This window comes from Marivivens donghaensis, from assembly GCF_011806565.1.
Classification (GTDB): Bacteria; Pseudomonadota; Alphaproteobacteria; order Rhodobacterales; family Rhodobacteraceae; genus Marivivens; species Marivivens donghaensis_A.
On the sequence record NZ_JAATOP010000009.1, the window covers coordinates 57,672 to 113,665 of the forward strand.

54 protein-coding genes and 1 tRNA gene (2 of these 55 cut by a window edge) are annotated in these 55,994 nt (G+C 61.9%); 34 read left to right on the plus strand and 21 right to left on the minus strand.

What is annotated here, in order from left to right; genetic code table 11:
- Positions 1-1,314, plus strand: the 3' portion of a protein-coding gene (locus HCZ30_RS16835) for a divergent polysaccharide deacetylase family protein (protein ID WP_167638754.1). Its footprint begins 150 nt before the window's first position; only the last 1,314 of its 1,464 coding nucleotides appear in the window; the start codon falls outside the window, past its left edge; the stop codon is at positions 1,312-1,314.
- Positions 1,315-1,409: 95 nt separating this feature from the next.
- Here HCZ30_RS16835 and trpE read toward each other — a convergent pair whose 3' ends face one another.
- The 6 genes from trpE to fabI form a co-directional block, all read right to left on the minus strand.
- On the minus strand, positions 1,410-2,921 hold the full coding sequence (gene trpE / locus HCZ30_RS13110; RefSeq protein ID WP_167638755.1) for an anthranilate synthase component I: 1,512 nt from the start codon (positions 2,919-2,921) through the stop codon (positions 1,410-1,412).
- Positions 2,922-2,936: 15 nt separating this feature from the next.
- Positions 2,937-4,781, minus strand: coding sequence for a peptidyl-prolyl cis-trans isomerase (locus HCZ30_RS13115; protein WP_167638756.1), 1,845 nt, complete (start codon positions 4,779-4,781; stop codon positions 2,937-2,939).
- Between the two features lie 84 nt (positions 4,782-4,865).
- A complete protein-coding gene (locus tag HCZ30_RS13120) occupies positions 4,866-6,044 on the minus strand; it encodes an aminotransferase (RefSeq protein WP_167638757.1) in 1,179 nt (392 codons plus the stop codon).
- Positions 6,045-6,156: 112 nt separating this feature from the next.
- A complete protein-coding gene (gene gpt / locus HCZ30_RS13125) occupies positions 6,157-6,669 on the minus strand; it encodes a xanthine phosphoribosyltransferase (protein WP_167638758.1) in 513 nt (170 codons plus the stop codon).
- A gap of 14 nt (positions 6,670-6,683) precedes the next feature.
- Positions 6,684-7,295 (minus strand): LysE family translocator, encoded by a 612-nt coding sequence (locus HCZ30_RS13130; protein ID WP_167638759.1) that lies wholly within the window; start codon positions 7,293-7,295, stop codon positions 6,684-6,686.
- A 3-nt stretch (positions 7,296-7,298) separates the two neighbouring features.
- Positions 7,299-8,105 (minus strand): enoyl-ACP reductase FabI, encoded by an 807-nt coding sequence (gene fabI, locus HCZ30_RS13135; RefSeq protein ID WP_167638760.1) that lies wholly within the window; start codon positions 8,103-8,105, stop codon positions 7,299-7,301.
- Between the two features lie 139 nt (positions 8,106-8,244).
- Here fabI and pdxH point away from each other — a divergent pair, with 139 nt between their 5' ends.
- The 5 genes from pdxH (at position 8,245) to HCZ30_RS13160 (ending at position 14,166) form a co-directional block, all read left to right on the plus strand.
- Positions 8,245-8,850 carry a pyridoxamine 5'-phosphate oxidase gene (gene pdxH / locus HCZ30_RS13140; RefSeq protein WP_167638761.1) on the plus strand — a complete coding sequence of 202 codons (606 nt, stop codon included), beginning with the start codon at positions 8,245-8,247 and terminating at the stop codon, positions 8,848-8,850.
- A 122-nt stretch (positions 8,851-8,972) separates the two neighbouring features.
- Positions 8,973-9,503 (plus strand): cold-shock protein, encoded by a 531-nt coding sequence (locus HCZ30_RS13145; RefSeq protein WP_167638810.1) that lies wholly within the window; start codon positions 8,973-8,975, stop codon positions 9,501-9,503.
- Positions 9,479-9,970, plus strand: a complete 492-nt coding sequence (locus HCZ30_RS13150) for a DUF192 domain-containing protein (RefSeq protein ID WP_167638762.1) — start codon at positions 9,479-9,481, stop codon at positions 9,968-9,970. Before HCZ30_RS13145 ends, HCZ30_RS13150 begins: the two co-directional genes overlap by 25 nt.
- A gap of 48 nt (positions 9,971-10,018) precedes the next feature.
- A tRNA-Pro gene (locus tag HCZ30_RS13155) sits at positions 10,019-10,095 on the plus strand.
- Between the two features lie 468 nt (positions 10,096-10,563).
- Positions 10,564-14,166 carry a vitamin B12-dependent ribonucleotide reductase gene (locus HCZ30_RS13160; RefSeq protein ID WP_167638763.1) on the plus strand — a complete coding sequence of 1,201 codons (3,603 nt, stop codon included), beginning with the start codon at positions 10,564-10,566 and terminating at the stop codon, positions 14,164-14,166.
- A 222-nt stretch (positions 14,167-14,388) separates the two neighbouring features.
- Here the strand turns inward: HCZ30_RS13160 and HCZ30_RS13165 are convergent, their stop codons facing one another.
- Positions 14,389-15,537, minus strand: coding sequence for a methyl-accepting chemotaxis protein (locus tag HCZ30_RS13165; protein WP_217703052.1), 1,149 nt, complete (start codon positions 15,535-15,537; stop codon positions 14,389-14,391).
- Between the two features lie 88 nt (positions 15,538-15,625).
- Complete coding sequence (locus HCZ30_RS13170) at positions 15,626-15,991, minus strand: helix-turn-helix domain-containing protein (RefSeq protein WP_167638765.1); 366 nt, start codon at positions 15,989-15,991, stop codon at positions 15,626-15,628.
- A 241-nt stretch (positions 15,992-16,232) separates the two neighbouring features.
- On the opposite strand from HCZ30_RS13170, the gene HCZ30_RS13175 reads away from it, so the two are divergent.
- On the plus strand, positions 16,233-17,069 hold the full coding sequence (locus HCZ30_RS13175) for a LysR family transcriptional regulator (protein WP_246212821.1): 837 nt from the start codon (positions 16,233-16,235) through the stop codon (positions 17,067-17,069).
- Positions 17,070-17,131: 62 nt separating this feature from the next.
- Here HCZ30_RS13175 and HCZ30_RS13180 read toward each other — a convergent pair whose 3' ends face one another.
- Positions 17,132-17,701: a YcbK family protein gene (locus tag HCZ30_RS13180; protein WP_167638767.1), complete on the minus strand. Its 570-nt coding sequence runs from the start codon at positions 17,699-17,701 to the stop codon at positions 17,132-17,134.
- Between the two features lie 310 nt (positions 17,702-18,011).
- Here HCZ30_RS13180 and HCZ30_RS13185 point away from each other — a divergent pair, with 310 nt between their 5' ends.
- From HCZ30_RS13185 to HCZ30_RS13200, 4 genes are read left to right on the plus strand one after another with little or no spacing between them, the layout of a single operon-like run.
- Positions 18,012-19,616 (plus strand): L,D-transpeptidase family protein, encoded by a 1,605-nt coding sequence (locus HCZ30_RS13185; protein WP_167638768.1) that lies wholly within the window; start codon positions 18,012-18,014, stop codon positions 19,614-19,616.
- A 23-nt stretch (positions 19,617-19,639) separates the two neighbouring features.
- Positions 19,640-20,731: a UDP-3-O-(3-hydroxymyristoyl)glucosamine N-acyltransferase gene (locus HCZ30_RS13190; RefSeq protein WP_167638769.1), complete on the plus strand. Its 1,092-nt coding sequence runs from the start codon at positions 19,640-19,642 to the stop codon at positions 20,729-20,731.
- Positions 20,732-20,789: 58 nt separating this feature from the next.
- Complete coding sequence (locus tag HCZ30_RS13195; RefSeq protein ID WP_167638770.1) at positions 20,790-21,053, plus strand: acyl carrier protein; 264 nt, start codon at positions 20,790-20,792, stop codon at positions 21,051-21,053.
- Between the two features lie 6 nt (positions 21,054-21,059).
- Complete coding sequence (locus tag HCZ30_RS13200; RefSeq protein ID WP_167638771.1) at positions 21,060-22,271, plus strand: beta-ketoacyl-[acyl-carrier-protein] synthase family protein; 1,212 nt, start codon at positions 21,060-21,062, stop codon at positions 22,269-22,271.
- Positions 22,272-22,323: 52 nt separating this feature from the next.
- Here HCZ30_RS13200 and HCZ30_RS13205 read toward each other — a convergent pair whose 3' ends face one another.
- The 5 genes from HCZ30_RS13205 to HCZ30_RS13225 form a co-directional block, all read right to left on the minus strand.
- Positions 22,324-22,929, minus strand: coding sequence for an invasion associated locus B family protein (locus HCZ30_RS13205; protein ID WP_167638772.1), 606 nt, complete (start codon positions 22,927-22,929; stop codon positions 22,324-22,326).
- 408 nt (positions 22,930-23,337) lie between these two features.
- Complete coding sequence (locus HCZ30_RS13210) at positions 23,338-24,639, minus strand: HlyC/CorC family transporter (protein ID WP_167638773.1); 1,302 nt, start codon at positions 24,637-24,639, stop codon at positions 23,338-23,340.
- A gap of 49 nt (positions 24,640-24,688) precedes the next feature.
- Entirely contained in the window at positions 24,689-25,615 is a 927-nt protein-coding gene (locus HCZ30_RS13215; protein WP_167638811.1) for a site-specific tyrosine recombinase XerD, read from the minus strand.
- Positions 25,616-25,632: 17 nt separating this feature from the next.
- Entirely contained in the window at positions 25,633-27,165 is a 1,533-nt protein-coding gene (locus HCZ30_RS13220) for a hypothetical protein (RefSeq protein WP_167638774.1), read from the minus strand.
- Between the two features lie 4 nt (positions 27,166-27,169).
- The gene (locus HCZ30_RS13225) at positions 27,170-27,325 is read right to left on the minus strand and encodes a hypothetical protein (RefSeq protein ID WP_167638705.1); all 156 of its coding nucleotides are present in this window, start codon (positions 27,323-27,325) and stop codon (positions 27,170-27,172) included.
- Positions 27,326-27,426: 101 nt separating this feature from the next.
- Here HCZ30_RS13225 and HCZ30_RS13230 point away from each other — a divergent pair, with 101 nt between their 5' ends.
- Together HCZ30_RS13230 and aroB are read left to right on the plus strand one after the other, a co-directional pair.
- Positions 27,427-28,029: a shikimate kinase gene (locus HCZ30_RS13230; protein WP_167638775.1), complete on the plus strand. Its 603-nt coding sequence runs from the start codon at positions 27,427-27,429 to the stop codon at positions 28,027-28,029.
- A gap of 1 nt (position 28,030) precedes the next feature.
- On the plus strand, positions 28,031-29,140 hold the full coding sequence (gene aroB / locus HCZ30_RS13235) for a 3-dehydroquinate synthase (RefSeq protein ID WP_167638776.1): 1,110 nt from the start codon (positions 28,031-28,033) through the stop codon (positions 29,138-29,140).
- A gap of 180 nt (positions 29,141-29,320) precedes the next feature.
- Here the strand turns inward: aroB and ssb are convergent, their stop codons facing one another.
- Complete coding sequence (gene ssb, locus HCZ30_RS13240; RefSeq protein WP_167638777.1) at positions 29,321-29,827, minus strand: single-stranded DNA-binding protein; 507 nt, start codon at positions 29,825-29,827, stop codon at positions 29,321-29,323.
- Between the two features lie 195 nt (positions 29,828-30,022).
- On the opposite strand from ssb, the gene HCZ30_RS13245 reads away from it, so the two are divergent.
- Positions 30,023-30,601 carry a lytic transglycosylase domain-containing protein gene (locus HCZ30_RS13245; protein WP_167638778.1) on the plus strand — a complete coding sequence of 193 codons (579 nt, stop codon included), beginning with the start codon at positions 30,023-30,025 and terminating at the stop codon, positions 30,599-30,601.
- Here HCZ30_RS13245 and HCZ30_RS13250 read toward each other — a convergent pair.
- Both HCZ30_RS13250 and miaA read right to left on the minus strand, forming a co-directional pair.
- Positions 30,598-31,419: a helix-turn-helix domain-containing protein gene (locus HCZ30_RS13250; RefSeq protein ID WP_167638779.1), complete on the minus strand. Its 822-nt coding sequence runs from the start codon at positions 31,417-31,419 to the stop codon at positions 30,598-30,600. The two genes, HCZ30_RS13245 and HCZ30_RS13250, sit on opposite strands and share 4 nt — an antisense overlap.
- A gap of 99 nt (positions 31,420-31,518) precedes the next feature.
- Positions 31,519-32,379, minus strand: a complete 861-nt coding sequence (gene miaA, locus HCZ30_RS13255; protein ID WP_167638780.1) for a tRNA (adenosine(37)-N6)-dimethylallyltransferase MiaA — start codon at positions 32,377-32,379, stop codon at positions 31,519-31,521.
- A 146-nt stretch (positions 32,380-32,525) separates the two neighbouring features.
- Here miaA and pyrH point away from each other — a divergent pair, with 146 nt between their 5' ends.
- From pyrH to lpxB, 13 genes are all read left to right on the plus strand, one after another.
- Positions 32,526-33,251, plus strand: coding sequence for a UMP kinase (pyrH, locus tag HCZ30_RS13260; protein WP_167638781.1), 726 nt, complete (start codon positions 32,526-32,528; stop codon positions 33,249-33,251).
- 48 nt (positions 33,252-33,299) lie between these two features.
- Positions 33,300-33,863: a ribosome recycling factor gene (gene frr / locus HCZ30_RS13265; protein ID WP_167638782.1), complete on the plus strand. Its 564-nt coding sequence runs from the start codon at positions 33,300-33,302 to the stop codon at positions 33,861-33,863.
- A 32-nt stretch (positions 33,864-33,895) separates the two neighbouring features.
- On the plus strand, positions 33,896-34,624 hold the full coding sequence (gene uppS / locus HCZ30_RS13270) for a polyprenyl diphosphate synthase (RefSeq protein ID WP_167638783.1): 729 nt from the start codon (positions 33,896-33,898) through the stop codon (positions 34,622-34,624).
- Position 34,625: 1 nt separating this feature from the next.
- Positions 34,626-35,429: a phosphatidate cytidylyltransferase gene (locus tag HCZ30_RS13275; protein ID WP_167638784.1), complete on the plus strand. Its 804-nt coding sequence runs from the start codon at positions 34,626-34,628 to the stop codon at positions 35,427-35,429.
- On the plus strand, positions 35,429-36,595 hold the full coding sequence (gene dxr, locus HCZ30_RS13280; RefSeq protein ID WP_167638785.1) for a 1-deoxy-D-xylulose-5-phosphate reductoisomerase: 1,167 nt from the start codon (positions 35,429-35,431) through the stop codon (positions 36,593-36,595). Before HCZ30_RS13275 ends, dxr begins: the two co-directional genes overlap by 1 nt.
- A gap of 3 nt (positions 36,596-36,598) precedes the next feature.
- Entirely contained in the window at positions 36,599-37,912 is a 1,314-nt protein-coding gene (gene rseP, locus HCZ30_RS13285) for an RIP metalloprotease RseP (RefSeq protein WP_167638786.1), read from the plus strand.
- A gap of 84 nt (positions 37,913-37,996) precedes the next feature.
- Entirely contained in the window at positions 37,997-38,152 is a 156-nt protein-coding gene (locus HCZ30_RS13290) for a hypothetical protein (protein WP_167638787.1), read from the plus strand.
- Between the two features lie 101 nt (positions 38,153-38,253).
- Positions 38,254-40,587: an outer membrane protein assembly factor BamA gene (bamA, locus tag HCZ30_RS13295; protein ID WP_246212813.1), complete on the plus strand. Its 2,334-nt coding sequence runs from the start codon at positions 38,254-38,256 to the stop codon at positions 40,585-40,587.
- A 6-nt stretch (positions 40,588-40,593) separates the two neighbouring features.
- Positions 40,594-41,160 (plus strand): OmpH family outer membrane protein, encoded by a 567-nt coding sequence (locus HCZ30_RS13300; protein ID WP_167638789.1) that lies wholly within the window; start codon positions 40,594-40,596, stop codon positions 41,158-41,160.
- An 80-nt stretch (positions 41,161-41,240) separates the two neighbouring features.
- Positions 41,241-41,705, plus strand: coding sequence for a 3-hydroxyacyl-ACP dehydratase FabZ (fabZ, locus tag HCZ30_RS13305; RefSeq protein ID WP_167638790.1), 465 nt, complete (start codon positions 41,241-41,243; stop codon positions 41,703-41,705).
- A complete protein-coding gene (gene lpxA / locus HCZ30_RS13310; RefSeq protein WP_167638812.1) occupies positions 41,705-42,487 on the plus strand; it encodes an acyl-ACP--UDP-N-acetylglucosamine O-acyltransferase in 783 nt (260 codons plus the stop codon). The genes fabZ and lpxA overlap by 1 nt, the downstream gene beginning before the upstream one ends.
- Positions 42,487-43,275, plus strand: a complete 789-nt coding sequence (locus HCZ30_RS13315) for an LpxI family protein (RefSeq protein ID WP_167638791.1) — start codon at positions 42,487-42,489, stop codon at positions 43,273-43,275. The genes lpxA and HCZ30_RS13315 overlap by 1 nt, the downstream gene beginning before the upstream one ends.
- Positions 43,272-44,417, plus strand: a complete 1,146-nt coding sequence (gene lpxB / locus HCZ30_RS13320; RefSeq protein ID WP_167638792.1) for a lipid-A-disaccharide synthase — start codon at positions 43,272-43,274, stop codon at positions 44,415-44,417. Before HCZ30_RS13315 ends, lpxB begins: the two co-directional genes overlap by 4 nt.
- Before the next feature lie 75 nt (positions 44,418-44,492).
- On the opposite strand, the gene mnmA is transcribed toward lpxB, so the two are convergent.
- Entirely contained in the window at positions 44,493-45,632 is a 1,140-nt protein-coding gene (gene mnmA / locus HCZ30_RS13325; RefSeq protein WP_167638793.1) for a tRNA 2-thiouridine(34) synthase MnmA, read from the minus strand.
- 129 nt (positions 45,633-45,761) lie between these two features.
- Between mnmA and HCZ30_RS13330 the strand changes: the two genes are divergently transcribed.
- The 5 genes from HCZ30_RS13330 (at position 45,762) to HCZ30_RS16760 (ending at position 51,524) form a co-directional block, all read left to right on the plus strand.
- Positions 45,762-46,055: a DUF1153 domain-containing protein gene (locus HCZ30_RS13330; RefSeq protein WP_167638794.1), complete on the plus strand. Its 294-nt coding sequence runs from the start codon at positions 45,762-45,764 to the stop codon at positions 46,053-46,055.
- Between the two features lie 77 nt (positions 46,056-46,132).
- On the plus strand, positions 46,133-46,846 hold the full coding sequence (ctrA, locus tag HCZ30_RS13335) for a response regulator transcription factor CtrA (protein ID WP_167638795.1): 714 nt from the start codon (positions 46,133-46,135) through the stop codon (positions 46,844-46,846).
- Positions 46,847-46,938: 92 nt separating this feature from the next.
- Positions 46,939-49,206: an NAD-dependent DNA ligase LigA gene (gene ligA / locus HCZ30_RS13340; protein ID WP_167638796.1), complete on the plus strand. Its 2,268-nt coding sequence runs from the start codon at positions 46,939-46,941 to the stop codon at positions 49,204-49,206.
- Positions 49,203-51,293 carry an ATP-dependent DNA helicase RecG gene (gene recG, locus HCZ30_RS13345; RefSeq protein ID WP_167638797.1) on the plus strand — a complete coding sequence of 697 codons (2,091 nt, stop codon included), beginning with the start codon at positions 49,203-49,205 and terminating at the stop codon, positions 51,291-51,293. The genes ligA and recG overlap by 4 nt, the downstream gene beginning before the upstream one ends.
- Positions 51,294-51,401: 108 nt before the next feature.
- Positions 51,402-51,524 carry a hypothetical protein gene (locus tag HCZ30_RS16760; RefSeq protein WP_281352637.1) on the plus strand — a complete coding sequence of 41 codons (123 nt, stop codon included), beginning with the start codon at positions 51,402-51,404 and terminating at the stop codon, positions 51,522-51,524.
- 206 nt (positions 51,525-51,730) lie between these two features.
- On the opposite strand, the gene HCZ30_RS13350 is transcribed toward HCZ30_RS16760, so the two are convergent.
- Positions 51,731-53,119, minus strand: coding sequence for a methyl-accepting chemotaxis protein (locus HCZ30_RS13350; protein WP_167638798.1), 1,389 nt, complete (start codon positions 53,117-53,119; stop codon positions 51,731-51,733).
- Positions 53,120-53,216: 97 nt separating this feature from the next.
- A complete protein-coding gene (locus tag HCZ30_RS13355) occupies positions 53,217-53,657 on the minus strand; it encodes an iron-sulfur cluster assembly scaffold protein (protein WP_167638799.1) in 441 nt (146 codons plus the stop codon).
- 68 nt (positions 53,658-53,725) lie between these two features.
- Here HCZ30_RS13355 and hisI point away from each other — a divergent pair, with 68 nt between their 5' ends.
- Together hisI and HCZ30_RS13365 are read left to right on the plus strand one after the other, a co-directional pair.
- On the plus strand, positions 53,726-54,085 hold the full coding sequence (hisI, locus tag HCZ30_RS13360; RefSeq protein ID WP_167638800.1) for a phosphoribosyl-AMP cyclohydrolase: 360 nt from the start codon (positions 53,726-53,728) through the stop codon (positions 54,083-54,085).
- A 206-nt stretch (positions 54,086-54,291) separates the two neighbouring features.
- On the plus strand, positions 54,292-55,242 hold the full coding sequence (locus HCZ30_RS13365; RefSeq protein WP_167638801.1) for a class I SAM-dependent DNA methyltransferase: 951 nt from the start codon (positions 54,292-54,294) through the stop codon (positions 55,240-55,242).
- A 40-nt stretch (positions 55,243-55,282) separates the two neighbouring features.
- On the opposite strand, the gene gluQRS is transcribed toward HCZ30_RS13365, so the two are convergent.
- Positions 55,283-55,994, minus strand: the 3' portion of a protein-coding gene (gene gluQRS / locus HCZ30_RS13370) for a tRNA glutamyl-Q(34) synthetase GluQRS (protein ID WP_167638802.1). It continues 191 nt past the right edge of the window; 712 of the gene's 903 nt are visible here — the last part of the coding sequence; the start codon falls outside the window, past its right edge; its stop codon occupies positions 55,283-55,285.

Sequence of the window (55,994 nt, forward strand, 5' to 3'; positions counted from 1 at the left end):
CCCGCAGAGCCGACGCTCGAAGTGGAGCCCGTGACGGGCATCCAGATCGAAGCGCCCATGCTGGCCCCGCCGCCGACCGAAACCGAAGCGGAGGTCGAGGAAACGCCCGACCTGACGCTCTCTGCGGATAAGCCGCAGGTCGACGCCTCGCTCGGGATGGAGCTTGATGCCCCGACGGTGAACAGCGATCCCGCCGTTTCCGCCACCGACGAAGACCCCGTGCTGCCGAGCCCGCTCGCCGCCGCGCCGCAAACCCCGCCGAATGAAAGCGACCTGTCGGTCAGCACCGAATCCGCCGTGCCAGTCATCGTCGAAATGCCCGAAGAGGACATGCCCGCCGCAGAGGCCGAAACTGCCGCAGGCGCTGTTCCGTCCACCGACGACACGCCGCTGCCCGACATGGCCGTCGATCGCCCCGCCGCTGAAGCGCCCGAAGCCGCGCCAGAGGCTAGCACCGTGCCCAGCGTCGCAATGCCTGCGCCCGAACCGAACGCCCCCGCAGTGCCCCGCGAACGACCCTCGTCCATTCAGGTCGGCGGCAATTCCATGCCCGGCAATGCGGGCGGCGTCGTGATCCGGCGCTTGGTGGACGACACACCCGCAACGGATACCGCGACCGAAGCCGCACCCTCCGCCATGAGCGAAGCGCTGGTTGCCTATTCCATCCCGTTCACCGACCCGCTGGAGATGCCGAAACTCTCGATCATCCTGATCGACGAAGGCGCGCTGCCTGACGGCCCGACGCTGGTGCGCTCGATCCCCTTCGATGTGACGGTCGCTATCCCCATGTCGGACGAGAACGCCGCGCAGAAAATGCGTGACTACCGCGCCGCCGGTATCGAAGTCGTCGCCATCGCCGATCTGCCCGCCGGCGCATCCGCTGGCGACGCCGCCACCTCGATGGAGGCCACCTTCAACACGCTCCCTGAAACCGTCGCGCTCCTAGATATCGGCATCGACGGCGCGCAGCCAAGCCGCCAAGCGACCGAAGCCGTCCTCAGCCGCCTTGATGCGGACGGTCGCGGCTATATCAGCGGTCTCGACGGCCTCGGCTCCGGCCTGCGCCTTGCCGATACCTTCGACGTCCCCGCAGTGGAGATCGCCCGCGATCTGGATAGCAACGGTCAGGACGCCACGGTGATCCGCCGCTTTCTCGACTTCGCAGCCTTCCAGACCCGCCAACAGGACGGCGCCGTGCTGCTCGCCCGTATTCGCGCCGAAACGATCTCTGCCCTGACGCTCTGGGCCACCGCCAACCGCGCCAGTCAGGTCGCGCTCGCTCCCGTATCGGCCATCCTGCTCGAACAGGACTAAAATAAAGGGCGCCTCATTCGGGCGCCCTTCTTCATTCTGAAAAAAATATCTCGGGGGGTGAGGCCGCAACGCCGCGGGGGCAGCGCCCCCAACCCTCAACGGTTGCCGCTGCTGGTGAACCGCGAAGCATCTTCCGCGGCTTTGCGGATCGCGTTCGATTTGTGGACGGTTTCCATGTATTCGGACTCGGGGTTTGAATCGTAAACGATCCCTGCACCGGCCTGAATGTACAGCTTCTCGTCCTTCAGCACCGCAGTGCGCAGCGCGATGCACATGTCCATGTCGCCGTTGGCGCTGAAGTAGCCCACGCCGCCGCCATAGACGCCGCGCTTTTCGGGCTCCAGCTCGTCGATGATCTCCATCGCGCGGACCTTCGGCGCGCCCGAAACGGTGCCTGCGGGCATACCGGCAAAGAACGCGGATAGCGCGTCGTGTTCCTCGGACAGCTCCCCGACGACGTTCGAGACGATGTGCATAACGTGGCTGTAACGCTCGACGATGAATTCCTCTGTCGGGCGCACCGTTCCAATCTTGGACACACGGCCCACATCGTTGCGGCCGAGGTCCAGCAGCATCAGGTGCTCCGCCAGTTCCTTCTTGTCGGCCAGCAGATCGGCTTCGAGCGCGTTGTCTTCCTCGGGCGTCGCGCCGCGGGGGCGGGTGCCCGCGATCGGGCGGATCGTCACGCGGCTGCCGACAACCTGCACGAGGATCTCGGGGCTTGCTCCGATGATCTGGTAGCCGCCGAAGTTGAAGTAGAACATGTAGGGCGACGGGTTCGTACGGCGCAGCGAACGGTAGAGCGCGAAGGGCGGCTCTTTGAAGTCCTGCGTCCAGCGCTGGGACGGCACGACCTGGAAAATGTCACCGGCGCGGATGTAGTCCTTAGCCTTTTCGACCGCCGCCATGAACCCTTCTTTGGAGAAGTTGGACACGGCAGGGGCTGCATCATGCGCCTCGCGGAATTCGCGGCTGTCGACGGGCACGGGGCGGTCCATGGCGCGCTGCGCGTCCATCACCCGCTCGGCGGCTTGGGCATAGGCGGCCTTGGCCGACATGCCGGTGTTGGCCCATGCGGGGGACACGAGGATGACGTCGCCCTTCACGCCGTCCAGCACCGCGATCACGGTCGGGCGCATCATCACCGCATCGGGCAGGCCGATGGGGTCGGGGTTGGCGTCGGGAAGGCGCTCGACCAGACGGATCGTGTCATAACCTAGGTAGCCGAACAGACCCGCAGCCGCAGCGGGCAGATCGTGCGGCAGGTCGATACGGCTTTCGTCTAGCAGCTTGCGCAGCGAGGTCAGCGGATCGTCCTGTTCGTCAACGAAAGCGTCCTCGTCGTAACGGGCCGAACGGTTCAGGCGCGCAGTCTCGCCGCGGCATTCCCATACCAGATCAGGGTTCATGCCGATGATCGAGTAACGACCGCGGATTTCGCCGCCGGTCACGCTTTCGAGCATGAACGCGTCCTTACCCGCACCGGCAAGGCGCAGCATCAGCGACACGGCGGTGTCGAGGTCGGCCGCGAGGCGGGTGAAGACGATCTGGTTCTTGCCTGCGTCAAAGTTGGACTTGAACGTCTCGAAGTCGGGGCTGAGCGCCATTTAACAGGTTCCCGTTTACTGGAATTGGGTCAGAACAGCGCTGACAGCCGCGTCGTTGATGTCGACCTCGGTTTTGGCTTCGAGCTCGCGCAGGGTGATGAGGAAGATATCCTCGGCCATGCCGTTGGCGGCGCGTTCGGCTTCGGTCGTCATCAGCGCTTCGGTGTCGGCGTTGCCTTGTTCTGGCGCTTTTTCCTCGTCCACGCGGGCAATCACGGCGCCGTCCGCGTAGGGCACAGCGAATGCTTCACCGATGTTGGTGGCAAAGACCTCTTGGACAAAGCCCTGCGGGGTGCGGTCGATGAAGGTGCGGCGGGTGACGTTGTCGTCCTGCTGCGGCGAGAGGCCCAGCTCTTCGAACGATGCGCCGTTTGCCAGCTCGCCGGTCAGCTCGCGGCCTTTTTCGACGATGGCGTTGCGGGTGGCGTCGGCCATCCATGCGGCTTCCACGTCGGAGCGGGCTTCGTCCAGCGGGATGACTTCCGGCTCGCGCACCTCGGTGATTTCCATGGCAAAGAGGCCGCCGTCTTCGAGTGCGATGACCTCGGGGTAGTCGCCGATTTCGCCGTTTGCCGCAGCTTCGCGGAATTCGGGGTAGGCGGCCATGCCGTCGGTGTCTTCGGCGGTCCATTCGACGGTCGAAACGGTGATGTCGGTGGTGTCGGGCAGGTCTTGCAGGGCAACGCCGCCAGCCAGTTCGTCGGTGATGAGTTCGGCCTGTTCAGCGATCTGGCGGCGGGCTTGGGTCAGCGCCTGTTCGTTGCGCAGTTCCTCGCGGGCGTCCTCGAACGGAACGGTGTCGGCGGCGAGAACGGCGTTCATGCGAAACAGGGCGGGACCGACGAGCGTGTCGATCGGGCCGACGACTTCACCGGTTTCGGCGGCAAAGACGGCATCGCCCGCGTTGCTGAGATCGCGCTGCGATACGTCGCCCATGTCAATGTCGTCCAGCGTCAGACCGCGTTCGGTGACGATGGCGTCAAAGGTGGTCTCGCCCGCGTCGATGGCGGCTTTGGCTTCTTCGGCTGCGGCCTGATCGGAGAACGGCAGACGCTCGACAAGGCGGCGCTCTTCCGTGTTGTAGACGTCGAAACGCTGCTCGTAGAGCGCGCGCAGGGTCTCGTCATCGAAATCGAGGCTTTCGGCGATGTCCGACGGCAGCAGCGACGCGACGGTGATGACCTTCGTCTCCGGACGGGTAAAGTCGGCGGCGTGCGCCTCGTGATACGCGGCCAGCTCTTCGTCGGTCGGTGCGGCGACCGGCTCCGTCAGGATGCTATCGTCGAGCGCAGCCCACGTGATGTCGCGGCGGGTCGCGAGGTAATCGGCGCGCACTTCGGCAAAGTTGGTGGCCGGTTCGATGCCCGTCACGAGGCCAAGCTGGAGGAGGGTGCCTGCAACTTCGTCGCGGACCTTGTCTTCGTAGCGGCCTTCGCGGGTGCCCATCTGGCTGACGACGTTGCGATAGGTGTCGCGGTCGAACTGGCCGGTCAGGCGGCTCTGGAACATCGGGTTGGCCTGAACGCTTTCGCGCACGGCGTCGTCACCGGCAGAGATGCCCAAATCGGCGGCAGCGTTTTCCATGATGCGGCGGTTGAGCATACCGCTCAGCACGTCCTGCGGAATGCCCGACGCCTGCATCTGCGCCATGCTGATCGGCGTCTGGTACTGTGCGCTCAGGCTCTGGCGGGCCTGATCCAGTTCGAGACCGAATTCCTGCGTGGTAATTTCCTTGTCACCGACAGACGCGAGCGTGTTGTTGGAGAGCGAGAGATTGGTGCTGCCAAATCCGAGCAAGCTGACCACGACCACACCCAGAACAATGTAGACGCCAATGCTCGATTTCTTCTTCGTCGCCACTTTCGGCTCCTCCCGTCGGTACGTACTGCCGGATGAATTATAACGGCCCGCAACTCAATAACAGGCCAGATGCGGGGCGCAAGATCAGAGAGCGACCTGCTCCAAACGATCGAACAACGTGTTGATGCCTGCGCGGTCCACGTTGGCGAAGGCGATGCGGAGCTGACGTTTGCCCGCTGCGTTGTCATCGGGCATGAACATCGTCCCCGGAAGCAGCAGAACGCCCGCTTCGGTGACAAGCTTTTTGGCCACTTCGTCGGACGGCAGATCGAAGGGATGTTCGACGTAGGCAAAGTAGGCGCCGCATCCGAGCAGCTTCCAGCCTTTGTCCGCAAGGCGGTGGAACCCTTCGTTGATGGTGGCGCGGCGGTCGAGGATCTCTGCGCGTTCACCCGCCAGCCACTCGCCAAGGTTCTGCATCCCCCAGAGCGCCGCCTTTTGGCCGATCTGGTTCGGGCAGATCGCAACGGTGTCGAGGTATTTTTCCACCTCCGCAAGGATCGGTTGCGAGGCGCAGACCGCACCGACGCGGTGGCCCGTCAGGCGGTACGCCTTGGAGAAGGAATAGAGCTGGATGAACGTCTCTTCCCAGCCATCGCGGGTAAAGAGGTCATGCGGTGCGCCGTCCCGCGCGTCGAAATCGCGGTAGGTTTCGTCCACGATCAGCTTGATATTTTTGGATCGGCAGAGCGCGTAAAATGCCGAGAGCGTTTCCGCAGGGTATTCGACACCGCCGGGATTGTTCGGGCTGACGAGGACGATGGCTTGCGTGCGGTCAGTGATGAGCGCGGCGGCGTCCTCTGCGTGCGGGATTAGACCTTCGCGCGGGGTCAGCGGGACGGTTTTAACGCCCGCCATGTCCAGCCACATGCGGTGGTTGAAGTAGTAGGGGACGGGCAGAATAACCTCGTCGCCCTCGGTGCAGAGCGCGGTGGTGACAGCCGTGAACGCCTGATTACAGCCCGAGGTGATGGCGACCTGATCCGCCGCAAGAGTGCCGCCATAGGAGGCTGTCCACTGTTTTGCGATCTCGGCGCGGAGTTCCGGCAGACCCAGAACGGGACCGTAGAGGTGCGAGGACGCGTCGTTCACCACCATGTCGGCCATGGCGCGCAGCATCGGCTCCGGCGGAGTATCGACGGGGGCGGCCTGACTGACGTTGATGAGGGGGCGGTCTTCGGGGAACGTGACGCCCTCGATCCAGCGGCGTGCCTCCATCACCGGCGGGGCGAAGGTGGTCTGGGTGCGGGAGAGGTGCGTCATGTTCGGTATCCCAAGGAGCGCCTGTGGCGCGAGGTTATATCTCGTCCTCGGCCGCTGGCCTCGCCCTCGGGCTGCCTCCGGCGGAGGTATTTTCCGTCAGAATGAAGGAAGATCAGTCCTTGCCGCGGAACGGCTGGACGTATTGCAGCGCCATGTCCCACGGGAAGAAGATCCACGTGTCCTGGCTGACTTCGGTCACGAAGGTGTCGACCTGCGGACGGCCTTTGGGCTTGGCGTAGACGGTTGCGAAGTGGGCGTTGGGGTACATCTCGCGGACCAGTTCCAGCGTTTTGCCCGAGTCGACCAGATCGTCGATCACGAGGATGCCGTGGCCGTCACCGGTGATTTCGGCGTCGGGGGCCTTGAGCACCTTGGCCGAAGTCTGGCTCTGGTGGTCGTAGGATTTAACGCTGATGGTGTCGACGGTGCGCACGTCCAGTTCGCGGGCGATGATCATCGCCGGTGCCATGCCGCCGCGGGTGATCGCGATCACGGCCTTCCAAGCGCCGCCTTCCAGCGGGCCGTGGCCATCAAGGCGCCATGCAAGCGCGCGGCTGTCGCGGTGGAGTTGGTCCCAGCTGACGTGGAAGCCTTTTTCGTAGGGGAGGCGATCCGTTTGCGGCATCGGATGGAGGTCCTTCAGGTAAGGGCGACTTTGAGGCCCAGAAGCACGAGCAGACCGCCAAAAGTGCGGTCGACGCCAGCCTTGAGTCGCAGATAGGCATTTCGGGCGCGTGGCATCGAGAACACGCGCGCGACGACGATATACCAGAGTGTTTCGTTGGCGAAAACCGCCGCAAGGATCGCGAGACGCCACGGCAGGGGCGTGTCATGCGGCACGAGGCCCACGAAGACCGCGCCGAAGAAAATGGCCGGTTTCGGGTTCGATGCGAAGGTCAGGAAACCGTAGCGGATCGCCGAGAGCGCGGAGCGCGGGGCGGTGTCGGTGTTCTGGGGCAGGGGCTCTTTGGCGTGTTTCCACATCTGGAAGGCGATCCAGAACAGGAATAGCGCGCCGACGATTTTCAGGCCCAGAAACAGCGCGGGCACCAGTTCGAACAGAATGGCGAGGCCGGCCATCGCCGCGCCCGCCCAGAGGACAGCGCCCAGTCCGAAGCCCAAGGCCAGCGCCGAAGCCACACGGAAACCGTCGGAGGCGGCGGTGCGGACGGCGACGACAAAGCTCGGACCGGGGGAGATCGCCGCCGCGAGGTGGATCAGAACGATCGAGATGAACGCGGCGGTGGTCATCGCTTATTCCTTGTTCATGTCCGGCGCGTCGACGGCCTTCATGCCGACAACGTGGTAGCCAGCGTCGACGTGGTGGGTTTCGCCGGTGACGCCGGTCGACAGGTCCGACAGCAGGTAGAGAGCCGAGCCGCCGACTTCGTCGATCGACACGTTCTTGCGGAGCGGCGAATTGTACTCGTTCCACTTCAGAATATAGCGGAAGTCGCCGATGCCCGACGCCGCAAGCGTCTTGATCGGACCGGCCGAGATCGCGTTGACGCGGATGCCGTCCTTGCCGAGGTCTTCGGCGAGGTAGCGGACCGACGCTTCGAGAGCGGCCTTGGCAACGCCCATGACGTTATAGTGGGGCATCACGCGTTCGGCGCCGTAGTAGGTCAGCGTCAGGCACGAGCCGCCTTCGGTCATCATCTTTGCCGCGCGCTGGGTGACGGCGGTGAACGAGTAGACCGAGATGTCCATGGTGGTCAGGAAGTTCTGGCGGGTGGTGTCGACGTAGCGGCCGCGCAGTTCGTTCTTGTCCGAGAAACCGATGGCGTGGACGATGAAGTCCAGTTTGCCCCATTTGGCTTCCAGTTCGCCGAAGAGGGCGTCGACCGAATCCATGTCCGACACGTCGCAAGGCAGAACCGTATCCGAGCCGAGTTGCGCAGCCAGCGGGCCGACGCGCTTCAGCAGCGCTTCGCCCTGATAGGAGAACGCCAGCTCGGCGCCTGCATCGGCGAGCGCCTTGGCGATACCCCACGCAATCGATTTGTCATTGGCAAGGCCCATGATGAGCCCGCGCTTGCCCTGCATCAGTTGTGACGACATATGTTCCTCTTGCCTCCGAGGCTTAGTTTCGTTTCGGTGTAGGCGATTGGCCGTTGGTCATCAAGTGCGCCCGCGACGCAACGTCACTATTGAAGGCGCACAACCCGAAGTTAAGTGCCGCCCGTTTGGAGAAGAAAACATGAGCGACAGAAGCGGAATTTTTGCCGGAAACGATCCTTTCGTGATCGCAAAGGCGTGGCTGGACGAGGCCGAAGGATCGGAACTCAACGATCCCAATGCTATTGCTTTGTCGACCGTGGATGCGGACGGGATGCCGAATGCGCGCATGGTTCTTCTCAAGGACATCGAAGACGACGCTTTCGTTTTCTACACCAACTACGGCAGCCGCAAGGCGCAGGAAGTCGAGCAGGCCGGAAAGGCCGCCTTCGTCATGCACTGGAAATCGCTGCGCCGTCAGGTCCGTGTTCGCGGGCTGGTGGAAAAAGAGGACGGTCCGCAGGCTGACGACTACTACAACTCGCGCTCGCTCAAGAGCCGTCTGGGGGCGTGGGCATCCAAGCAGTCGCAGCCGCTCGATAGCCGCGGCACCCTGATGGCCGAAGTTGCGACCGTAACGGCACGTGAGGGAATCAATCCAAAACGTCCTCCGTTCTGGGGCGGGTTCCGAATTCGACCGCTGGAAATCGAATTCTGGGCGGATGGTGCGTTCAGGTTGCATGACCGGTTCCGATGGTACCGCTCGGATATACATGAGGAGTGGAAAATTGACCGTCTGTACCCGTGAATTCCACGCTTCGTGAATGTACTATCCCAAGTTTAAGCTTGTTTTATCATCGAAAAACAGGTCTGTTGGGTAACTAGAAACTTCGGCCGGATGGGGGTCGAGGCGGGAATATAATGAATAAGATGACTGACGAAATACTGACCGGACGCACCCTAACCGGGCGCGTCAAGTGGTTCGATCCTGCCAAGGGTTATGGCTTTGTCATAACCGATCTTGGCGGACCGGATATCCTTCTGCACGCGAACGTCTTACGCAACTTCGGACAAAGCTCTGTTGCCGACGGCTCGCGTATCGAACTCGTAACTCAGGAAACCGACCGCGGTATTCAAGCTGTAGAGATCCTCATGATCGAGCCTCCGGAAAATCCGGGCGCTGGCAGCACGCTTACCGATCTGGTGGAAATCGACGAGGCTGTCCTCGCCGATACCGAGATCGAACCGGCCCGCGTGAAGTGGTTCGACAAAGCCAAAGGTTTTGGGTTTGCAAATGCCTTCGGATCGGCCGAGGATGTGTTTCTGCACATCGAAGTGCTGCGCCGTTCGGGCCTTGCCGACCTTCAACCGGGCGAGGCGATCGGCCTGCGCAGCATTGATGGCAAGCGTGGCAAGATGGCTGTCGAGGTACTGGTTTGGGAAAGCGCAATACAACGCTGAGTTCTTTCATTGCGGCGACCGTCACGGTTCTAGGTTTCACTCACCCTGTTTCCGCACAAGTCAGCTGCCGCGATGACCTTGTCACTGTGTCGGGCGACTTCGGTGTCGCCCGTTTCACCGTCCAAGTGGCCGACGACTATGAAGAGCGGGCGCAGGGACTGATGAACGTACCCTCCATGCCGACCTTGTCGGGCATGCTGTTTGTCTACGAGCATCCGCAGCAGACCGCGTTCTGGATGCGCAATACGCTCATCTCTCTCGACATGCTCTTTGCGGATGAAACGGGCACGATTACCCGCATCCACGACAAAGCTATCCCGCTCGACGAGACGCCGATCCCCGGCGGGGACGACATCCAGTATGTGCTGGAGATCAACGGCGGCCTTGCCGCGCGCCTCGGGATCGAGGAAGGCGACGTCATGCAGCACCCGTCGATGGGCGAGAGCGCGGCAAAACCCTGTCAGTGACTTTTTGATCTTTTCTTTCCGGATCAGTCACTTTAAACGGGCGCCAGTCGGGGCGTAGCGCAGCCTGGTAGCGCGACGGTTTTGGGTACCGTAGGCCGCAAGTTCGAATCTTGCCGTCCCGACCACTTCCTCTCTTCAGAACAGAATCATCTGATTCATCGGGTGGGAACTGCGGTTCTCACGGCGCCGTGATTTTGTGCGTTTGCCCAAAACTGGTGAACGACTATCCGAACGGATAGAGCGCAGATTGCCGAGAGTATTAAGGCCGCGTTAACACTCTGTGGATGAAACGGTGGGTGAATCGGGCAATTGGTGCGGTTCCCCGCCGGTCAACTGTTTTTATCCTTCATTTAGATTAAAAACACCGTTGACCCCCTAAACCTAGTTTTGCCAATTTGCGTGCATCGGCGACGTCTCACCAGATGTAGTGCCGATCAATCGGTTCAATACAATGCAGCGGCCCTAAGCGGGCATCATGTTTCGGCTCTCCGAAGCACCGGTCATTGTTTGCCGTTTGGGGGATCGGTCGGCAGGGCTCGGCTGGAATGGTTAATCGGGGCAGGGAACGGCTCCGGAATTTTGGGCAGAACAAGATGAAAATCGAGCGCTACTTTACGAAGGCCGGACAGGACGCCTACGCGGGTATCGAATTCCGCAAAGTCTCTTCTGAAATCCGCAATCCGGACGGGTCGATCGTCTTCAAACTCGACGACTGCGAAGTGCCTGAAAGCTGGAGCCAGGTCGCCAGCGATGTGATCGCCCAGAAATACTTCCGCAAAGCGGGCGTGCCGTCCAGTGCGACCAAGGTCAAAGAAAAGGACGTGCCCGAGTTCCTGTGGCGCTCCGTCCCCGCCAAAGACGCCGAGATGGGCGGAGAGACGAGTGCCAAGCAGGTGTTTGACCGCCTCGCAGGTGCGTGGACCTACTGGGGCTGGAAGGGTGGCTATTTCACCACCGAAGATGACGCCCGCGCGTACTTTGACGAAATGCGCTACATGCTGGCCAAGCAGATGGCCGCGCCGAACAGCCCGCAGTGGTTCAACACCGGTCTGCACTGGGCCTACGGCATCGACGGTCCCGCGCAGGGCCACCACTATGTCGACTACCAGACCGGCAAGCTGGTCAAATCGAATTCCGCCTATGAGCATCCGCAGCCCCACGCCTGCTTCATCCAGTCCGTCGCCGACGATCTGGTGAACGAGGGCGGTATCATGGACCTCTGGGTCCGTGAGGCGCGTCTGTTCAAATATGGTTCGGGCACGGGCACCAACTTCTCGTCGCTGCGCGGTGAGGGCGAGAAGCTCTCGGGCGGCGGCAAGTCGTCGGGTCTGATGGGCTTCCTCAAGATCGGTGACCGCGCTGCCGGTGCGATCAAATCGGGCGGCACCACCCGCCGCGCCGCGAAGATGGTTATCGTCGATGCGGACCACCCTGATATCGAGGACTTCATCAACTGGAAGGTCATCGAGGAACAGAAGGTTGCGTCCATCGTCGCCGGTTCCAAGATGCACGAGCAGAAGCTCAACGCGATCTTCAAGGCGATCAACACTTGGGACGGCGCAGAGGCCGACGCCTATGATCCCGCGAAGAACGACAGCCTGAAGACCGCGATCCGCGAAGCCAAGAAGGTCGCGATCCCCGAGACCTACGTCAAGCGCGTGCTGGACTACGCCAAGCAGGGCCACACCAGCATCGAGTTCCCGACCTACGACACCGACTGGGACAGCGAAGCCTATGCGAGCGTGTCGGGCCAGAACTCCAACAACTCCATCCGCGTGACAGATGCCTTCCTCGAGGCGGTCCGCAACGATGGCGACTGGAACCTGATCAACCGCAAGGACGGCACGGTTTCCAAGACCGTCAAGGCGCGCGACCTCTGGGATCAGGTCGGCCACGCTGCTTGGGCCTGCGCCGATCCGGGCATCCAGTTCCACGACACCGTTAACGCATGGCACACTTGCCCCGAAGACGGCGCGATCCGCGGCTCGAACCCGTGCTCGGAGTACATGTTCCTCGACGATACCGCGTGTAACCTCGCGTCGATGAACCTGCTCCAGTTCTACCACGCGGGTGAGTTCAACGCCGAAGCCTACATCCACGCGACGCGCCTCTGGACGATGACGCTGGAAATCTCGGTGATGATGGCGCAGTTCCCGTCCAAGGAAATCGCGCAGCAGTCGTATGACTTCCGCACGCTCGGTCTGGGTTACGCCAACATCGGCGGCCTCTTGATGAACATGGGCTACGGTTACGACAGCGACGAGGGCCGTGCGCTGAACGCCGCGCTGACCGCGATCATGACTGGTATAGCCTATGCCACCTCGGCCGAGATCGCGGGCGAGCTGGGCGCGTTTGCGGGCTACGAGCGGAACAAGGCGCACATGCTGCGCGTTATTCGCAATCACCGCAATGCAGCGCATGGCAACGCGGACGGCTATGAGGCGCTTGCGGTCAAGCCTGTCGCGCTTGACCACGGCAACTGCCCCGACAACAGTCTAATCTCGCTCGCGACCGAGGCATGGGACGAAGCGCTGCGTTTGGGCGAAAAGCACGGCTACCGCAACGCTCAGGTTTCGGTCATCGCACCGACCGGCACCATCGGTCTGGTGATGGATTGCGACACCACGGGCATCGAGCCGGACTTCGCGCTGGTGAAGTTCAAGAAGCTCGCGGGCGGCGGCTATTTCAAGATCATCAACCGCTCCGTGCCGTCGGCGCTTGAAGGGCTGGGCTATAACTCCGCCCAGATCGAAGAGATCATCGCCTACGCCGTCGGTCACGGCACCATCGGTCAGGCGCCCGCGATCAACCACACCGCGCTGATCGGCCACGGCTTCGGCCAGCCAGAGATCGACAAGATCGAAGCGGCGCTGAAAACCGCTTTCGACATCCGTTTCGTGTTCAACCAATGGACGCTTGGTGAGGAGTTCTGCCAGAAGTCGCTCGGTATCCCTGCGGCCAAGCTCAACGATCCGTCGTTCGATCTGCTGCGCCACCTCGGTTTCACCAAGCAGGACATTGATGCGGCCAACGACCACGTTTGTGGCACTATGACGCTGGAAGGCGCGCCGCATCTGAAGGAAGAGCACTACCACATCTTCGACTGCGCGAACCCGTGCGGCAAGAAGGGCAAGCGCTTCCTGTCGGTTGATGCGCACATCCGCATGATGGCGGCGGCGCAGTCGTTCATCTCGGGTGCGATCTCCAAAACAATCAACATGCCGAACTCAGCGACCATCGAGGACTGCCAGAAAGCCTACGAGCTGTCGTGGAGCCTCGGCATCAAAGCGAACGCGCTCTACCGTGACGGCTCCAAACTGTCGCAACCGCTCGCCGCTGCGCTGGTGGAGGATGATGACGAGGCGGCGGAAGTGCTGGAGAGCGGCACCCCGACCGAAAAGGCCGCTGTCATCGCCGAGAAGGTGATCGAGAAGGTCATCGTCAAGGAAGTCGTCCGCGCCAGCCGCCAGAAGCTACCCGAGCGCCGCAAGGGCTACACCCAGAAAGCCGTCGTCGGTGGTCACAAGGTCTATCTGCGCACGGGCGAATACGCTGACGGCAACCTCGGCGAGATCTTCCTCGACATGCACAAGGAAGGTGCTGGCTTCCGCGCGATGATGAACAACTTCGCCATCGCGGTGTCCGTCGGCCTCCAGTACGGCGTGCCGCTGGAAGAGTTCGTTGACGCGTTCACCTTCACCAAGTTCGAACCGGCGGGCATGGTTCAAGGCAATGACTCGATCAAGTCGGCGACCTCGATCCTCGACTACATCTTCCGCGAATTGGCGGTGTCCTACCTCGACCGTACCGACCTCGCGCACATCAAACCGCAGGGCGCGGCCTTCGACGATCTGCACGCCGAACAGGGCACGAACGTTTCGCAACCCAGTGAAACTGCGGCGTCCAAGTCGTTGGAAGTACTGCGACAAATCTCTTCGGCAGGTTACCTGCGCAAGCGTTTGCCCGAAGAGCTGACGATGCTGAACAGCGTTGCGCCGGTCGCGCCGACGGTTGCGCAAACGGTGCAGTCGACAGTGTCCGAAGTTGCCGTGGCGACAGCCATTTCCGCCCGTGACAAGGCGCGGATGCAAGGCTACGAAGGCGACCCGTGCGGCGAATGCGGGAACTATACCCTCGTGCGCAACGGCACCTGCATGAAGTGCAACACCTGCGGCTCGACATCGGGCTGTAGCTAAGGATTTCGGTCTGGCGGCAGTTTTCGCTGGCAGATCAAAAGGCTAGGGGGCGGCATTCGCGCTCTGGCGTCACAGTTCCGGGGCTGGTGCGCTGGCCCCCGACGCGGATCGGGATACAGGCAAAAAGCTAACGGGCGGTAAATCAATCCACCCGATCCGTGACACTGGGGAGCCCGCGTGGCTCCCCTTTCTTTATTGTAAACAGGGTTTTACGCGGCGCTCTTATTGCGCCGCGATCTGGTCTGCCTTCTTTGCAGGCGCGCCGCTGTTCGCGGGCTTCTGCTTTCCGGTGCCGTTATGGCCCAGCTCGGTGTTAGACAGTTTGTAGGTCGCGATCTCGTTGCGGATGATCTCGTTCGCCGAAGACAGGCTGCCGAGCGTGGTGTTCAGCTCATCCGCTTGCAAGGTGTTGCGGCGGGTGAGGTTTTCGATCTCGGTCATGGAGAAGTTGATTTGGTCCACCGCGCGGGTCTGCTCCGAGCTGGCGAGGTTGATCTCGCCCAGACGGGTCGCAACCTCTGCGATGTCCTTGTTGATCTTCTCGAAGGTCTGGCTGGTCTCGCTGGAGGTCTCCACGCCGACAACAACCTGCTGGCGTGAGGTCTCGATGAGGCGCGAGGTTTCCTGCGCGGCCTTGGATGAACGGGCAGCGAGGTTGCGGACCTCCTGCGCGACGACGGCAAAGCCGCGGCCGTGCTGACCAGCGCGAGCGGCCTCAACAGCGGCGTTCAGCGCGAGCAGGTTGGTCTGGAACGCGATTTCGTCGATGACCTTGATGATCTGCATGATCTCGCGCGAGGAGGTTTCGATCTTGTCCATCGCGGTGACCATGTTGTCGACCTGGTTCTTGCCGCGCTCTGCGGTGCGGGCGGCGCCGCTGGCCAGTTCGTTGGCAAGTTTCGCGGTCTGCGCGTTGGAACGCACGACGCTCGCGGTTTCCTCGACCGATGCGGACAGTTCCTCGACCGCCGCGGATTGCTGTTCGGAGTTGCTGCCGACGAGCTGGATCGCGGAGGCGAGCGCCTTGGACGACACGTTCACATCCGCCGAGCCGCGCCCGAGGGTCTGCATCGTATTTTCAAGCTCGGTCAGGAAGGAGTCTATGCTGCAATTCGCGCCAAGTCCGACGCGGCGGGACAGGTTCTTGTCGTTTGTGATGCCACGGAAGGTCGTGCGGACCTTGCTGAAGCGCTTTTCCCAGCGGGTGCCGCGCTGAAGTCCGAAGATCGCCGTGCCGATGCCGACCACGCCTACAAGGGCGCTGGACCACGCGGGTCCGCCGCTCAGTTGCCACGCTACCAAACCACCGCTTACCAAAACCGAACCGGCGAGAACGCCGAGCTCGAGACGTGCCATACCTGCAATCTGCATCTTACTGTCCGTTTCTCAACTGCCCCTTTGTTAGGGGTACAGCAGATGTAACGACCGAATGAAGTAGACGTTTAGGTAGATGGGGGAGTTATTCGAAGGAGTCCGCACCACCATTGCTGTTCGCAATGGACTGGACCATCCGGCAGAGGCTTTCGCGAACGTCGGGATCGTCGACCTTGGCCAGCGCGAACAGGATGCGCGAGGCGGTGTTGTCCATCTCCTGCTGGGGCGCGGTGGAGTCGTATCCGTCAAAGAAATAGGACGGTTGGACGTCGAGTGCCTCGGCAATTTCATACAGACGGCTGGCCGAAACGCGGTTCTGGCCGGCTTCGTATTTCTGGAGCTGCTGGAACGAACAGCCGATCTGTGCAGCCAGTCCCGATTGGGTCAATCCGCGCATCAAGCGAGCCTGCCGAATTCGCTGTGCGACGAAATCGTCTACCGGGTGGGCCATGCTGTTCTCCATCGTTACTCGTTAAACTTCCTATCAGGAACGATGAAGTAATATTCAACTGATGAAATTTGTTCGGCAACGGTAAGTGTATCATACACCAATGTATGATTTATCACTCATTGGTATTAGAATAGAACGGAATTTCAAGACTTTGCCGTAATAACATACAACCATAATGTATGTTGAGGCAGTGTCGCCAGTGAGTACGCATAACCAGGGACGCGCATCGTTGTTATATGAAATGCTGCGATCGTTTACGACGCTCGCAGAAGTATTAAATCTTTCGCGTGCCGTTACCCTTTTGGGTAGCACCCGGCAGACTGTGCGCCGGCATATCTCGATTCTGGAACAGGAACGTGGCGAGAAGCTGTTCGAGCTTGACGACGACCGCCGCTACAAGTTGACGCCGGAGGGCGAGCGGGCGCTCGACGAGGCGCTCGAGATCGTGGCGCGGGGCGATGGGTGGCTCAAGAACCAGTCCGGAAAGATCAAGGGACTGTCCCACTTGATGGTCGAGCCGGAGCAGGGGAACCGCTACTATCTCCAGCAGCACTCCCTCTCGAAGCTCTGGCAGGACGGGCCGGAGAGGCTTCGCGCGATTGCAAAGGCTTGGGCGGAGGCCGAGGGAAAGCTCAATCATCCGGCGTTTGCAGCACATCGCTCGCACTGCATCGTGTTCCGTCCTTCGGGGACGCAATGGGTTTGTGCTGAGATCGGTGAGCATTCGTCCTATGCCACGTGGTTCGGTAAGGACTGGGCCGCGTCGAGCATTGGTCTGACCTTCAGCAGCCTTGTGCGCGGCTCTGGTCTGGGCGCGGTGTCGTTCGATCCGTACCGCGAAATTCTGGCCAGTGGCGGCGTGCGCTTCGATCACATCTCGACCGAGCTGCCGCGCGAGGAACCGGATCAGAAATTCCCGGTCTCGTACGCGCGGGTGATGATGGGCTGCCGTTTCCCCGACAACAGCGTCGGCGTCGTGTCGTCGTCGATCCGGACTTATGACATCCAGATTGCGGGCGTGCCTGAGAGCTGGATCAAGTCGATGGACCCGTCAGCGCTGATAGACGACGATATCTAGGCCCCTAAAAAGGAAAAAGGCGCCCGAAGGCGCCCAAATTCCATAGCCAAAGCCGGAAGGCTTTAGCCGTTCCACGCACGCACGCCGCCACAGTCCATGTGGACGAAGTTCGAGCCACGATAGGTGCCGACGCCGCCAGCCTGGCACGACTGTGCTGCCGAAGCCATCTGGGTGATCGAACGGCTTTGCAGACGGAGGTCTGCGGCCTGTGCCTGCATGTGCAGCGAGTTCTTGGCCACGCCCGACGAACGGCTACGCAGCATCGCGTTGGTTTCCGGCGAACGATAGCCCGAGAGCATCATGTACGGCTCGTCGGTTTCGAGCATATTGTGAACAGCGGCCATAATGTCGATCGTGCGGGTGTCGACGTTTTTGGTCTGGCCGTTGCGCCAGTCGCGCATGAAGTAGGTGACCTGATCCACGGCTTCGCGGATATATTCGCCTTCGACCCAGTAGATCATGTCCACTTTTTCACCGGTACGACCCGAGTACATCTTGATGCGGCGAATATCTCCCGCACCACGAAGGAACCCAGCGGCCTTGGAAAACGTTGGTGCTGCAACAACGGTCGTTGCCGCGAATGCACGCAGAAGTCCACGCCGAGTGAAACCCGTAGAGGTGTGTTCAGTCATGGTAAATTGCCTGTCCCGTTTCTAGTGCCCGCTATCGAGCGGGTTGTGTCATCTCATCCCCAGATGCAGGCACTTTATGACATGGGAAGGTTAACGAACCAACCATGGATTGAGAAAGGTTCCATAGCCTGCGCACAAATCGGCAGGATTTTGCGCAAAACCTGTGCGGATTTGTGCCTGTGGCCGAATTACCCTGCAAATGGATAGTCGGGACAGTTGGCATTGGCGGAATTCAAAGAGCGGCCTATTATCAATGAAAACGCCGCGTGCAATGCGGTTTTATGAATAAAATGAGGCATTTGGTATAAGTATGGCGCGAATTGTAAAACGCCCCGCCGCCTTTATGGCTGCCACCGCAATCGCCTTGACGGTTGTATTCAGCACTCCGGCACACGCCCAAGTGACGGCTTTCCGACAGGCAATTGCCGAGAATGCCTCTCAGGACGACGCGATTGCCGCGTTTTATCGCGCTCGCGACTTCCAAGGGCTCTGGTCCGGAACCGACGAATTGGCCCAAGCGCGCCGCAATGCGCTGCTCGGCGCGTTTGATTCCGCCTCGCTCCACGGCCTGCCGCAAGCCCAGTTCGACCCGCAGGCGCTGATCGCCCGAATGCAGGTTGCCGACACTGTTTACGAACGGGGTCAGATGGATGTGGAGCTGACAAAGCTGTTCCTCGATTATGCCCGCGATCTGCAAAGCGGTATCCTCGTGCCGTCGCGAGTGTCTTCCGACATCAAGCGACAGGCGCCCGTGCGGGACCGTCTGGAAACGCTGACCGCGTTCGCTGAGGCCGATCCCACGACTTTTATCCGCGACCTCGCACCGCAGACCGGCGAATATGCCCGCCTGATGCGCGCCAAGATCGACCTTGAACACCGTATTCTTGCGGGCGGTTGGGGCGAAACGGTCCGCGCGTCCGATACGCTGCGTCCCGGCGATACCGGTGCGACCGTGGTCGAGCTGCGCAATCGCCTGATCAAGATGGGCTACATGGGCCGTTCGGTCTCATCGACCTACGATGAACAACTGGTCGAGGCGGTCAGCAAATTCCAGGCCGAGCACGGTCTGCTCGTTGACGGTGTTGCCGGTGGCGGCACGCTGACGGAACTGAACGTTTCGCCCGAAGAGCGCCTGCAATCCGTGATCGTCGCGATGGAGCGTGAACGCTGGCTGAACCGCGAGCGCGGCGAGCGCCACGTCTGGGTCAATCAGGCGGACTTCACCGCAAAGATCATTGACGACGGTATCGTCACCTTCGAGACCCGCGCCGTCATCGGTGCCAACACCAGCGACCGCCGCTCGCCGGAGTTCTCGGACACGATGGACCACATGGTCATCAACCCCAGCTGGTACGTGCCGCGTTCCATTGTCGTGGGTGAGTACCTGCCGCAGCTCCAACAGAACCCTGCCGCAGCGGGTCAGCTCCAGATCATCAATGCCTCTGGGCAGGTGATGAGCCGCAATCAGGACTTTAGCCAGTTCACCGCATCGACCTTCCCGTATTCGATGAAGCAGCCGCCGGGTCCGGGTAACGCGCTGGGAACCGTGAAGTTCATGTTCCCGAACCGCTACAACATCTATCTGCACGACACCCCGTCGCGCAGTCTGTTCGCCCGCGAATCCCGCGCGTTCAGCCACGGCTGTATCCGCCTTCAGGACCCGCACGACTTTGCCTATGCGCTGCTCGCGGTGCAGACGGACGATCCGCAGGGTTTCTTCCAGTCCAAGCTGCGCTCTGGTGTTGAACAGCGCGTCAATCTGGACACGCCGATTCCTGTGCACCTCGATTACCGCACGGCCTTCACCAACGCGGACGGCACGCTGCAATTCCGCCGCGACGTTTATGGTCGTGACCGCCAGATCTGGAACGCGCTGAGTGCGGCAGGGGTGGCAGGCGCCGGCGTTCAGGGCTAAACCCTCCTGAAACGGAGGATGTCATGGCACACTCGATCGCTGAGATTGCAAAGGCTCTGAACGCTGAGGCGTTCGGGGCAACAGACATCATTGTAGACGGCGCGTCGGAGCCTGCTTCGGCTGGTCCGCGCGATCTGGCGCTGGCGATGTCGCCCGCTTACGGCGAGAAACTGGCCGAAGGGCAGGCCCGCGCTGCGGTCGTCTGGCCGGGAGCCGACTGGGAAGCGCTAGGGCTGGAGGCTGCGATCATCGCGCCCCGTGCCCGCCTCGCCATGGCTCGCCTCACACAAATGCTCGACACGCCTTGGGATATCGAGGACGGCATCCACGCCACCGCAATCACTGACGGCGCCCAGATCGGCGAGGGCGTCGCCATTGGTCCTTATAGTATAGTCGGAAAAGGCGCGAAGATCGGCGCAGGCTCGCGGATTGCGGCTCATGTGGTCATTGCACCGGGCGCTGTGATTGGCGAAGGGTCGGTGATCCTCGACGGGGCCAAGATCATGCGCCGCGTCAGCATCGGTGCGCGCGCTGTTATCCATCCGAACGCCGTGATCGGCAGCGACGGGTTTTCGTGGGTGTCCGCCGATGTGTCGAACGTCGAACGCGCCCGCGCCACCATGGGTGAGGCCGAGGCGAACATTCCCGACGATCCAAGCTGGCACCGTATCCACTCCCTCGGAGGTGTGGAGATCGGTGACGACTGCGAAATCGGCGTCGGCAGCACCATCGACGCAGGCACCATTCGCGCGACGAAAATCGGCAACGGCTGTAAGATCGACAACGGCTGCCACCTTGGCCACAACGTCACGATGGGCGACCACTGCCTGATGGCTGGCCATGCGGCTGTCGCGGGTTCCACGGTGATCGGGGACCGCGTTGTGCTTGGCGGGCAGACGGGCGTCGGTGACAATCTGAAAATCGGTGACGATGTCGTTACGTCGGCGGGGACGATCGTCCTTGCCAATGTACCATCGGGTCGTGTGATGATGGGCTACCCTGCGACGACGATGACGCAGCAGGTCGATATGTATAAGGCACTCCGCCGCCTACCACGTTTTTTGCGCGACAAGGTCGGATCGTCAAAATCTGGTTTCAATAGTAAGCCAGAATGACTAGATCATCAGCGCGGCCTATCGGGCGCGCGCTGTAATGGGATACGGGGACTACAGCATGACGAACGACGTTCGTGAAAAAACCATCGCTATCATTGCCGAGCAGGCCGTTCTGGAGCCGTCGGACGTGAAGATGGAAAACACTCTCGAAGATCTGGGCATCGACAGCCTTGGTCTGGTGGAAAGCATTTTCGCGATCGAAGAAGCGTTCGACATTACTGTCCCGTTCAACGCCAACGAGCCCGAGAAGAGCGAATTCGACATTTCGACCGTTGCGTCGATCGTTGCTGCCGTCGAGCAGCTGGTGACGGAAAAGGTCTGAGCCGCAATGCACCGCGTCGTCATTACCGGAGCCGGCACGATCAACGCGCTCGGCCAAGATGTCTCTTCCACGTTAGAGGCCATGCGCGAAGGGCGCTGCGGTATCGGTCCGCTCGACATCCGTGATGTCGACCGTCTGGCCGTGCAGATCGGCGCGCAGGTCAAAAACTACGACGAGCAGGCGCATTTCAACCGCCAGCAAATCGCGCTGTTCGACCGCTTCACCCAGTTTACGCTGCTCGCCGCGCGCGAAGCGATGGCCCAATCTGGCATCGTGTTCCAAGGCGAGCTGGCCGACCGCTCTGGCGTGATCCTCGGCACCTCGGGCGGTGGTCTGTCCACGCAGGACGAAAATTACCGCGCCGTTTACGAGGAAGGGAAGAACCGCGTTCACCCCTTTATCGTGCCCAAACTGATGAACAACGCCGCGACCAGCCATGTGTCGATGGAGTTCAACCTCCGCGGCCCATCGTTCACCGTCGCGACCGCTTGCGCGTCGTCGAACCATGCTATGGGCATGGCGTTCCAGATGATCCGTTCGGGCATGGCGCAGGCCATGCTGACGGGCGGTTCGGAATCGATGCTGGTGTTCGGCGGCGTGAAAGCGTGGGAAGGTCTGCGCGTCATGTCCAAGGACGCCTGCCGTCCGTTCAGCGCCACCCGCAACGGCATGGTGCAGGGCGAAGGCGCGGGCGTTTTTGTGTTCGAGGAATACGAGCACGCCAAGAAGCGCGGCGCAGTCATCCTTGCCGAGGTCGTCGGCTTTGCCATGTCCTCGGACGCGTCCGATATCGTGATGCCGTCGAAGCAGGGCGCGGCCCGTGCGATTTCCGGCGCACTGAAGGATGGCAAGATCAACGCCTCCGAGGTTGGCTACATCAACGCCCACGGCACCGGCACGGCGGCGAACGACAAAACGGAATCGGCAGCTGTCGCGGATGCGTTCGGCAGCCACGCGGACAAGCTGATGATTTCGTCGACGAAATCCATGCACGGCCACCTGATCGGCGGCACGGGCGCGGTGGAATTGCTGGCCTGCGTTATGGCGCTGCGTGACGGCGTGATCGCTCCGACCATCGGCTATGAGGAGCCCGACCCCGAATGTGCGCTCGACGTGGTGCCGAACGAGGCGCGGGAGGCGAATGTCGACACGGTGCTGTCCAACGCCTTTGCCTTCGGGGGGCTCAACGCGGTCCTCGCGCTCCGCAAAGCCAGCTAACAAAAAACGCCGCCCGAAGGGGCGGCGTTTTCGTTTTCAGATATGGCGCGGATTAGCGCGGTGCGGTCGCCTGTTCGAAGCCGGCGGTGAAGCCGGTCAGCGACATGTCGAGCAGCACTTCATCACCTTCCGAAGCGCCGGCAGGCACGAGGCGCACGGTGCCCTTGTTGCCGCGCTTGAGGCTGTTGAGTTCTTCCGCACGCAGACCGATGCGCGAGACGCAGCCAGCTTGGTTGCAGAATTCGAACGGGTAACGCTGCGGCTGGCCGCCATCGACCGTCAGGGTCACGCCTTCGGGGATCAGGGTCATCAGCGGAACGACGATCACGGCGCCAGCGACGACTTCGTTGCCTTCGGGCAGCGGGAACATCTTCACTTCGGAAACGGCGTTGTCGTCACCGTCTGTCAGAAGCTGGTAGATCTGGCAGTCGTCGGTGTTGCCTTCTTCCGCCTTCATGCAGCGGACTTCCCAGTCGCCCGAGGTTTCCTTGATATAGACCTGACCCGGCTGCGGGACGGTCGGCTCTGCGGTCGCTTCGCTGTTCGTCTCTGCGGTCGCGGCGGCATCGTCGGTGGCGGGCTCGGCGTCCTGAGCAAAGGCGGCGCCACCCATGGCGATCAGGGCGATCGTTGCGAGCGGTTTAAGCGTGTTGATCATCATAAATCCTAAATTATTCGTCGATGCGAAAGCTATCATAGGATGGAGATAGTGCCAGTAGGGTTTGCTGACAATTGCAGGCGATCACGGAGTGATGAAAATACTTGAACTTCGGTTCGTAAAGCCGTGATCCCAAAGTAAAAAGAAGCCGCAACGCAGCTCCTTTTCACATCTCTCCCTGTCGGACTTGGCCGACTATTTGTGCAGACGCTACGCAATGCAGCACGTACCGTCAACAGGCAAAATGCAGTATTTTCGCTGTACAGAAAAAAGCCGCGCCAAGAGAGGCGCGGCAAGTCCTTCAGGGAGAAATTTACTACAAAGCTGACCGCTCTGGAGTAACTTCGTTATACCGTAAAATCGTAAAAGTTGTATTGCGCAAAGGTACAATACCGCCGCGCGAAAGTATTAGCCGAGCGGACGTATTTTCACAGTTGCAACGCGGTTGCGTTCCTTCTCCAGAACCTCGAAGCGGAAGCCGTGGAAGCTGAACACCTGACCGCGCAGGGGGATCAGTTGGGCTTCGTGGATCACAAGGCCCGCAACGGTGTTCGCCTCGTCATCGGGCAGGTTCCAGTCGCGCGCGCGGTTGAGGTCGCGGATGGTCATCGCGCCGTCCACGATCACCGCGCCGTCTTCGGTTTCGGTGATCTGGTCGTTGTCTTCTTCGTCGAATTCGTCGGCAATCTCGCCCACGATTTCCTCAAGGATGTCTTCGAGCGTAATCAGACCTTCAAGCCCGCCGTATTCGTCCACCACCAGCGCAAAGTGCGATTTGCGCTTCAGGAACTGGCGCATCTGGTCGTCGAGCGTGGTGGTTTCAGGGATGAAGTAGGGCTCCATCGCCACGTCGAGGATGTTGAAATTCGCCATCTCCTCGGGCTCGATGCGTCCGTCGGCCATCATCCGGTTGAGGGCGCGCAGCAGGTCTTTGGCGTGGAGGACGCCGACGACGTTTTCCATCTCGCCGCGATAGAGCGGCAGACGGGTGTGCGGGCTTTCCAGAACGCGGTCGAGGATTTCGGTAACGGGCAGGTCGGCGTCCAGCATTTCGATGTTGGAGCGGTGGGTCATCACCTCTTCGACAAAGCGGTCAGACAGGTCGAGCGCGCCGAGGATGCGGTCGCGATCTTCCTTTTCCACCACGCCTTCGGAGTGACCGAGGTTCAGCGCGCCCGCGATTTCTTCGCGCACGGCAAGGATGTGACTGTTGGGGTCGGTATCGACGCCGAAAACGCGCAGCACGAGGCGCACCAGCAGCCGGACGGCGGACACGATGGGCGAAAAGACCAGAATGACGACCTTGATCGGCGCGGCAACGCGGCTCGCCACGGTTTCAGCATTGGTGATCGCGTAGGTCTTGGGCAGCACCTCGGCAAAGATCAGGACGAGCAGCGTCATCGCCAGCGTCGCCACCGCCACACCGTTCTGGCCGAAGACCTTGGTCAGCAGGGCGGTCGCCAGCGAGGTCGCGAGGATGTTGACCACGTTGTTGCCGAGCAGGATCGAGCCGATCAGGCGTTCGCTGTCTTCGGTCACCTCCAACGCGTTTTCGGCGGGGCGGGAGCCTTTGTCGGCGGCAGCGCGCAGCTTGCCGCGGCTGGCAGCCGTCAGCGCGGGTTCGGAGCCCGAGAAGAACGCCGAAAGCACCAGCAGCACGAGGATGCCGGCGGAAGTGAACCAGAATGCAGTGTCGAGAGCCGTAGTCATATGATTTTCCGAGTTTCTCTCTCGGTTATGGGGCGCGGACGCCCCTGTTTCAAGTTGTCTTGCCGCTCTTTCGCGCCAACGGGTGATGTTCGAGCACCAGTGATTTCAGGCGCTCGTCGACCACGTGGGTGTAGATTTCCGTGGTCGCGAGGTCCGCGTGGCCCAGCATGGTCTGGATGACGCGCAGGTCCGCGCCGCCTTCGAGCAGGTGCGTGGCAAAGGCGTGGCGCAGCGTGTGGGGCGTGACCGAGGCGGGCGAAATGCCGGACGCCACGGCGAGTTCCTTGATCAGCATGAAGAACCGGTGCCGCGTGAGGTGGCCGTCTTTTCCGCGCGAGGGGAACAGGAATTTCGACGCAAGCTGGCCTTTGCGGCGGGCGAGTTCCTCGGCGTTGTCGCGTTCGATCAGCCAGTCGGTAATGGCGGCACGGGCAGGGTCCGACAGTGGCACCATGCGTTCCTTGCCACCTTTGCCGCGCACCAGCACCATCTGCGGATCACCCCTGACGGCGGCGACGGGCAGGCTGACCAGTTCGGTCACACGCATCCCCGTGGCGTAGAGCAGTTCCATCAGGCATGTGTTCCGCGCCACCTCGCGCCCGTGGGTGCGCGCGGCGTGGAGCAGTTTGTCCACGTCATCGACGGACAGCGTTTTGGGGAGTTTCTTCGTCTTCCCCGGACCGCGGATCTGGATGGCGGGGTTATCTTCGCGCCAGCCTTCCTCGAACGCGAAACGGTAGAGCTGTTTGATGGCCGACAAGCGGCGGGCGCGGGTGGATTGGGCCAGCCCTTCGGCCTCGCAGGCGATCAGGTAGTCTTCGACCTGATCCTGCATGAGGGTGGCGAAATGGTGGTTTCGCCGCTCCAGCCAGCCCGCGAAATCCTTGAGGTCGCGCGCGTAGGCCAGTTGCGTATTGGTTGCCGCGTCAAGCTCGGCGGCCTGTGCCTCAAGGAATGCCTGCACCCAATGAAGCATAGGCTGCTCGGCTGGTGTCACGACGGACGCTCCAGCAGCAGATATTCGAGGGCGGCGCGGCGGGCGACGTCCTCAAGCCCGACAGCACGGAAGGTAGCCAGCGCCTCGGTGATGCCGACGGGATCGCCTGTCATGCCTTCACCGAAGGTCGCAATGGCGCGAAGCAATGCCTCGCCTAGTTTGCGCTCGCCCAGCAGGGTCGAAGTGATGTCGGGGACGGGGGTGCCTTGGAAGGCGTTATAAATCGTGCGCTGCTTGTCGGACTGCGGCTCGACTTCGCTGACGTCACCGCGCGCGACAGCGATATAGAACGCCTCATCCACGTCGGTCGGCACGTAAGTCTGCGCGGCTTCTTCGTATTCGGGCGAGAGCATCGCGATGCGGAAGGCGAGTTTCTTGGCCACTCCCGTCAGCGGCAGACGCGCCAAATCGGCGGCAAACAGACGGGCGAACGGTGCCTCGGCGCGGGCTTCTTCCATCGCGGCCCAAGCGGCGGGCAGGGTGGAGGACACGGCGCTCGGGTCGCCTGCGTTGATGGCGGTGCTGAACTGCTGGAACGCTTCGGCGCGGTCCCAGACACCGCCCGATGCGGCGGGGCTGCGTTCCTCATAGAGTGCGCGCAGGACGTTGGAATTGATCGCATCGGCGCGGGCCAGACGCTCGGCGGCTTCCAGACGGGTGCGCCAGCTCATGATGTCGCGCAGGTCGGCGTAGGCGAAGGCGCGGGGCAGAGAGGTCGTCGCAATCGGCTCGCCAATGGCTTCGAACATGCGGAAGACCAGCGGGCTGAGGCGCTCGGGCTGCTCCAGCGGGGCAGAAATATCGTCGAGGTGCGCGTCAAGGAACCGCTCGACCAGCAGCTCCAGATCGGCAGGCATGTCGCCCAGTGCGCGGGCAGTGTTGAACACCAGCACAGCATCATCCCAATCGCCGCCCCTCGCGAGGCAGAAAATCTGCGCCGCCTCGGTGGGCGAAAGGTCGGGCACGTCGTTGAGCATCGCACAGGTCGCCTCTTCGGTGCCAGTGAGCAGCGAGATATCGAACCAGCGACGGAAAATTTCGGGCCGCTTGAGGTCGGCTGCCTCGACAAGCGCCTGCGCCTGTTCGAGCTGTCCGAGGTCCAGCAGTTTGTCGAGGCGCGCAAGGAACAACTCGCCATCGGAGCCCGCATCGTGAGGGGCCACGGCTTCGGCAAGAAGTAGCGTAACGAGTAGATCCTGAACCGCAGGCAGCATCGACGTGCGCTCTGCGTTCACCAGATTGACCAGCGTCGATTCGTCCGACTGCTGCCAGAGGTTCATCGGCAGACCGGTGATTTGCGCCGAAAGTATGCCGACAGTATCCGGCGACGCGCTATCGAGCGGCGTGACGGTCACGTCCTCGTCCACAGCGCCCTCCATGCCGTTCGGCACCGCCTGTCCCAGCGGTTGTTCGGTCGTGGGATCAACGCTGCGCGACAGCCAGTCGATGGCCGAAAGCGGCTCTTCCGACTGGGCGCTCGCGGTGCTGGCGATCAACGCCAGTAGGGATATCGTACCGGCAAACCGCATGTGATTACTCGACGTCCAATTCAATAGGCTGGGTGACGGTCTGCGTCGGCGCATCAAAGTCCGACGGGAAAATCAGCGGTCCGACATAAGCGTAAATCACCAGACCGATGCCTGCCAAAATCAGCAGAACCAGTAGAAGCTTGATCAGTTTCCACAACATTCCCGAACCTTTCTTGCCTTCTTCGCCTCGACGGGCTTTGCACCCTTGGCGGTCTTTATATATTCCCTTGAACACAAGATCACGTCAGTTTGGATAACAAAATGGGCCCTCGGGTGCAGGAGAGCGATCACGACACCGACAACTCGGTCGCGAAAGCTGAAAAATACCGTCTGCATCGCACGGTCGTTCTTGTCGGGATGATGGGGTCGGGCAAAAGCGCCATCGGCAAGGCGCTCGCCGCAAAACTGGGCGTCCCCTTCGTCGATTCGGATCACGAGATCGAAGTCGCCGCCAACGCTACCATCGCAGAGATCTTCACCCGCGACGGTGAGGAGTTCTTTCGCCGCCGCGAAAGCGAGGTGATCGAGCGCCTTCTGTCCGGTCCGCCCTGCATCCTGTCCACGGGCGGCGGTGCCTTCATGGCCGAACGGAACCGCACTGCGATCACCGAAAAAGGTGTGTCGGTCTGGCTGAAGGCGACGCTTGATACGCTCTGGGACCGCGTCCGGCACAAGGACACCCGTCCGCTGCTCCGCACCCCGAACCCGCGCAAGACGCTCTCGGAACTGATGACGAAACGCGATCCGATCTACGCGCTGGCGAACCTCAGCGCGCAAACCAAGAAGGGCAACAGCATCGAGGCGACCACGAACAACGTGATCCGCTCTCTGCTGTCCCGCCCCGATGTCCTGGAGAAAGAATAAAATGCAGCAAACCGTGCACGTCGACCTTCCGGGCCGCGAATATGATGTTGTGATCGGACCGGGTCTTCTGGAGGAAAGTGGCGCGCGCATCCTGCCGCTGCTGCGCAAGCCCTCCGTGGCGATCATCACCGATGAAACCGTCGCGGGCCTGCACCTGAAAACGCTCGAAGCCTCGCTGGACAAGGCGGGCATCTCCCACACCGCGCTGGCGCTGCCGGCAGGCGAAAGCACGAAGGGGTGGGAGCAGTTCTCCCGCGCCGTCGAATGGCTACTGTCCGAAAAGGTCGAGCGCACCGGCATCGTCATCGCCTTTGGCGGCGGAGTGATCGGTGACCTCGTCGGCTTCGCGGCAGCTGTCGTGCGCCGCGGCGTGCGGTTCGTGCAGATCCCGACATCGCTGCTCGCGCAGGTTGATAGCTCGGTTGGGGGCAAAACGGGTATCAACGCGCCCCAAGGCAAGAACCTCATCGGCGCTTTCCACCAGCCCAGCCTCGTTCTGGCCGACACCGCGATCCTTTCGACATTGCCCGAGCGCGACTTCCTCGCAGGTTACGGCGAAGTCGTGAAGTATGGCCTGCTCGGCGATGCGGAGTTCTTCGACTGGCTGGAGAAAAATGGCCCCGCGCTGCGCGACGGCGACATGGAAGCCCGCGTCCACGCGGTGACCCGCTCAGTGCAAATGAAAGCCGAGATCGTCATGCGCGACGAGACCGAGCAGGGTGACCGCGCGCTCCTCAACCTCGGCCACACGTTCTGCCACGCGCTGGAAAACGCGACGGGCTACTCCAGCCGCCTCCTGCACGGTGAAGGCGTATCGATCGGCTGCGCGCTGGCCTTCGAACTCTCGGCCCGCCTTGGTCTGTGTAGTCAAGAAGACCCCAGCCGCGTCCGTGCCCACCTCAAAGACATGGGCATGAAAACCGACGTCACCGATATTGACGGCGAATTGCCGGATGCGGAAACGCTCTTGGGTCTCATGGGACAGGACAAGAAAGTCCTCGACGGCAAGCTACGCTTCATCCTCGCGCGCGGCATCGGCGAAAGCTTCGTCACATCCGATGTGCCGCGTGATGCGGTGCTCGACGTTCTGACCGATGCGCTGAACGGATAAGACAGCGGAGGGGCGCTGCCCCTCTGGCCTTCGGCCATTCACCCCGGGATATTTCGGGCACAAAGGCAGAGCGGCCGGCGTTTCATTCTGACGAAAATACCTCGGGGGGAAGCCCGAAGGGCGTGGGGGCAGAGCCCCCTTGGACAAATGAAAACCCCGCCGGATGGCGGGGCTTTTTGTTTAGAACGGAATTTCGTCGTCCATGCCGCCGGAGTTGCCGCCGCCGGACGGGCCGCTGTCGTAGCCGCCGCCGTAACCGCCGCCCGACGAGGACGGGCCGTTGTCGTAACCGCCGCCGTAGCCACCGCCACCGCCGCCGCCCTGACCGCCGTCACCGCGGCCGCCGAGCAGGGTGAGGTTGCCGGTGAAGGGGCGCAGAACGACTTCGGTCGAATAGCGGTCCTGACCCGACTGGTCCTGCCATTTGCGCGTTTCCAGCTGGCCTTCGACGTAGACGGTCGAGCCCTTGCGCAGGTATTGCTCCGCGATGCGGCCCAGCGCTTCGTTGAAGATGGCGACTGAGTGCCATTCGGTGCGCTCGCGGCGCTCACCGGTGTTACGGTCTTTCCAGTTTTCCGAGGTGGCGATGCGCAGGTTGACGACTTTGCCACCGTTATTGAAGTTGCGGACTTCCGGGTCGCGACCCAGATTTCCGATCAGGATGACTTTGTTGACTGAACCGGCCATGCCGCGTCTCCCTCGAATCTCGTTTCTTTTGTTCGGGACGTTACATCATTCCCCGCGCTGTGAGGAAAGGGCAAAGTCCTTCACGTATGGTAAATAGCCATCGGGCAGAGAATTGCCGATCACGGAGCTGTGCGGTTTTCCTGATGGAACCTTTGTCCTAGTCTTTGGCCAAAGAAACGGGACAGGTGCGGAACGATGCGGGTTTGGGCGATTGCTGCGGTATGCAGCGCGATTGCTGGCGGTGCGCTGGCGGACAGCGTGTCGTCGTCGGGCCGCATGGCTCTGTTCCAGAGTCAGTTGTCGGTTCTCGATGGTCGCGCTTCCGAGCAGTATTCCACCTCCAGCCGCCTGATGCCGACCAGCCCGCCTGCGCCGATTGCCGTCTCGGCTCCGGCCTACAACGGCGGTTATAGCGGCGAGTATCTGACGATGGCCCGTGCCGCTGCCAGCAAATACAACGTGCCTGCGGATCTGTTCCTGCGCCTCGTGCAGCAGGAAAGCGGCTGGAACTCTGCCGCCAAGAGCAGCAAGGGCGCTATTGGCTTGGCGCAGCTCATGCCTGCGACCGCCACGTTCCTTGGCGTCGATCCGCATAACCCGCGTCAGAACCTCGAAGGCGGCGCGCGTTATCTGCGGATGCAGTACGACCGCTTTGGCGACTGGCGTCTGGCGCTGGCCGCCTACAACGCGGGCCCCGAGGCCGTCGACCGTTACGGTGATGTACCGCCGTACCGCGAGACCACGCATTACGTTGCGGTGATCTGGGGCAGTTAATGCGCCTTGCGGAAGGCTGACGGGGTCATGCCCGTTTCGTGCTGAAAGCTGCGGGTAAAGTAGGCCGCAGACGAGAAGCCCAAGTCCGAAGCGATTGTTTTTACCGGCGATTTCGTGGTGCGCAGGCGTTCGCGTGCTTCGAACAGGATGCGGTCGTTGATGATCGCGAGCGCCGATTTTCCGCAGGTCTGATTGCAGCAGCGCGTGAGGTGTGTCGGGGTGACGCCCAGTTCGCGGGCGTAGGCGGTGACGCCTTTTCCGGTCGAGAAACCACGCTCCACGAGGTCGGTGAAAGCCGCCACAAGACGCGCGGCGGAGCTGGTTGTGCGGCCCGTGGTATCGACGGGCGGGTTGTCTTCAAGCTGGCGCTGGAAGAACACCGACATGATGCCGAGCATGTGGTGCGCGGCGCGTTCGTGGCCTGCACGACCGGACTTCATTTCGCGTTCCAGACTGTCGAGGATGCTGACGAATTCCTTCTGGATCAGAACGTCGCGCATCCGCAGGTGGACAGGCTCGTCGGGCCATTCGTGGGCGAGGGCGCGGGGGATCGTGATGACATAGCCGAAGACAGTGGTGCCGGCCTCGTAGCCGAAGAGCGTATTGGCGGGGATGTAGATCAGGTTGTTCGCGCCGTAACCGCTGGTCAGGCCCGACACGGTGATGCGGCCCTGGCCCTTGGTGAAGAAGATGAGCCGCGGGGAGCTGTAGCTGCGCATCGCCTCGGTCCGCCACTTGCTGGCGGCGTTCTGCGGAACGATATGGACCAGCGAGAGGCTGTTCTGTGCTGGTTGTGCAAGGGTCTTCGGCGGGGTCATCGTCGGCTCCGATGTTCGGTTTGTGCAACCTTGTCCGAAGCGATTCGACCAATCAACGGTTTTGATTCGCACCTACAAAACCGTTGTAAACTTGCCGCATCAGGGCAGGGTGACGGGCTGCCATTGTTTCATTCTGTTACGGAACCACGTGCGCTGGCGCTTGGCGTACTGGCGCGAAGCCGTGACGGCAGCATCGCGGGCGTCCTCCAGCGTCAACGCACCTTGGAGGTGGGCGATCATCTCGGGCGCGCCGATGGCTTTGGAGGACAGATAGCTCGGGTCCCATTGGGGCAGCATGGCGCGGGCTTCGTCCAGCGCGCCGCCCTCCAGCATCAGATCGAAGCGACGACCGATGCGTTCGTTCAGCCAATCAACATCGGGCCGCAGCACCAGCGCGTGCGTGTCCGAAGCGGGCAGCAGCGGCGGCGGGGTGTCGTCCTGCCAGTCGGCAAGTGGGCGGCCCGTGGCGGTCAGCACCTCCCACGCGCGCTGCACGCGCGGGCGGTTGTTGGTGTCGATACGCGATTTGGTTTTCTCGTCCAGCGCGGCCAGCAGGTCGGGCAGGGCGATCAGATCGCCCTCTGCGCGGACCTCGGGCGGGGTCGCGGGGATTTCCACCAGCCCTTCGGTCAGCGCCATGAAGTAAAGCCCCGTCCCGCCAACGATGATTGGGCGCTCTCCGCCCAGCAGAGGGGTCACATCGCGCAGCCAGTGCCCCGCCGAGTAGGGCTGATCGAAGGGCACATGGCCGTAGAGTTTATGCTCCGCCCGTGCCAGATCAGAATCATCTGGACGCGCCGTCAGGATGCGCCAGCCGCTAAACACCTGTAATGCATCGGCATTCACGATCACGCCGCCCTTTTCCTCAGCGATGCGCAGCGCCAGTTCGGACTTGCCCGAGGCAGTCGGTCCCGCAATGAGAACAGGCTTTTCAGCGGATATTTGGTCGATCAGTGACACGAAATGCGGCAACCTTTCCTAGATGCTGTGCAGGTTTTACAGAGAATTCATACAACCTGCCAATTTCCGGCGATACCGCCATTGCCCTTTTGCGCCTTTTGCGACATTTTCCACGCCGATCAAAGGACCAGCGCGAGGATAGAGCCATGACCGACGGCAAGGATGTGAAATTCAAACGGGTCATGCTCAAAATATCAGGGGAAGCCCTGATGGGCGACGGCCAGTTCGGCCTGAACCCGCCGACCGTCGAGCGCATTGCCCGCGAAGTCAAATCGGTCCACGACCTCGGCGTCGAGATCTGCATGGTCATCGGCGGAGGTAACATCTTCCGCGGCCTACAGGGCTCCGCTCAGGGCATGGAACGCACCACCGCAGACTACATGGGTATGCTTGCGACCGTGATGAACGCGCTGGCGATGCAGTCCGCGCTCGAAACGCTCGGCGTCTTCACCCGCGTCATCTCGGCCATCCCGATGGATCAGGTCTGCGAGCCCTACATTCGCCGCCGCGCGGTGCGTCACCTCGAGAAAAAGCGCGTGTGCATCTTTGCCGCCGGCACCGGTAACCCTTACTTCACCACCGACACCGCATCGGCGCTCCGTGCCAACGAGATGTCCTGCGAGGCGATCTTCATGGGCAAGCAGGTCGACGGTATCTACGACAGCGACCCCAAGAAGAACCCTGACGCGAAGCGCTTCGACCGTATCTCCTACGACGAGGTTTTCCGCCAGAATCTCAAGGTGATGGACGCTTCGGCGATTGCGCTGGCCCGCGACAACAACATGCCGCTGATCGTGTTCAGCCTCGACGAGCCGGGCGGTTTCCGCGGTATCCTCGCGGGTGAAGGCACCTATACAACCGTGCACCGTTAAGGTTATAGCAGTCCGAACCGAAGAATACCCCCGAGGGGAGCAGAAAGTATGTCCGAAGATTTTGAACTCGACACCGACGACCTGACCCGCCGTATGGACGGCGCCATTTCCGCGCTGCGCACCGAATTCGCTTCGCTGCGTACGGGCCGTGGTTCGGGCTCCATGCTGGAGCCGATCCAGGTCGAAGCCTACGGCACCATGACGCCGATCAACCAGCTGGGCACCGTCAACGTGCCCGAGCCGCGCCTCGTGACCATCAATATCTGGGACAAGGCCATGGTCGGTAAGGTCGAAAAGGCCATCCGCGAGTCCGGTTTGGGCATCAACCCGCAGCTCAACGGCACCATCATCATGCTGCCGATCCCCGAGCTGAACGAGGAACGCCGCCGCGAGCTGACGAAAGTCGCAGGCCAGTACGCCGAACACGCCCGCGTTGCGATCCGCAACCTGCGCCGTGACGGTATGGACCAGATCAAGAAGGCCAAGAACGACGGTCTTTCGGAAGACGACCAGAAGTTCTGGGAATCTGAAGTTCAGGATCTGACGAACAAGTACGTCAAGCAGGTCGACGATCTTCTGGAGACCAAGCAAGCGGAGATCATGCAGGTATAAGACCTGCATGTTTCGTGGCGAGGGACTCCAGTATGGACGGACATTTGGAAACTGACCAAGACGGTCCGCGCCACGTCGCGATTATCATGGACGGCAATGGCCGCTGGGCGCAACAGCGCGGGCGGCCCCGTCTTTTCGGGCATCAGGCCGGTGCAAAGCGTGTCCGCGATATCGTCGAGGCTTGTCCGGAAAACGGCGTAAAATACCTCACGATCTTCGCTTTCTCGACCGAGAACTGGAAACGCACCCAGACTGAAGTTGCCGGTCTGATGAAGCTCTTCCGCATGTATATCCAGCGCGAAGCCCGCGCTTTGCTTCAGGCAGGCGTGCGCGTCCGTTTCATCGGTGACCGCGTCAAGCTGGAGCCGAAGCTGGTCACGCTGATGGACGAGCTGGAGCTACTGACCTCGAACAACGACGAGTGTCACTTGACGATCGCGCTGAACTACGGCGGCCGTGATGAAGTGACCCGTGCGGCCCAGCGCCTTGCCTATGAGGTGGAGCAGGGGAACCTGACCCACAAGGACGTCGACGCCGAAACGCTGTCGCGTTTTCTGGACACCCGCGTGCTTCCCGACCCCGATCTTGTGATCCGGACTTCGGGCGAAGCGCGTATTTCGAATTTCCTTCTGTGGCAGTCGGCCTATTCTGAATATGAATTCGTCGATACGCTCTGGCCTGACTTCACGGCCGAAGAGTTCGGCAAGGTCGTCAGGAACTACGCCAACCGCGAACGTCGGTACGGCGGAATCAAAGGCTAAGATGCGCGAACGTGTCAAAAACAAATGGCGTGACCTCGGGCCACGCGTGACTTCGGGCATCGTGCTCGCAATCATCGGCGGTGGCGCACTGGTCCTCGGACATTTCGTCTTCCTGCTCTTCATCTCGATTTGCGCGGGTCTGATGATCTGGGAAATCTACCGCATGGGCCATCCGCTCGCGAACCTGCGCGCCAAGGCGTTCGGCGTTGTCGGCGGCATCACGGTGTTCCTGTGCGTACTGATCCCGTTCGGCGCGGAGGGCGTGATCTTCGCGCTGCTGGCCGCCGCGATTTTCGCCACGATCAAGCGCGACCGCCTGTGGTTGTCGCTTTATGCCTTCGGGGTGCTTTGCGCTTGCGGTGCGATCTGGATGCTGCGTGAGCTCTCGCTCCCCTACACGCTGTGGCTCGTGCTCGTAGTCGTGATGTCCGACATCCTCGGTTATTTCGTCGGCAAAAGCCTCGGCGGTCCGAAGTTCTGGCCCGCGATCAGCCCCAAGAAAACATGGTCCGGCACCATCGGTGGCTGGATCGGCGCGGCGGTGATCGGCTGGGCGTTCTCGCAAGGCTCGTTCGTCGCAGTGATCGTGCTCATGTTCACGTCGGTGTTTATGGCCTTTGCGGGCCAGCTCGGCGATATTGCCGAAAGCGCGCTAAAGCGTCGGGCAGGGGTCAAGGACAGCTCGGCCCTCATTCCGGGGCATGGCGGTCTGCTTGACCGGTTCGACGCGCTGATGGCCGCAGCACTGGTCCTCGCGGCTTATGTCGTGATCATGGAGCCGTTTATCACGTCGAAGGGATATTGATGAGACGTGTGTCCATTTTCGGCGCAACGGGAAGTATCGGACAGAACACGATCGACCTGATTGCCCGCGCTCCGCAGGAATACGATGTGGTCGCGCTGACGGGTGCCCGTAACATTGCGCAACTGGCAAAGGACGCGATACGGCTGAACGCCGATTTCGCTGTGACCTGCCACGAAGAATTATTGCCCGACCTGAAAGACGCGCTGGCTGGAACTGGCGTTGAAGCCGCCGCAGGTGCGGACGCGATGCGCGAAGCGTCCCAGCGTCCCGCCGATTGGGTCATGTCCGCGATTGTCGGCGCCGCCGGTCTGCTACCGGGACTTGAGGCGCTGAAACAGGGCGCGACGCTGGCGCTGGCAAACAAGGAATCCCTCGTGACCGCAGGTCCGCTGCTGATGCAGACCGCGGCCGAGCACAACGCCACCGTTGTTCCCGTGGACAGCGAGCACTCCGCCGTGTTCCAAGCCCTCGTGGGCGAAGATCTGTCTGCCGTCGAGCGCGTGATCATTACGGCGTCAGGCGGTGCGTTCCGTGATTGGCCGATGGAGAAACTGGCTACCGCCACGGTCGAGCAAGCCTCCACCCATCCTAACTGGGATATGGGTCAGCGGATCACCATCGACAGCGCGTCGATGTTTAACAAGGCGCTGGAACTGATTGAGACCAAAGAATATTTCGGCGTTCACCCCTCGCAGATCGAGGTGCTGGTGCATCCCGAAAGCCTCATTCACGCGATGGTCGGCTTTAACGATGGCGCGCTGATGGCCCACGTCGGGCCTGCCGATATGCGCCACGCGATCGGATACGCGCTGCACTGGCCGGAGCGCCGCAAGCTGCCGGTCGAGCGTCTGGACCTCGCCAAGATCGGCCAACTGACATTCCGCGCGCCCGACGATGCGCGCTACCCCGCGCTTGCGCTTGCGCACCGCGTTATGAACGAAGGCGGCCTGTCGGGTGCGATCTTCAACGCCGCGAAGGAACGCGCGCTCGACGGGTTCATCGCAAAGAAAATCGGGTTCCTCGACATGGCACAGGTCGTCGAGCGGACAATGGACACTATGTCGCCCTCGACTGATCGCACAAATGCCCACGGGATTGATACGATCATGCAAGCAGACACCGAGGCCCGCGCACGCGCCACGGAAATCATGGAGACGATGGATTAACAGATGACCAGCTTCCTGCCCAATTTCGGTAACATCGCTCTGGCCATCCCTGCCTTCGTTATTGCCCTGTCGATCATCGTGGCGATCCACGAATACGGCCACTACATCGTCGGTCGCTGGAGCGGCATTAAGGCGGACGTTTTCTCGCTCGGCTTCGGTAAGGTCCTGTTTTCGCGCGTCGATAAGCACGGAACTCAGTGGCAGCTCGCCGCGATCCCGCTTGGCGGCTACGTCAAATTCCGCGGCGATGCGAACGCGGCCAGCGTCAACACCAGCGATGTGGGCGGGCGCGATACGATGCTCGGCGCGCCGCTCTGGGCGCGGTCGGCGACCGTTGCTGCGGGGCCGATCTTCAACTTCATCCTGACGGTCGTCATTCTGACGGGCCTTGGACTGTGGTCGGGCAAAGCGATGGATCCGCTGACCCTGCGCACGGTGCCCGAACTGCCCGTGACCTATCTGCAAGAGCTCGAAGCGGGCGACCAGATCATCGCGGTCGAGAACATGGACGCCCGCTCGGTCGCCCAGTTCGCCGCCGCGCTTGACGATCTGCCGCTGGAGCCTTCGCTGACCTACACCATCGTGCGCGATGGCGAGGAGATGCAGGTCGAAGGCCCGTACCCGCAGACCACCCGCGTTATGAGCCTGACCCAGAACGGCGCCGCGCGTGAAGCCGGTGTTCTCGAAGGTGACGTGGTGACCGCGATCAACGGGCAGGAGGTCTTTGCCTTCAGTCAGCTCATGGAGCTTGCAGGCGCGTCCGATGGCGAGCCGCAGGTTCTGACGCTCTGGCGCGATGGCGGCGTGATCGACATCACCGTCACGCCCGACCGCCGCGACCTGCCCACCGAGGACGGGTTCGAAACCCGCTGGCTGCTGGGCATTTCGGGCGGCATCTTCTTCGAGCCGGTCACCGAAACCCCCGGCGTGTTCGAAGCCATCGGCAACGCATTCGAAGGTCTATGGTACATCATCGACCTGTCGCTCACGGGCATGAAGTACATGATCCTCGGTGAAATCTCGACCTGTAACCTTTCCAGCCCCATCGGCATTGCAGAGGCGTCGGGTCAGATGGCGGCGGCAGGACCGGTCGATTTCATCCAGTGGATCGCGACCCTTTCGGCGGCGATCGGCCTGATGAACCTCTTCCCGATTCCCGTGCTCGACGGCGGCCATCTGGTGTTCTTCGCTTACGAGGGCATCACCGGCAAACGTCCGAGCGATGGCGCGATGCGTGTGCTGATCGTCGTGGGCCTTGGCCTCATCCTGTCGCTGATGCTGTTCGGCATTCTGAACGACGCTTTCTTCTGCCGCTGATAAATCCGCCGACCTTCGTGCAGTGCCGTAAATTCGCCCAATTCGGGGAATATACGTTCGCTGTAGTGTAAGGAGGCAATGGATATGGCTTATATCACCGCCGGATATGATCGTCTGTCGTTTCTGGCCCGTCTGAATTGGGACAGGTTCCTGTTTGCGGGGGCTGTGCTCGTGGCGCTGGTGGCTGCGAACTACCTCGGAAACGAGCTGATCGAGATGGCTTGGACCGACCTTCACTAAAGCCCGCCCAGCGCACCCGAAAGGGTGCGTTGTTGTTTTGACAAGGCCCGTCATTCTGGATAGGTCAGAAGCTGACTGTTTTGTCTGGACTGGCTGGATTGATGCGATTTTTTCCCAACGATAAGAAACCGGCTTCGGCCAAAACCCTGCTTCGCCTCACGGCGGCCGCGCTGATCGGTCTTTCGACCATCCAGACGCCGGTCTTCGCGCAGAGTTTCTCGGTTGGAAATATCGCCGTTCAGGGCAACCAGCGTATCCAGACCGGTACGATCATCGACTACCTCGAACTGCCCGCTTCGGGCGCTGTTTCGGCTGGCGACATCAATGACGCCGCCCAGCGTCTGCGTGCGACCGGCCTTTTCGAAAGTGTCGACGTCGTCACCCAAGGCGGCGGCCTCGTTATTCAGGTTGTCGAACGCCCGACCGTTTACCGCATCAACATCGAGGGCAACCGCCGCCTGTCCGATGACGAACTGTTCGGTCTGGTCTCGGCCACCGAGCGCCGGATCTATAACGCCGACGACGTTGCAGCCGACGCGCAGCGCATGGCCGAAGCCTATGCCAACGATGGCCGCATCAATGCCGTCGTCACTCCGCGCATCATCCGTCTGCCCGACAATCGCGTGAACGTGGTTTATGAGGTCGTCGAAAGCGGCGTGACCGAGATCGAGCGCATTGCGTTCACCGGCAACAACAGCTTCTCCGACCGCCGTCTGCGCGGTGTTCTGGAAACCAAGCAGGCCGGTATCCTGCGCGCCCTGATCGGCCGTGACACCTACGTCGCCGACCGCGTTGAATTTGACAAACGCGTGCTCACCGATTTCTACCAGTCGCGCGGCTACGTGGACTTCCAGATCCTCGACACCGACGTGACGCTGGCGCGCGAGCGTGACGCCTACCTCATGACCTTCAGCATCGAGGAAGGTCAGCAGTTCAATTTCGGCAACATCACCGTCACCAGCGATCTGCCCGAAGTCGATGTCGCCTCGTTCCAAGAGGTTGTGCGCACCCGCAGCGGTTCGACCTACACGCCGCTCGACGTTGAAAACGACATCGCCCGCATCGAAGAACTGGCCGTCCGTCAGGGCCTCCAGTTCGTTCAGGTCGAGCCGGTCGTCACCCGCGATGACCGCGGTCTGCTGATCAACGTCGATTTCCAGCTCAAGCGCGGCCCGCGTATCTTTGTCGAGCGTATCGACATCGAAGGCAACAACACCACGCTCGACCGCGTTGTGCGCCAGCAGTTCCGCGTTGTCGAAGGCGACCCCTTCAACCCGCGTTCGATCCGCCAGAGCGCCGAACGTATCCGCGCCCTCGGTTTCTTCTCGAATGCCGAAGTGAACGCGCGTCAGGGCTCGTCCGAAGATCAGGTCGTCATCGACGTGAACGTGACCGAACAGCCGACCGGCTCGCTGTCGTTCGGTGCGAACTACAATACCGACAACGGCGTTTCGCTGCTGGCTTCGTTCCGTCAGGCGAACTTCCTTGGCCGTGGTCAGGCGCTGAACGTGTCGATCTCGACCGCAAAGACCAACAACTACCTGACGCTCAACTTCTCGGAACCGTATCTGCTGGGCCGTGATGTCGCGTTCGACTTCGACTTCAGCTACCGCGCAACCAACCGCGAGAGCGCCGATTACGACACCACCCGTTTCAACTTCCAGCCGGGTCTAACGTTCAACGTCTCCGACCGTGGCCGCCTGAACACCTATGTGCTCAGCAACTACGCCGAAATCCGTGACGCCAACGCCGCCGAGGTTTCGCCCTACGTGCTGGCCGATGAAGGCGGCGTCTGGACCACCGGTGTCGGCTATAACTACTCGTGGAGCAGCGCTCGCGACGGTCTCGACGAAAAGACGACCTACAGCTTCCGCGTCGGTCAGGAGTTCGGCTTCGGCGATGCGAACTACATCGAAACCACCGCACGCGCTTCGGCGGAAACCAAGGTCCTGAACGAAGACCTAACCCTCCGCGCCACGATCGAAGGCGGCCTGCTGCACTACAGCGACGGCGACAGCCGCATCATCGACCGCTTCAACCTGAGCAGCCGCCAGATGCGCGGTTTCGAACAGTACGGCCTCGGCCCGCGCTACTACGACGACAGCGATCCGAACAACGTCATCAACGACGCTCTGGGCGGTGAAGCCTACGCGGTTGCCCGTCTCGAAGCCGAATTCCCGCTCGGCCTGCCCGAAGAGTACGGCATCTCCGGCGGTGCGTTCTATGACTACGGCTCGCTCTGGGACCCGGGTTTCGACTGCGCGAGTGATCCGAACGTCTACTACTGTGACTTCACCCCGCGTTCGGTCGCAGGTCTGTCGATGTTCTGGGACACGCCGATTGGTCCGCTGCGTTTCGACTTCACTGAAGCGCTCCAGACCGAAGAGCTGGACCAGACGAAGTCCTTCGACGTTTCGATCTCGACCCGTTTCTGATCCCTCATGTTGCGCATCGCCGCATATCTCCTGATCGCCGCGCTCTCATCGGGCGCGGCATTCGCGCAAGAACAGCCGCAACCGCAGTCGGTGCCGCTGGCCACCGTCGCGATTATCGATGCCGATCAGGTGTTTACAAATTCGCGTTTTGGGCAGCGGGTGCTGGACGATATCCAGCAGCAGACCGACGCGCTCGAAGCCGAGAACGCCCGCATCGCCGACGCGCTGACCGAAGAGGAAAAGAGCCTCGCCGATCGCCGCGAACTGATGTCGCCCGAAAACTTCCGTGACGCCGCCGATGCGTTCGACGAGCGTGTTCAGGGCATCCGCGTGGCCCGCGACGCCAAAGAAGAGGCGCTGAAACAGCAACTCGCCAACGCCCGCGCGGCCTTTGATGATGCGGTGCGTCCGATCCTCGGCGAGCTGATGCAGGAACGCCGCGCGACTGTGCTGATGGCCCGCCGCGATGTGATCCTCTATTTCGGCTCCGCCGACATTACCGCGCCCGCCATCGCGCTCATTGACGAGCGTCTCGGTGATGGCAGCGATCTGACCGAACCTGCCGCAGAGTAACGCCTCGCGCTTGCCCACAGAGGGGCGAGTTGGTACTGAACCCGCAAGTTACAGACTGTCCCGCCATAAGGACCAATAATATGACCGACGCCGTCACCACCGCCGATATCGCCCTGATCCAGCGCATTATTCCGCATCGCTACCCGTTTCTGCTGGTAGACAAGGTCGTCGATATCAACGGCACCCAGTCCGGCAAGGGCATCAAGAACGTCACCATGAACGAGCCGCACTTCACCGGCCACTTCCCCGATCAGCCGGTCATGCCGGGCGTTCTGATCGTCGAAGCCATGGCGCAGACCGCTGGCGTGATGGTCGGTGCCGCTCTGGGCATGGCCGACAAGAACATGAAGGTCTACTTCATGGCTATCGACGGCGTAAAGTTCCGCCGCATGGTCGTTCCGGGTGATGTTCTGGAAATGCAGATCGAAACCACCCGCGGCAAACCGGGCGGCAAGGTCTGGAAATTCAAGGGCGTTGCCACAGTTGAAGGTGAAATGGCCGCCGAGGCAGAGTTCACCGCAATGATGGACATGAACGCACAATGATCGCCAACATCCACCCCAGCGCCGTCATCGAGGATGGAGCCGTTATCGGCCCCGATTGCATCGTCGGTCCGTTCTGCCTCGTCGGGGCAGAGGTCGTGCTGGGGCGGGGCGTTGTCCTGAAATCCCACGTTGTCGTCACTGGCGACACGCATATTGGCGACGAAACCGAAGTGTTTCCGTTCTCCGTCATCGGTGAGATCCCGCAGGATCTGAAATTCGGCGGCGAGAAAACGCGTCTGCGCATTGGCGCTCGCAACCGCATCCGCGAGCATGTGACGATCAACACCGGCACCGCAGGCGGCGGCAGCGAAACCCGCATCGGCGACGATTGTCTGCTGATGGCAGGTTGCCACGTTGCGCACGACGCGCAGGTCGGCAACCGAGTCATCATCGTGAACAGCTCGGCCGTCGCAGGACACTGCCATATCGAAGACGACGTGATTATCGGCGGCCTCTGCGGTATCCACCAGTGGGTACGCATCGGGCAGGGCGCCATCATCGGCGCGCTGACCATGGTGACGAACGATGTCATCCCGCACGCACTGGTCCAAGGTCCGCGTGGCAAGCTCGATGGCCTGAACCTCGTCGGTCTGAAGCGCAAGGGCGTGGCCCGTTCGGACATTACCGCGCTGCGCGCCGCGTTCCAGATGCTTAAGGACGGCGAGGGCACGTTCCTCGACCGTGCGCACCGTCTCAAGGACGAGACCGAGAGCCCCTACGTCAAGCAGATGGTCGATTTCATCCTCGGCGATACCGACCGCAACTTCCTGACGCCGTCCTGATGATCGCGATTGTCGCGGGCACGGGTGCTTTGCCGTCGGCGCTGGTTTCGGCGCTGATGGAGCAGGGGGCGCGACCCCTCATCTGCGCGATTGCGGGGTTCGAGCCGACCGTGCCTGCGGAATTGGAGCGGATCGATTTCCGTCTGGAAACCCTCGGCACGCTGCTGGAAACGCTGAAAACGAAGGGCGTCACTGACGTCTGTTTCGCTGGCGCCGTCCGCCGCCCCGAGGTTGATCCTGCCGCCATTGACGCGCTGACCCTGCCGCTGGTGCCGCGTATCCAGCAGGCGCTCCAACCCGGCGACGACAGCGCGCTCCGCACGATCATCGGCATCTTCGAAGAACACGGCCTCACCGTCCGCGCCGCCCACGATATCGCGCCCGATCTACTGCCGCCCCACGGCGTGCTGACCAATGCAAGCCTGACCGAGAACGCAGAGACCGACGCCGCCTTCGCCGCCAGCCACGTCGCCGACATGGGCCGCCGCGATGTGGGGCAGGCGTGCGTAGTGCTGAACGGCGCTCTGATCGCGGAGGAAGGCCCCGACGGCACCGACGCGATGATCCGCTCTTTGACCTCCGAAGGCATCCTCTTCAAAGCCCCCAAGCCCGATCAGGACCGCCGCATCGACCTGCCTGTCATCGGCCCCGACACCGCGCAGAACGCCGCAGACGCGGGCCTCGGCGGCATTGTGATCGAGGCGGACGGGGTCATGGTCATGCATCTGCCGAGCGTCCTCGATATTCTCAACCAAAACGGCATGTTCCTCTGGGTGCGTAACACATGAAGGTCTTTATCCTCGCAGGTGAACCCTCCGGCGACCGCCTCGGCGGCGCGCTGATGGCGGGTCTCAAGGAGCTTTGCCCCGACGTGACCTTTGCGGGCATCGGCGGCGAGATGATGCAGGCCGAGGGCCTCACCAGCCAATTCCCGATGGAGGAACTGTCGGTCATGGGCATCGCCGAGGTGCTGCCCAAATACTTCCACCTCAAGCGCCGCATCCGCGAAACCGCCGATGCCGTTCTGGCGCAGAAACCCGACGTGATGATCACCATCGACGCGCCCGATTTCTCGCTGCGGGTCGCGAAACTGGTGAAGGAAGCGTCAAACATCCGCACCGTCCACTACGTCGCCCCGACCGTCTGGGCGTGGCGTCCGAAGCGGGCGCAGAAGATGGCCAAGGTCATCGACCACGTCCTTGCGCTGTTCCCGTTCGAGCCGCCCTATATGGAAGCCGCAGGCATGGACTGCGATTTCGTCGGCCATCCCGTCGTCACCGAACCCCAAGCGACAGAGGCCGAAGCGCAAGCCTTCCGCGCCGCCCATAACATCGGTGACGCCCCGCTGGTCCTTGTCCTGCCCGGATCGCGGACCGGAGAGGTCACGCGCCTCGCCCCGATCTTCGGCCCCGCGATTGCAGAGGTCGCCAAGCAGAAACCGGACGCCAAATTCGTCCTCCCCTGCGCCCGCCATGTGGCACCCAAGGTCGCCGAACTCACAGCCGACTGGCCCGTCAAACCGATCCTGCTCGACCCGAACCAAGGCAGCACGCCGGAGGATAAACGCGCCGCGTTCCGCGCCGCCGATGTAGCGCTCGCGGCATCGGGCACGGTCTCGCTCGAACTCGCCGCTACCGACACGCCGATGGTGATCGCCTATAAATTCAACGCGATCACCCAATACCTGATCGAACGCATGGCCCTGATCGACACTTTCACGCTGGTGAACCTCGTCAGCGACACCCGCGCAGTGCCAGAATTCGTCGGCAAAAACTGTCTGCCCGAAAAGATCGCCCCCGCGATCCTCCAGACCCTGGCAAACTCGCAGCCCCAACAGGCCGCCATGGCCACGACTATGGACCGCCTCGGCAAAGGCGGCGAAAGACCCGGTCTCAGAGCCGCCCGCGCTATCCTCGCGCGGATGCCCTGATTTCATTCTGACAAAAATACCTCGGGGGAATTGGCCGCAGGCCAAGGGGGCAGAGCCCCAATGAAAAAGGGCGCCTCAGCGCCCTTTCCAGATCCAGCCACCACCAAGGATGCGGCTGCTGTCATTCTCGTAGAACACACACGCCTGACCCGGCGAGACACCTTCTTCCGGCGTCAGCAGTTCCACTTCCGCCTCGGTTGCCGAGATCGGACGCAGGATCGCGGGCGCGGGCGGACGGGTCGAGCGGACCTTCACCGAAATCTCACGCTCGCCGCTGTCCATGAAGTCGCCGTTGCCCAGCCAGTTCACTTCGCGGATCGGCACGGTGCGGGTCGCCAGCAGCTCTTTCGGACCAACGACAACGCGCTTGTTGTCCACGTCCAGCTTCACGACATAAAGCGGATCAGCAAGGCCGCCGATACCCAGACCGCGGCGCTGACCGATGGTGTAATGGATGACACCGCGGTGTTCGCCCAGCACATTGCCGTCCTGATCGACGATCTCGCCGGGCTCCGCCGCACCGGGGCGCAGTTTTTCGATGACCGAGGCGTAGTTGCCGTTCGGCACGAAACAGATGTCCTGACTGTCGGGCTTGTCCGCAACGGGCAGCCCGTATTTCGCGGCCAGCGCACGGGTCTCGGCCTTCGATTTCAGATGCCCCAGCGGGAAGCGCAGGTAGGACAGTTGCTCGGGCGTGGTCGAGAACAGGAAATAGCTCTGGTCACGGTTCGCATCGGCGGCGCAGTGCAGCTCGGGCCCGATCTCGCCATCGAAGCGCTGGATGTAATGGCCGGTCGCCATACAGTCCGCGTCGAGGTCCTTGGCCGTTTGTAGCAGGTCCTTGAACTTCACACGTTCATTGCAACGGATGCAGGGCACGGGCGTCGCGCCGGCCAGATAGCTGTCCGCGAATTCATCGATCACCGCTTCTTGGAAGATGTTCTCGTAATCCAGCACGTAGTGCGGGAAACCCATCTGCTCGGCCACGCGGCGCGCGTCGTGAATATCGCGGCCCGCACAGCAGGCGCCTTTTTTCGCAAGCGCCGCGCCATGGTCGTAGAGTTGCAGCGTCACGCCGACAACGTCGTAGCCTTCTTCGGCGAGCTGCGCGGCAACAACCGACGAGTCAACGCCGCCCGACATGGCAACAACCACGCGGGTTTCAGAAGGCGGCTTGGCAAAGCCCAGCGAGTTCAGCGGGTGATCGAGGGACATCTTCGACTCCGGTCCAGTAAAGTCCGACGGAATATATGAAAATGCGAGGTACTCTCAAGGGGCGGTTTCACCCCTCATTAAGCCGTGATCGCACAATGTGCTGCAAGATAGCGAACATAAGGGGTAAAAATGTTTCTCAAAAAGCCGATGGGTCCGCGCGCCGTGACGTTGCCGGACGGCCGAAAACTAACGCGTGGTGACCTTCCCGCACCCGACATCAGCCGCTGGGTCGCCTCCCGCAAAGCACTCGTGGTGGAGGCTGTGGTCTATGGCCTGCTGACAAAATCAGAGGCGGCGGAGGTCTGGAACCTGTCCGAGGCGGAGCTCGACGAATGGGTCAGCGCCCACACCATGCACGGCGCGAAGGGGCTCCGCACAACCGCGCTACAAAAATATAGACAACCTAAAGGGGAGTGTGCATAAATATTTCGTACAGTAACGAGAAATTAACCAGTGTGCGGGTAGACAAAGGAAGGTAACCAACTAACGGAGGACAGCGGATGCGTGTTCTACTTGTCGAGGATGATCCGACGACGGCCAAGAGCATCGAGATGATGCTGACCCATGCTAACCTGAACGTCTACACGACGGACCTGGGCGAAGAAGGCATCGATCTGGCGAAGCTTTACGACTACGACATGATCCTCCTCGATCTGAACCTTCCCGACATGAACGGCCATGAAGTGCTGCGCCAGTTGCGCCTCGGCCGTGTCGAAACCCCCATTCTGATCCTCTCGGGCGAAGACGGCACCGAAAGCAAACTGCGCGGTTTCGGCTTTGGCGCGGACGATTACCTGACCAAACCCTTCCACCGCGAAGAACTGATCGCCCGCATCCACGCCATCGTGCGCCGCTCCAAGGGCCACGCGCAATCGATGATCCGCACCGGCGCGATCAACGTCAATCTGGACGCGAAGACGGTGGATGTCGGCGGAAAGCCCGTGCATCTGACCGGCAAGGAATACCAGATGCTGGAGCTTCTCTCGCTCCGCAAAGGGACCACGCTGACCAAAGAGATGTTCCTCAATCACCTCTATGGCGGCATGGACGAACCCGAGCTGAAAATCATCGACGTCTTTATTTGCAAGCTCCGCAAGAAGCTGGCGACCGCGACGGGCGGCGAAAGCTGCATCGAAACCGTCTGGGGCCGTGGCTACGTGCTGCGCGATCCCGAAGCGATGGAAGACACCCCGCAACTGGCCGCCACTGCATAAAATTCTGCGCCGGACTCTCTGGACGGCCCCATGGTCGCCCCCTAGAACGTTTACAGAACCGCGCGGCGGTTCGTGAAAGTCGGGGAGCCCTCATGAGCCAGCAAAACCAGTCCGATCCGTCGCAGATTGCCGTGCCCGACCTTACCGAAGAGGCCGCCCGCGCCGAACTTTCGCGGCTGGCTGACCAACTGGGCAAGGCAAACGCGGCCTATCACACCGAGGACGCGCCCGTTCTTTCGGACGCCGACTATGACGCGCTGAAGCGCCGGAATGCTGAGATCGAGGACCGTTTCCCCGATCTGAAGCGCGATGACAGCCCCTCCGAACAGGTGGGCGCCGCGCCGTCCGATGGCTTCGGCAAGGTCCAGCACCGCGTGCGGATGCTCTCGCTCGCTAACGTGTTCGAGGATGAAGACGTCACCGATTTCGATAGCTCGGTGCGCAATTTCCTCGGTCGCAAGGAACCCGTTGCGTACACAGCCGAACCGAAGATTGACGGCCTTTCCCTGTCGCTCCGCTATGAAAACGGAGTGCTGATGCAGGCTGCCACGCGCGGCGACGGCTCCGAGGGCGAGAACGTCACCGCCAATGCCATGACCATCGCCGACGTGCCGCATACACTGACCAGCGCGCCCGAAGTGCTGGAGGTCCGCGGTGAGGTCTACATGAGCCACGCCGATTTCGCAGCGCTCAACGAACGCCACGCAGCGCAGGGCGGCAAGACCTTTGCCAACCCGCGCAACGCTGCTGCTGGCAGCCTTCGTCAGCTTGATCCCGAAATTACCCGCGCGCGCCCGCTGAAATTCTTCGCCTACGCATGGGGCGAGGTTTCGGAGCCGCTGGCGGACACCCAGATTGGCGCGATCGAACGGCTTGCTGCGCTGGGGTTTGCGACCAACCCGCTGACCCACCTGTGCGAGACCAAAGAGCAGATGCTGGCGCATTACCACAGCATCGAAGAACAGCGTGCCACGCTCGGTTATGATATCGACGGCGTGGTTTACAAGGTGAACGACCTCGCGCTGCAACAGCGCCTTGGGTTCCGCTCGACCACGCCTCGTTGGGCGACCGCGCATAAATTCCCCGCCGAGCTGGCCTGGACCCGTCTTGAGGCTATCGACATTCAGGTCGGTCGCACTGGAGCACTGTCGCCCGTGGCGCGCCTCCAGCCCGTGACGGTCGGCGGTGTCGTGGTCTCCAACGCCACGCTGCATAACGAAGACTACATCGCGGGCGTCGATTCAAACGGCGAGCCGATCCGCGGCGGCAAGGACATCCGCGTCGGCGACTGGGTGCAGGTCTACCGCGCCGGTGACGTGATCCCCAAGGTTGCGGATGTGGACCTCAGCCACCGTAAGGACGATGCGCAACCCTATGAATTCCCGCATGTTTGTCCCGAATGCGGGTCGGAAGCAATCCGCGAGGAAGGCGACTCCGTCCGCCGCTGCACGGGCGGTCTCGTATGTCCTGCTCAGGCCGTTGAAAAGTTGAAGCATTTCGTGTCCCGTAGCGCCTTCGACATCGAAGGCCTCGGCAGCAAACAGATCGAGATGTTCTACGTCGACGAAGTTCTGCCGATCAAAGAGCCTGCCGATATCTTCACGCTGGAAGAGCGCGACGCCAAGCAACTTGCCAAGCTGAAGAACCGCGATGGCTTTGGCGAAAAGAGCGCGAATAAGATTTTTGAAGCTATTGATCAACGGCGGAAAATCGAATTCGGGCGGCTGCTCTTCGCGCTCGGTATCCGCCATCTGGGCGAGGTTGCGGGCAACGATCTGGCGCGCCATTTCATGACGTGGGACGCGCTGGTCCAGACGGTCGAAGCCGCGATCCCCGCCGCCGAACGCCAGAACAAGGCCGACGAGGCCGTGGCCGCCGAACGTGCTGCCGCTGCCGAAGAAGGCCGCCGCGCCAAGGTCACCGACGTGCGCAAACTGATCGAGGCCGAAAACCCGATCGAGGACAGCGCCGTGGCCGCGTGGGACGAGATGGTGAATATCAACGGCGTCGGCGCGGTGCTTGCGCAATCGCTCATCACCACCTTCGCGCAGCCGCAGGAACGTGCGGTGATCGACCGCCTGATGGAGCACCTCACAGTGATCGCGCCCGAACAACAGGCGACCGAAAGCCCCGTTGTCGGCAAGACTGTCGTCTTCACCGGCTCGCTGGAAAAGATGACGCGGGCCGAAGCAAAGGCGCGGGCCGAAGCGCTTGGGGCCAAGGTCTCGGGCTCGGTCAGCAAGAAAACCGATCTCGTCGTCGCCGGTCCGGGTGCGGGCTCGAAGGCCGAAAAGGCCGCCGAGTTAGGCATCGAGACCATTGACGAGGACGCGTGGTTGGAGTTGATCGCGGGCCTATGAGCGGTCGGCCGGAAATCCTCTGGCCGCTGTTTGGCGAGCTGAGCAAGCTCGACGGCGTGGGCCCGAAAACCTCGGCTTTGTTGGAGGCGACGGGCATCGAGCGCCCGCGCGATATGCTGTTCACGCTGCCCTATAGCGGCGTTGATCGCCGCACCCGCGCCACCACGTTGGAGGTCACGGCGCCCGCGACCTGCACGGTCGAGGTCGAGGTTCTGAGCCACACGCCCAACCGCCAGAAGGGCCGCCCGTACCGCGTGACTGTCGAGGACGCGCAGACGACGTTCCAGCTCGTGTTTTTCCACGCGCGCGGCGACTATCTGACCAAGGTTCTGCCCGTCGGCGCGCGCCGCGTCATCTCGGGCAAGCTAGAGCGGTTCGACGGCGTGGGCCAGGTGGTGCACCCCGATTTCATGCTGCCCGCCGAGGACGCGAACACGATCCCGAGCTTCGAGCCCGTCTATCCGCTCACGGGCGGCATCACGCAGAAACTCATGTGGAAGGCCACGCGGTCGGCGCTCGCGCTGGCGCCCGATCTGCCCGAATGGATCGATCCCGAGCTGAAAAAGCGCGAGGAATGGCTGTCGTGGCGCGATGCGCTGGCCAAGGTGCATTCGCCGAGCTCGATGGACGATCTGTCCGCCTACGACAAAACGCGGCAGCGGCTGGCCTATGACGAACTGCTGGCGCACCAGCTGACGCTCGCCGTGGCGCGGGCGAAATCGCGGCGGTCCAAGGGCCTCGTCAATCGCGGGAACGGCGCGCTGCAAAAGCGCGTGCTGGCCGCGCTGCCGTACAAACCGACCGGTGCGCAGTCCCGCGCGGTGACGGAGATCGCCGCCGATATGGCCGCGCCGATCAAGATGAACCGCCTGCTGCAAGGCGACGTTGGCGCGGGCAAAACTCTGGTCGCGTTGATGGCGCTGCTGGTCGCGGTCGAGGCCGGCGGGCAGGGCGTGATGATGGCGCCCACGGAAATCCTCGCACGGCAGCACCTTGAGGGGTTGAAACCGCTCGCAGAAAGCGCGGGCGTGGTGATCGAACTGCTCACGGGCCGCGACAAAGGCAAGGAGCGGCAGGCGAAACTGGCCGCTCTGGCCGAGGGTAAGATCCATATCCTCGTCGGCACGCACGCGGTGTTCCAGAAGGACGTGTTCTTCCACGATCTGCGCCTCGCGGTAGTTGACGAACAGCACCGTTTCGGCGTCGCGCAGCGGATGGAATTGGGCTCCAAAGGGCAGGCGGTCGACGTCCTCGTGATGACCGCGACGCCGATCCCGCGCAGCCTCGCGCTGACGCAATACGGCGATATGGACGTGTCGGTGCTGGACGAAAAACCGCCCGGACGGACGCCTGTGACCACCGCGCTCGTCAGCACGCAGCGGATGGAGGAAGTGGTCGACCGCCTCCGCAAAGCTGTGGCCGAGGGGCGGCAGGCGTATTGGGTCTGCCCGCTGGTCGAGGAGAGCGAGGTCTCCGATATGACCGCCGCAGAGGAGCGGTTCAAGCGGCTCCGCGCGATCCTTGGCGAAGGCGTCGTGGGGCTGGTTCATGGCCAGATGCCGCCCGCCGACAAGGACGCGGCGATGGCGCGGTTCGTGGCGGGCGAGACGAAGGTGCTGGTCGCGACGACCGTCATCGAGGTGGGCGTGAACGTCCCCAACGCGTCGATTATGGTGATCGAGCGGGCGGAGAGCTTCGGCCTCGCGCAGCTTCACCAGCTACGGGGGCGCGTCGGGCGCGGATCGGCGGCGTCGACCTGTCTGCTGATGTACCAGCCGCCGCTGAGCGAGACCGGCAAGCGCCGTCTGGAGATCCTGCGGGAGACCGAAGACGGTTTCCGCATCTCCGAAGAAGACCTCGCCATGCGGGGTGCGGGCGACGTGATCGGCACGGCGCAATCGGGCCTGCCACGCTTCAGGATCGCGGACCTCGAACGGCAGGCATCGCTTATGCAACTGGCGCAAAGTGACGCCCGCAAACTGCTGCACGACGATCCCGATCTGACGACAGAGCGCGGAAAGGCCGCGCGTGTTCTCCTTTGGCTCATGGAACAGGACAAAGCTATCCGCCTGATTTCAGTGGGATAAATCCTGACGTTCCGAAATGTTCACAAATGTTCTTAAAAAGTTCTTTATCGAATCATAGAACTATGAGAACAAAGTGGCAACACAAACGCCAAACAAGGAGCCGACGACATGGCAAAGGATATCAAATCCCTCATCACCCGTTCTCCGCAGACGGTTCTTTCGGATGTTGCAGGCGTCGCGGCCATCGCCGTGATGTTCTACGCAGCGATGGTTCTGCCTGGTGTTTTCTGACTTTGAATACGTGTTTCGTGCCGGTCGGTTCCGTCACCAGTTTGCCCCTGGTCTGACGTGACTGCCTGCCTGTCCCGAGATGCAGTCTAACGGATCCCTGCCTCTTCCGTTTTTCTCACCGACCGGATTCCCACACGCAACACGCACTTACCGCCGCCATCCAAGGGGATGAGCGGCGGTTTCTTTTTTCCGGTGATCGCGCGGGATCAGATCGTGTAGGCGAAGCGCAGACCGCCCCAGTGTTTGCCTTTGACAATGATCGGAGCCGAGAGGTCCTTCATCATCTTGAACTCACCGCCACCCATATCACGGCGATAAACTTGCAGCAGGAACGGCTCGCGGCTGCGGCCCGCCTTCAGACCCACGCGGTCGTTGAAGATGCGGCGGTTGCGGCAGTGCGCGGTGTTCCAAACAGGGTCGGGGCCTTGGGGCAGAGAGAATTTCGCGTTGTGCGTCGGCAGGTAGCCGTTGTCGTCGACGGCGGCGCAGAACACCACGCGCTGATCGAAATACGCGGCCGCCTCGAGGTACTGCGGCAGAACGCTGTCGGTGAACCGCGTGAAGCGGGTCATCACCTGTTCGGGGTTGGAGTTCGGCACCGGCGTGTAGTTGCGGTCGAAAAGATCGTCGAGGCGGATGGTCCCGCGATCAACGGCGTCCTCGAATTTCTTGCTAATGGTCTGGGCGAGATCGCGGACGTAGTTGATGAACCGCTGGTCCTGCGAGGCGCCGCCGCCAAGGATGCTGAGGCGCACGATTTCCTCGCTGTCGTCGACCAGCGCGTTGATGCGGTCGCGGCTTTCCTCGACGCCCTCGGCGGTTTCGGCAGCGGCTTGGCTGATCGAATGGAAGGCGGGGCCGAAGGAGCCGATGGACTGTGAAATCCGCTCCGCTTCGCCGGACATGGCGTGAGTGGTGTTGACTGTGCCTTGCATCTTTTCGGACACGGCGGACATCTTTTGGTCGGTCTTCTCGACCTCCTCGATGACGTGGCTGGCCTTTTCCTGCACGCCGGTCGCTTCCTTGCGGAGCGCGGCAAAGCTCTCGCCCATTTTCTCGACGCTTCCGGTGACGGCGTCGGCGGCGCTGGTGGTGCTGGCGGACAGCTCGTTGATCGCATCGGCGACAACGGCAAAGCCCTTACCGAAACGGCCCGCGCGGACGGCTTCGATCTTGGCGTTGATGGCGAGGATATTCACCTGACGGGCGATCGAGGTGATTTCCGCGTTCTGACGCTCCACCGAACGGAGTGTATCCACGACTTCGCCGATGCGTGTGTCGAGCGCCTTTACCCAGTTCGCGATCTCGCGGCTGCCTTCGTTGCTGATGCGGGCGCTCTCGATGCTCTCGTTGAGGGCTGCGAGGTTGCTGTTCGCATTGCCTGCGACGGTCTGGATCGCCTCCTGAACGGAGTCGTTGATTTCCAGAATTTCGCGCACGCGGGTTTCCAGCGCGGTCATCTCGTCCTGCTGCTCTTTCGCAGCTTTCCCGATTTCGTCCAGCGCACCGGCGACATCAACAATGCCTGACGCCATGCGGGAGCCGACTCCCGAAACCTGATCAAGTACGCGCGTAATATTTTCGACTTTGGTCATCACTATCCTGCCACGTTGACGCCCCTTGATTGCAAGGGACATACCAAGCCTCCCCCTCGGCAAAGCCTCGGAGACTGTGATCGACCAAATTCCTCCCTCAGGCCTCGGCTTGCGCCGCTGCCTCTACCGTTGCGTCGAATGCCAGCAGGATCGACGCGTGACGGTTCTTGTATTCACGAGCGGGAAGCAGAACCTCCAACTCGCCGAACGGAGCCGCCGGAACGGGACCGTCGTCTTTGAGCATAGCGCGGAGCTCGTCCCGCGCTTTTTCAATCTCGGCCCGTGTACGTCCGATCACGGTCCCACCCATGATCGCCGCCGAGGCTTGACCCAATGCACATGCTTTAACGTCCTGACCGAAGGAAGTTATAACGCCGTCCTGCATTTTTACGTCCACAGTCACTGTTGATCCGCACAAAGGTGCGCGTTTCTTCACGGTCGCATCGGGATTTTCCAGTCGCTCGGTCAGCGGCATGTCCGCCGTGAGGGCTAGAATGCGGGAAGAATAGAGTTTGACGAGATCGGACGTGTCGGACACTTTGATTTCCCTTTTGCGCAGGTCTGCCATAGATAGGCCACAAGCTGCCGTAGGAACAGGGATAGCCGATGCCTTTTGATGCTGACAGTCTGAAATACAACGAAAACGGGCTCATTCCCGCCATCGCGCAGGACGCGGAGAACGGCGATGTGCTGATGATGGCTTGGATGAACGCCGAGGCCGTGCGCAAGACGCTGGAGACCGGCCGCGTGACCTACTGGTCCCGTTCGCGCCAGTCGTTCTGGGTCAAGGGCGAGAGCTCGGGCCACGTTCAGGAGCTGGTCGAGTTCACGTTCGACTGCGATTGCGATTGTATCCTCGTGAAGGTCCGCCAGACGGGACCGGCCTGCCACACCAATCGCCGCAGCTGTTTCTACCGCGCTGTTCGCGGCGCCGAGGTGGTGGAGTTGATGCAGCCGGAGGTCTGAGGGGGCAGGGCGAGGAGGGGCGCTGCCCCTCTTGACCGTTGGCCAATTCACCCCGGGATATTTTTTGCACAAAGGCATCATGCGGGTGCTTGACGGAAATTCACGCGCGGATTACCTGCCCGCTGCAACGCGGATTTTGGCGTTGTTCCGCATCTGCTAATGGCGATTTGGGGCCGGTCGGCAGAGCTTTTCTGAAAGTTCGGTCAATGGTTGGAACGCCATTCTCCTCGGGTCATCCGCTTGCGGATCGTCGTGCTGATTTTGCTGCAACTATGGCGGCGGGTGCTGCGTGGGTTGATGCTGCGGAAGTCATGTCCTCTGCGCTGGAGCTTGCGCCCGATTGGGCGGCGGGTTGGTATCAGCTTGGCGACTATTTCGAGAGTGCATGTGATGCGGAGGCTGCGGCAACGGCGTGGCGCAAGGCCATCGAACTCGAGCCGGGCGACCCATTCGGGGCGGGGCTGAAGATTGATTTGCAGCGGGCTGTGCCTGTTGTGGAGACAATGCCGACGGCGTTCGTGGAGACCCTGTTTGATCAATATGCGCCACGTTTCGAGGCGTCGTTGGTGGGCAAGCTGGATTATACAGGGCCGGATGTGATCATGCGGGCGCTGACCGAGGTTGGTTTCGAGCGGGCCAGCAGCGCGATCGACCTTGGATGCGGGACAGGGCTGATGGGCGAGGCGCTGCGGGAGCGGTGCGATTGGCTCGGTGGCTATGACGTTTCGCAGGAGATGCTGAAGCAGGCGGCGCGCAAGGGGATTTACGATTTCCTCGGCAAGCAGGATCTGTGTGCGCTGGAGGTGTCCGATCTGCGTTATGATCTGATCGTGGCGGCGGACGTGTTCATCTATGTCGGTGCGCTGGAGCGCGTTATCGGATGGGCGGCGAATAGCCTCGCGCCGCGCGGGCAGGTGGCCTTTACGGTCGAGCGCGGGGAGGCTCCGCTGGAGCTGCGCGAGAGCCGCCGGTTCGCACATTCCGAAGAATATGTGCTTGGCGTGCTGCGCAATGCGGGGTTCAAGTACATCACGCTAACCGATTGCGTGTTGCGCAAGGATCGCGGCGTGGATGTAAAGGCGTTTTGCGTCGTCGCAAGCATGGAGCCGCTGGTGTCACGGTTCGATCGCGATGGCGGAGAAGTCGTCGCGGCCTGATGCGTGCTGAGGGGCGCTGCCCCTCAACCCCGGGATATTTTCAGCACAAAGGCAGGCCGACCATGGCGCGGATGTCGGTCGGGCTTGCGCCTTCCTCGCGGAATTTGCGGATAGCTTTGGCGTCGTCGCGCTTGGCGAGGCGTTTGCCGTTGTCGTCGCGGATCAGGGCGTGGTGGTGGTATTCGGGCGTTGGGAGTTTGAGCAGCCGTTGTAGGGCGACGTGGATGCGGGTGGCTTCGAACAGGTCTTGGCCGCGGACTACGTGGGTGACGCCCTGCGTGGCGTCATCCAGAACAACCGACAGGTGGTAGGAACCGAGGAAGGTTTTCCGCGAGAGGACGATATCGCCGACCGTCGTCAGAAGGTCTTCGGGGTGGAATGCGGTCAGGCCGGTTTCGCCGTTCGGACCTTCTCCGGTTTCACGGAAATAGACGGATTCGCCCTCGCTGACGCGGTGCTCTCCGATCTGGATGGCCGTCAGGTCCATATCGAGGCGGAGCGCGACATTGTCCGGCATCGGGGTCAGACTGTGAGGCGTACCCGTACGGTGGCGGCATGTGCCGGGGTAAATGATGCCGTCGGGGCCGTATTGCACGGCGCCTTCCTGCGGTGCCGACGCTGAATCGAGGATGTCGCGGCGTGTGCAGGTGCAAGGATATAGCAGGCTACGTTGCCAGAGCGTTTCAAGCGCGGCGCGATAGGCCGGCAGCCGGTCGGATTGGCGCATGACCGGCATTTCCCATTGCAGGCCG

What these genes read in the sequence shown, in the direction of transcription:
- trpE (WP_167638755.1), bottom strand. Translation starts at nt 2,921, where the DNA reads ATGGCGCTCAGCCCCGACTTCGAGACGTTCAAGTCCAACTTTGACGCA.
- HCZ30_RS13120 (WP_167638757.1), bottom strand. Translation starts at nt 6,044, where the DNA reads ATGACGCACCTCTCCCGCACCCAGACCACCTTCGCCCCGCCGGTGATG.
- gpt (WP_167638758.1), bottom strand. Translation starts at nt 6,669, where the DNA reads ATGCCGCAAACGGATCGCCTCCCCTACGAAAAAGGCTTCCACGTCAGC.
- HCZ30_RS13130 (WP_167638759.1), bottom strand. Translation starts at nt 7,295, where the DNA reads ATGACCACCGCCGCGTTCATCTCGATCGTTCTGATCCACCTCGCGGCG.
- fabI (WP_167638760.1), bottom strand. Translation starts at nt 8,105, where the DNA reads ATGTCGTCACAACTGATGCAGGGCAAGCGCGGGCTCATCATGGGCCTT.
- pdxH (WP_167638761.1), top strand. Translation starts at nt 8,245, where the DNA reads ATGAGCGACAGAAGCGGAATTTTTGCCGGAAACGATCCTTTCGTGATC.
- HCZ30_RS13145 (WP_167638810.1), top strand. Translation starts at nt 8,973, where the DNA reads ATGACTGACGAAATACTGACCGGACGCACCCTAACCGGGCGCGTCAAG.
- HCZ30_RS13160 (WP_167638763.1), top strand. Translation starts at nt 10,564, where the DNA reads ATGAAAATCGAGCGCTACTTTACGAAGGCCGGACAGGACGCCTACGCG.
- HCZ30_RS13165 (WP_217703052.1), bottom strand. Translation starts at nt 15,537, where the DNA reads ATGCAGATTGCAGGTATGGCACGTCTCGAGCTCGGCGTTCTCGCCGGT.
- HCZ30_RS13170 (WP_167638765.1), bottom strand. Translation starts at nt 15,991, where the DNA reads ATGGCCCACCCGGTAGACGATTTCGTCGCACAGCGAATTCGGCAGGCT.
- HCZ30_RS13175 (WP_246212821.1), top strand. Translation starts at nt 16,233, where the DNA reads ATGCTGCGATCGTTTACGACGCTCGCAGAAGTATTAAATCTTTCGCGT.
- HCZ30_RS13180 (WP_167638767.1), bottom strand. Translation starts at nt 17,701, where the DNA reads ATGACTGAACACACCTCTACGGGTTTCACTCGGCGTGGACTTCTGCGT.
- HCZ30_RS13185 (WP_167638768.1), top strand. Translation starts at nt 18,012, where the DNA reads ATGGCGCGAATTGTAAAACGCCCCGCCGCCTTTATGGCTGCCACCGCA.
- HCZ30_RS13190 (WP_167638769.1), top strand. Translation starts at nt 19,640, where the DNA reads ATGGCACACTCGATCGCTGAGATTGCAAAGGCTCTGAACGCTGAGGCG.
- HCZ30_RS13195 (WP_167638770.1), top strand. Translation starts at nt 20,790, where the DNA reads ATGACGAACGACGTTCGTGAAAAAACCATCGCTATCATTGCCGAGCAG.
- HCZ30_RS13200 (WP_167638771.1), top strand. Translation starts at nt 21,060, where the DNA reads ATGCACCGCGTCGTCATTACCGGAGCCGGCACGATCAACGCGCTCGGC.
- HCZ30_RS13205 (WP_167638772.1), bottom strand. Translation starts at nt 22,929, where the DNA reads ATGATCAACACGCTTAAACCGCTCGCAACGATCGCCCTGATCGCCATG.
- HCZ30_RS13210 (WP_167638773.1), bottom strand. Translation starts at nt 24,639, where the DNA reads ATGACTACGGCTCTCGACACTGCATTCTGGTTCACTTCCGCCGGCATC.
- HCZ30_RS13215 (WP_167638811.1), bottom strand. Translation starts at nt 25,615, where the DNA reads ATGCTTCATTGGGTGCAGGCATTCCTTGAGGCACAGGCCGCCGAGCTT.
- HCZ30_RS13220 (WP_167638774.1), bottom strand. Translation starts at nt 27,165, where the DNA reads ATGCGGTTTGCCGGTACGATATCCCTACTGGCGTTGATCGCCAGCACC.
- HCZ30_RS13225 (WP_167638705.1), bottom strand. Translation starts at nt 27,325, where the DNA reads ATGTTGTGGAAACTGATCAAGCTTCTACTGGTTCTGCTGATTTTGGCA.
- HCZ30_RS13230 (WP_167638775.1), top strand. Translation starts at nt 27,427, where the DNA reads ATGGGCCCTCGGGTGCAGGAGAGCGATCACGACACCGACAACTCGGTC.
- aroB (WP_167638776.1), top strand. Translation starts at nt 28,031, where the DNA reads ATGCAGCAAACCGTGCACGTCGACCTTCCGGGCCGCGAATATGATGTT.
- ssb (WP_167638777.1), bottom strand. Translation starts at nt 29,827, where the DNA reads ATGGCCGGTTCAGTCAACAAAGTCATCCTGATCGGAAATCTGGGTCGC.
- HCZ30_RS13245 (WP_167638778.1), top strand. Translation starts at nt 30,023, where the DNA reads ATGCGGGTTTGGGCGATTGCTGCGGTATGCAGCGCGATTGCTGGCGGT.
- HCZ30_RS13250 (WP_167638779.1), bottom strand. Translation starts at nt 31,419, where the DNA reads ATGACCCCGCCGAAGACCCTTGCACAACCAGCACAGAACAGCCTCTCG.
- pyrH (WP_167638781.1), top strand. Translation starts at nt 32,526, where the DNA reads ATGACCGACGGCAAGGATGTGAAATTCAAACGGGTCATGCTCAAAATA.
- frr (WP_167638782.1), top strand. Translation starts at nt 33,300, where the DNA reads ATGTCCGAAGATTTTGAACTCGACACCGACGACCTGACCCGCCGTATG.
- uppS (WP_167638783.1), top strand. Translation starts at nt 33,896, where the DNA reads ATGGACGGACATTTGGAAACTGACCAAGACGGTCCGCGCCACGTCGCG.
- HCZ30_RS13275 (WP_167638784.1), top strand. Translation starts at nt 34,626, where the DNA reads ATGCGCGAACGTGTCAAAAACAAATGGCGTGACCTCGGGCCACGCGTG.
- dxr (WP_167638785.1), top strand. Translation starts at nt 35,429, where the DNA reads ATGAGACGTGTGTCCATTTTCGGCGCAACGGGAAGTATCGGACAGAAC.
- rseP (WP_167638786.1), top strand. Translation starts at nt 36,599, where the DNA reads ATGACCAGCTTCCTGCCCAATTTCGGTAACATCGCTCTGGCCATCCCT.
- HCZ30_RS13290 (WP_167638787.1), top strand. Translation starts at nt 37,997, where the DNA reads ATGGCTTATATCACCGCCGGATATGATCGTCTGTCGTTTCTGGCCCGT.
- bamA (WP_246212813.1), top strand. Translation starts at nt 38,254, where the DNA reads ATGCGATTTTTTCCCAACGATAAGAAACCGGCTTCGGCCAAAACCCTG.
- HCZ30_RS13300 (WP_167638789.1), top strand. Translation starts at nt 40,594, where the DNA reads ATGTTGCGCATCGCCGCATATCTCCTGATCGCCGCGCTCTCATCGGGC.
- fabZ (WP_167638790.1), top strand. Translation starts at nt 41,241, where the DNA reads ATGACCGACGCCGTCACCACCGCCGATATCGCCCTGATCCAGCGCATT.
- HCZ30_RS13315 (WP_167638791.1), top strand. Translation starts at nt 42,487, where the DNA reads ATGATCGCGATTGTCGCGGGCACGGGTGCTTTGCCGTCGGCGCTGGTT.
- lpxB (WP_167638792.1), top strand. Translation starts at nt 43,272, where the DNA reads ATGAAGGTCTTTATCCTCGCAGGTGAACCCTCCGGCGACCGCCTCGGC.
- mnmA (WP_167638793.1), bottom strand. Translation starts at nt 45,632, where the DNA reads ATGTCCCTCGATCACCCGCTGAACTCGCTGGGCTTTGCCAAGCCGCCT.
- HCZ30_RS13330 (WP_167638794.1), top strand. Translation starts at nt 45,762, where the DNA reads ATGTTTCTCAAAAAGCCGATGGGTCCGCGCGCCGTGACGTTGCCGGAC.
- ctrA (WP_167638795.1), top strand. Translation starts at nt 46,133, where the DNA reads ATGCGTGTTCTACTTGTCGAGGATGATCCGACGACGGCCAAGAGCATC.
- ligA (WP_167638796.1), top strand. Translation starts at nt 46,939, where the DNA reads ATGAGCCAGCAAAACCAGTCCGATCCGTCGCAGATTGCCGTGCCCGAC.
- recG (WP_167638797.1), top strand. Translation starts at nt 49,203, where the DNA reads ATGAGCGGTCGGCCGGAAATCCTCTGGCCGCTGTTTGGCGAGCTGAGC.
- HCZ30_RS16760 (WP_281352637.1), top strand. Translation starts at nt 51,402, where the DNA reads ATGGCAAAGGATATCAAATCCCTCATCACCCGTTCTCCGCAGACGGTT.
- HCZ30_RS13350 (WP_167638798.1), bottom strand. Translation starts at nt 53,119, where the DNA reads ATGACCAAAGTCGAAAATATTACGCGCGTACTTGATCAGGTTTCGGGA.
- hisI (WP_167638800.1), top strand. Translation starts at nt 53,726, where the DNA reads ATGCCTTTTGATGCTGACAGTCTGAAATACAACGAAAACGGGCTCATT.
- HCZ30_RS13365 (WP_167638801.1), top strand. Translation starts at nt 54,292, where the DNA reads ATGGTTGGAACGCCATTCTCCTCGGGTCATCCGCTTGCGGATCGTCGT.